Source organism: Paenibacillus chitinolyticus, from assembly GCF_045038035.1.
Lineage (GTDB): Bacteria > Bacillota > Bacilli > Paenibacillales > NBRC-103111 > Paenibacillus_F > Paenibacillus_F chitinolyticus_A.
Window position 1 is genome coordinate 1,150,269 of record NZ_CP173427.1, and the last position, 55,196, is coordinate 1,205,464.

A 55,196-nucleotide genomic window follows, 5' to 3' on the forward strand; every position below is an offset into this window, starting at 1 on the left:
TATTTCAGCGTTTTCCGCTCGTTTATATGCTCGGGAACGAGGGAATGGCGAGTTATGCGATCGCTTTTAATCTCTACAGCAATCTGCTGGTTATCGCGACGGCGGGCATTCCGAGTGCCCTGAGCAAAATGATTTCCGAGCGGACCGCGCTCGGGCGGATGGATGAAGCGAACCGGATCTACAAAGCCGCGTTGATATTCGCGGCCGGAGCCGGCGTTGTCATGTGCGCGATCCTGTTCCTTCTGGCTCCGCATTATGCGCAGTCGTCCGGCGATCCTCACGCCACGCTGGCTACGCTGGCCATCGCTCCGGCGCTGCTGTTTTTCCCGCTGATCGCCATCATGCGCGGTTATTTCCAGGGCCGCCAGAGAATGATGCCCAACGGCATCTCGCAGGTGATCGAGCAGATCGTCCGTCTGATTACGGCGGTAGGGCTGGCTTATCTGCTGCTGGGCGTCTCGCTCGACTGGGCCGTGGCGGGGGCGTCCTTCGGTGGTGTAACCGGTGGAATCGCAGCCTTGGGCGTCATGCTGTACTACGCGCTTAAGCTGCGTAAAGAAGACAGGGGGACGCTGCCGGTTTCCGAACCCGTTTATACGGAAAACGGTCAAAGCCGCCCATCGGGAGGGAAACTCCGCTACGGGCAAATTTACGGCCAATTGCTCAGATTGTCCATTCCGATCGTTATTTTTTCGATTACGGTTACGCTCATTTATAACATTGACTCTTCCACCATTATTCCGCTTCTGCGGGATCAGATCGGCGAAGCCAAAGCCAAGGATATCGTCGGTATCCTCGGCGGGCAGGCCCAATCGCTTGCGGGGCTGCCGATTGTGCTGGCGATCGCGCTCAGCCAGTCGGTCGTCCCCATTATTTCGGGAGCCTACTCCCGCCGGGACTTGGAGCTGGTCCGCAACCAGTCCTCCCGCGTGATGCAGCTCGCCATCCTGTCCGGCCTGCCCATGGTTCTGGCGATCTGTGCGGCGGCACGCCCGCTTTCGGGCATGTTCGACTACGGCGGCACTCCGACAGGCTACGAGTACGGCCCGCCGATGATCGCCATGATGACCGCGGGAGCGATGTTCCAGATCATCATGCAGACATCGGGCGCCGTCCTGATGGGCATGGGCAAAATGCGAGCGCTCGTGTCCAGTGTCGTTTTCGGCATAGCCGTAAAGCTGCTCGGCAACTTGATTCTATCGCCGTGGCTCGGCATTTACGGCATTCTGGCTTCGACGATGCTCTGCTTTATCGTCATGTCCGCCTTTAACCTGGCCGTGATGCGCAACGTGGTTTCCTTCCGCATCATGGCTCCGCGCCGCTGGACCGGCCTTGTCGTCACGACGGCTGTCGTCGTGGCGGTCGGCGTGTTCGCGGAGCGGCTGCTCTTCGAGCATCTCCACTTGTTCCCGTGGAGAGTCGTGAACGCAACCGTCAACGCCGTGCTGATCGGCGCCTTGGCTTGCGTGCTCTATGTCATCCTTCTGTTTGTCACGAAAGTGGTCACGAAGGATGACATCAAGACCTTCCCCGCGCCGCTGCAGAAGCTTTACGCCAAGGCGGGCCGCGTGCTCGGCAGGGGATAAAGCTCCCGCGGGGCGGCCGGCCTCCGCCACCGCCGGACCAACCGATCAAAACGCCCGATGTGCCTCTGCATAAGCAGAAGGGACGCCGGGCGTTTTTTTAGTCCCCTTTCAACTGAGTGGACGCGAGGGCGGCCAGTTGAATTTTATGGAGGCCGAAGCAGCATTCGGCGCTCATCTCGAACAAAGCGGGGACGTCGATGTCCCCGAAGTAGCCCGTCACGCTCCCGGCATACGCGGGGAACCAGTCCCCGGACTCGGGAGCCGTCAGCGGGACGTCCTTCCACGTGAGTTCGAGCTCCGGACTGTAGATGCCCGCGGCTCCGGCCTTCAGCTCGCAGCCTTCCAGCTTCGGGCCCGCTGCGCTGACTCCGGGGACGTCCTTGCGGATGCGGGTGAACAAATGCGGCCAGTAGTCCGCCCGTGATCCGGTGTGCGGCTGTGCGGAAGCGAAAAGCACCACGCCCTGGTGGACCGCCGGAATGCCGAACAAGATGGCGTACAGCGTTTTTCCGAATCCGATCCGTTCCTTGATATCCGTGAAGTTCTCCAATATTTCTCCGGCCAAATTCAGGCGGTCCGCGGACTTGTGCATAGGATCTTTGTGCAGGGCGAAAGGAAAGAAAACCTGATTCAGTTGAAGGAGCGCCTGAGCCTGAAATTCCGCCGTTTCCAGAACATGCGTAATGAAATACTGCTGTTTGACTACACGGCTTTCTATAAAATGTTGTTCATTTACGATTAGGGAGATCGTTAGCAGCACCGGATCGTGAACCGCCCAGAATTCCTCCCAGACGGGCCTCATAAAAACGGACACCCCGAAGGCCGGGAGCAGATGAAACAGAGGCTCGCCGGACCGCTTCGACTCCTCGTAGAGCAGCAGCTGCGGGTAGGCGTCCCCGAATATGAGCGCATTTGCTCTCTCCAGAAAAGCGAAAAGAGCTTCGCGTCCCGGACGTTTCAGCAGGGCGGGAAGAAACTCCCCTTCCAGATCCGTCATGTTCCATCCGCCGTTGCGGGAGACCATATGGGCGAGAAGGGCCCAATGAAGCTCGGGATGCTGCTCATACAGGTTCCAGTAAGCCCGGGTGCGGGTTACGTTGTTCCGGTTTTTCCGCTGCGTATCGAGGCGAATGCGCTCCACGAGCCGCCTTTCCTGCGCGGACAGGGAAAACTCCGGAGTCGGCGGGCTTACGGGCAGTACCGCAAGGTCCTTCCATGTCCTGCGCAATCTTTTGACACTGTCTTTGCCCGGTACAAGTTTCTGGGCACTCTGGCCCAAGTGAAACGCGGACTGCAAAGAAGCCAGTTTGCCCGATGCAAGCTGGGTAATCGTGTGCGGTACACCCGCCAGCCAGTGTCCGATCGCTTTGAGCGGATTGCTCTCTTTGACCCCGTTGCCGTTCATTGTTGCAGCCTCTTTTCCCCGGAATACTTTGTGAAGCAGCCGTAACGTCAATCATTAGGATGCCCGTTTTTTCCGATTTTCCATCTTCCTGCACGATATGCAAACAAATGGGCAGAGGTCCTGCTTTCCAGGAAAATTTATCGGGAATGTGAGTCTTTTTGCTTACTTGTGCGTATATAAAAGAGTTAGCAATACTTGGGAGCTGGAAAGGAGCCGGAAAATGAAAGTGAATAATTGGAAGAAGGTTGTGTGCGGGGGTACAGGCGCGCTCATGATCGTCCTTACGGGCTGCGAATCCGTGGGAGGTCTTGATGTGAATAAGGCGCTGGTCAACCAGTACGCCGTCAAATCGGCGGAGTCGCAGGAGTCACTGAAGTTTGAACTTCTGACGGGAGATCTGGCCGGTTTGCCGCCCGAGGCGCAGAAACTGGTAGGCCTGTTCAAAGAAGTGACGATCAAGTTTACGGAGGAGAAGATCCAGGATCCCCGGAACGCATCGATGAAAGGTGAATTTACATACGGCAAGGGAAGCATCCCTTTCGAGCTGTCCCTTCAGAACGAAGATATTATTATCCGCATCGAAGGCGTAAGCAAGCCGATTTACATTCGCAACGCGCAGACAGGTCCTCTTAACGGAGGCTTACTTGTACCGGGCGAGAAGAGCATCCAGGAGCTTCAGAAGGTGCTCGAAGACAAACTTCCGACGCTTGCGTCGTTCTTCATCGGCCATGCGCCGAATCCGAAGACGATCGGGGTTACGTCCGTTTCGGAGAAAGTGAACAATGAGACGGTTTCCCTGCAAAAACTTCATGCCGAAATTAAAGGCAGCGAAGCGCTCGGTCTGGTCAAAACCTTCCTGCAGAACATCGCCGCCGACGAGAAAGGCCTGAAGGAATTCCTCGGGACCGTATTCGACGTATTCGGACCGATCGCCAAAGAAGCCGCCGCACAATCGGGCGAGGAGAACAAGCTGCTGGATGCTTATCTGTCCAACAAAACGCTAGCGGTCGAAACGATGTATACCGCCGTACAAACCGGTCTGAAGGATGTTCTGGCAAGCTATGACGAAACGACCGACAAGCTGGTGAACGGTCCCGGCAATGAGCCGATCCGCGACATTCTGAGCGACCGCTCGTCCGTAAACGTGGACTTGTATGTGGACAGCTCCCAGCAAATCCGTAAAAGCAGCGCGGGAATTACCATTCCGCTTCCGGAAGCCGAAACGGGATTGAAAGGGATCAAACTGAGCATGGCCGGAGAAAGATGGAATATTAATCAGCCCGTCACGATCAGCCCTGTCAAAGCCGAAGGAGACCGTTTCGTCTTCGATGCGGCTGATCCGGAATCGGTTCCTTCTCTCGGAAGCTTCCTGAAATCGGTGGATAAAAATTCCTCGATTTACAAGCTGCTCAAAGAGGATCTCCAGATTACAAAGCGTTCCTTCACGCTGCCGCTGGACGATGAAGACATGAGTTTGTTCGGTTTTGGGGGCTACCGCAAAGGCGACGTTTCCATGGCGCCGGTGACGCACGTAGCGAATATGCTTGACGCGAAAGTGAAATGGGACGGGGAAACGAAGCAAATTACGGTAACGGACGACCTCGGCGGCCATACGATCGTGTTTACGCTCGGCAGCGCCGAAGCGCTTGTCGACGGTAAACCGGTGACACTGGAGCAGGCTGTCGAGCTTCACGGGGATTACACCAGCGTTCCGTTGAGATTCCTGGCCGAAGCGCTGGGCGGGGAAGCGAAATGGGACAGCAAGCAGGATGCTGTTATCATTACGCGTCAATAATTACGGCAGAAATTGAAGGCGGAAGCCGAATAGCATGAGCAGGGAGCGGGCTGTAATACAGTCCGCTCTTTTTTTTGCCCGCAATGGGTTAAAGCCGGATGCATACGGCGATAATCCTACAAAGATGGCAAAGAGGAGATAAAATGGAAATCAGAAAATTTCAGGTATCGGATATTCGCGCCATCGTCTCGTTGTTTTATGAAACCGTTCATTCCGTGAATAAGAAAGATTATACCCAAGAGCAGCTTCATGCATGGGCATCCCAAGAGGAAGAGGAACTCAGATTGGAATCCTGGAAGGATTCGATGAGCCGCAATATCTCGTATGTCGCTCTAAACGATGGCAAGATTGTGGGCTTTTCGGATATGACCGTAAACGGATATGTGGACAGATTGTACGTGGATAAGGGTTTTCAAAGACAGGGAGTAGCTTCAGCTTTAATGAACGTTCTTGAATACGAGGCAAAAAAACGGAGGTTTACCGAACTGGAAACGGACGCGAGTATCACGGCGAAACCATTTTTCGAACATCACGGGTTCCGGTCGGTTCGGGAGCAAAGCGTGGAACGCAGAGGGATTAAGCTGGTTAACTTTAAGATGAAGAAAGAATTAAGCCGTGACGTTTGAGAGAAAGAGCAGCAGTGCAGCTCACGCGTGGCCTTAAAAAGGTAGAGCCGATATCCCCGAGGGGGAGTATCGGCTCTCTTATGGCGGGAGGGAGGCTTGTGTCGCCTCTCGCCTCAGTTCTCATTCTCCAATTTCCCGTCCGGAGGCGGCGCCGGTGCGTGGCCCGGCATTCTGCCTGCACGCACCAGCGCCTCCCGGAGCAGAAATTCGATGTGCCCGTTGACGCTGCGGAACTCGTCGGATGCCCAGCGCTCCAAGGCTTGATGGAGCTTCGGATCGAGCCGCAGCGGAAAGTTCTTCTTAACAGCCATGCGTCAGCTTAGTAAATGGAGCTGGAGTTGATGACAGGCTGGGCGGACCTGTCGGAGACAACCGCTACGAGCAGGTTGTTGATCATCGCGGCTTTGCGCTCTTCATCCAGCTCGACGACGCCTTCCGCCTGAAGGCGGGCGATTGCCATCTGCACCATGCTGACCGCGCCTTCTACGATCTTCTCGCGTGCGGATATGATGGCGGAGGCCTGCTGGCGCTGGAGCATGGCGCTTGCGATCTCGGTGGAGTAGGCCAGGTGAGTCAGCCTGGATTCCATTACTTCAACGCCGGCTACGCTGAGGCGGCTTTGCAGCTCGAGGGTGAGTTCCTTGGCAACCTCTTCGCTGTTGGCGCGCAGAGAGTAGGCTTCTCCGGCATATGAGTCGTACGGGTATTTGGAAGCGACATGACGAAGGGCGGTCTCGCTTTGAATTTCCACGAATGCCTGGTAATTATCGACTTCGAACTTGGCTTTGGCCGTATCGACTACGCGAAAAACGACGACGGCCGCAATTTCAATGGGATTGCCGTCCACATCGTTGACCTTCAGCCGTGCGCTGTTGAAGTTGCGGACACGCAGCGACATTTTTTTGCGCTCGCTGAAAGGGATCGTTACCCAGAAGCCGCTGTCGCGGATTGTGCCGCTGTAGCGGCCGAAGAAATTGACGACCATCCCCTGGTTCGGCTGTACGACGGTAAACGAGCTGAGTACTACGCCTGCCAGCACAAACAGCAGTACGGCAGGGATAATCAGCTCCTCGGTCAGGCAGTAAATACCTGCTCCGATAAATACGACCATAGCAAGCAGGCCGACAAATCCGTTGATTTTCCATACATGACGTTCGGTCATCACGTTCATCTCCTTTTAGACATTCGGAACATTTGAAATATCGTTTTGATATTTATATGATATCACTTTTTACAATGTCTGTAAATGGTCGGATAGATGGTATTTTGCTGTTATTGACAGGCCCGAAGGAGCATGCTATAAGATAAACAAGTTGATCAGATTCCGATGAAGCCGGTCGGGAATGAAGGCCGGACGATTCTATTCGAGGTGACCCCCATGGAAAAAGTCCACAATGAACAAGATTTCCGGGCGGCGGTAGAGAAATCCGAAGTGACCGTTGCCGTTTTTAAAGCAACCTGGTGTAAAGACTGCCATTATATCGAGCCTTTTATGCCGGATCTGGAGAAGGCGTATGCCGGGCGCATCACGTTCATCGAGCTGGACCGGGACGAAGTGCCCGATCTCTGCGAGGATTTGAATATTCTGGGCATTCCGAGCTTTATCGCCTTCCGCGGCGGGCAGGAGCTGATCCGTTTTGTCAGCAAGCTGCGCAAAACGCGTGAAGAGATCGAGCAGTTCCTGGACCGTGCGATCGAAGTGGGCAACGCGCTGGCCAAGTAATACAGGCACTCGGAAGCTCCGCTCTCTTTTAAGTAACAGAAAAACAGCCGTTCCTTCGGGAACGGCTGTTTTTCTTGTATACCGCTGCCAGCCGCGTCTTTCTGCATAATTTGCGGTCATTAGGGACTCCCTAATGATGGGCCGCATGCCAGCCGCTTCTTTCAAGGCTTTGTAACATTTGCGAATGGAATTGGCCCCGAATAGTAGCTATAATGAATACAAGCGGCATTGCTGCTGTCTGGCGGCCAAATCTCTTGCAAAAATAGCCTTATTGATTATAGAGAAGTAGGTGCATGGTATGTATAAATTAACGAAGCGGTTGTCCTTTCTGACCATGATCGGCATGTTCCTGATCGTGATTATGGGCGCGCTCGTAACCAAAACGGATTCGGGTTTGGGCTGCGGTAACGAATGGCCGCTCTGCAACGGCAAGTTCATCCCGGCCTATACGATCTCATCCGTTATCGAATACAGTCACCGGGCGGTGACGGGCCTTGTGGGTCTGCTGCTGCTCGCCACATTTATTCTTGTTTTCAAAACGGTCAGCCGTAAGGACGCGAAATATTTCGTAGCGGGTGCGGGCTTCTTCACCGTGCTGCAGGCGATTATGGGCGCTCTGGCCGTTGTCTTTTCGCAGTCTTCCGCCGTTATGGCGCTTCATTTCGGCCTTTCGCTGCTTGCTTTCGCGATGACGCTGCTGCTCTGGCTGACGTTCACGAAATGGGGAAACTACACGGTTTCCGTCGCCCGCACGGCGGACGGCCGCACACCGGCGCTGCCGAAAGATGCCGCTCCGATCGGCCGCGGCTTCCGCGGATTCGTCTGGTTTGTCGGCGTCTACTGCTACATCGTCGTGTATGTGGGCGCTTTTGTCCGGCATACGGAGTCTTCGGGAGGCTGCATCGGATGGCCGCTCTGTAACGGACAGGTCGTCCCGGAACTGACGGGAGCCACCGGAATCGTATTCGCCCACCGCATCGCGGCCGTGATTATGTTCATCTTCGGACTCTCTTTGTTCCTGATCGCACGCAAGAAATACAGCCATCTTGAAAATGTGTACAAAGGCGCGGGCTGGGTGCTGGGCTTCCTGATCGCTCAAATTTTCAGCGGAGCTACCGTTACCTGGTCCTTGGGACACGATACCGCTTTCTTGTTCACCGGCATGATCCACGCGGTTCTGATCTGCGCCTTGTTCGGATGGATCAGCTACCTGTGCGTCGTGATGCTGAATGCGCGCGTACCTCTGGGCGCCGGGCAGCCGCTCAGCAAGCAGGAAAGTCCGAAACAGGGGAAGGCTCCCGTTAACCGAAAGGAAGCCGTAACGGAATGACTTTCGCGGGCCTGGCTAATCTCCGGCGTCCCTTAGACCCGAGAACTTGCGGTTGGTTCCACGCCGCATTCAATTAGAGGAAAACGCGCTGCTTTTCACGAATGTGAAGGGCAGCCGTTTTTCTTTTTGCCGCGAATATATTCGGGACGCTGACGACTCCCGTTTTTCGAAAAGGGCTCATTTAGGGTAATTCAAAAGTAGACGCCCCGGAAGGAGAGGCCTCTTCCCTCTTCATAGGAAGCTCCGGCCCGGCCTAACCTGAATGTATGGATCGCGGAGACGGAGCTCATACTGAAAAAAATAAGGAAATGAGTGAAAGCCATGCTAAGAACGATTTTCAACGAGACGAAACGCGGCGAGCGCTCCGACGAGCGGCTGGAACAAGCTTTCACTTCGATCAAGCGTTATTTGAACGTCCTTCAGCAAAGCCGACATTCTTCGCCCTCCTACAGCCCCAAAAAGCTGCATAGACTGTATGTATGGTCCCAAGGGTTTCTCGATGCCTTGGATGAGCTGGAGGAAAGCAAATACTGCGCCGGCCGTTTTGCCGAGCGTGTCAAGAAATCTTATCTCGATGAAATGCAGCCCGAGGAGCTGGACGATTACAGGCGGTATGTTTATTTTTATAAAAACGCCCTTATCCGTCTTTTTTCGGTGCTGGATAAGCTGGGGTATTTTTTGAACGATTTGTTCGATCTCAAGACGGAGACCCTCAAAACGCACTTTTCCTTTTTTACCGTATTGCGTAAAATGAGAGAGAGCGGGGTTCATCCCGCCATGCAGCAAAAACTGTACGAACTGAAAACAGAAGCCAAACAGCCGCTCCAGGTTCTTCGCAACCAGCGGAATATGGAAATTCACTACGTGAATGTAGAGATGCTGGATGATCTGATGCTGTCCCACTCCTATTTGGGCGACCGTATCCAAGTGGAGAATATCGCGGATAATCTGGCGCAGATGGACCGCGGATACGAGATGGTTTGCATCACGATGGATCTCGTGTTCCAGTATATATCCAGGGGCAGCACAGGGGAAAACGGGGAGGAGAATCATGGCGGAGGTACGCAGAACGGCTCTCATCACGGGCAGCGCGAAAGGGCTCGGCAAAATGGCGGCGCTAACGCTGGCCAATCAAGGGTATGATATCGTTATTAATTATGTACATAGTGAAGAGGAAGCGCACGACCTGGTCAGGCACATCCAGAATACGGGCGTCCGCGCCGCCGCGATTCAAGGCGACGTCTCCCGCGGCGAGGATATCGAGCGCATCGCGGAGACGGTGGGGGAAACGATGGGCGGCGTCGACGTGCTCGTCAACAACGCCGGCCCTTTCATCCGCGAACGGAGGCTGTTCGCGGATTATACGCGCGATGAGATTGATTATCTCATCCGCGGCAACCTGCTAGGCGTGATCCAGCTGGATCATGCGCTGCTGCCCCACATGCGGCGCAAGCGCTGGGGCCGCATCATCCACTTCGGCTTCGGCCATGCCGCCGAAGCGCGTGCTTGGCCCCACAGGGCCGTCTATGCGGCCGCCAAGGTGGGGCTGGTTTCGTTCACGAAGACACTGGCCGAAGAAGAAGCGGCCCACGGGATCACCGTGAACATGATCTGTCCGGGCGATATCCGCGGAGCCAATAAGGAGAAGCGGATCGAGGAAGTGGAGAACTGCACCGACGATGAAACGCCGCGGGGCAGGCCCGGCACGGGCGAGGATGTCGCCCGGGTGTTGTCCTTCCTGTGCGACCCGAAGTCGGATTTCCTGACGGGGAACATCATGGAAGTGAACGGCGGCCTCGATCCGATCCAGACGCTGCCGATGCTGAAGCAGGGCAGATAAGCGGAGCACGCTTCGCGCTCATAACCCATAAAAAAAGACCGGCCCGTGGGGCCGGTCTTTTTTATTAGAATACTTGAACAACCTCGACAACGCCTTCTACTTCTTCGACAAGCGCACGCTCGATACCGGCTTTCAGCGTAATCGTGGAGCTCGGGCAGCTTCCGCATGCACCCATCAGCTTCAGTTTTACGATACCGTCTTCCACGTCCACCAGTTCAACGTCACCGCCATCACGCTGCAGGAACGGGCGAAGCTTATCTAGAACCTCAAGTACTTCATCATACATGGTTGCACTTTGGGTATTTTCAGTCATTTCAATCGACTCCTTTCTTATTTTATTATAGTACATTTCGGGAAAAAAAAATATCCCCCGCATAGAAAGGGGCGGCCGGACGTTCGGGCCGGCCATTTATTTTTTTTCAAAAAAACACTTCTTATTCTTCGGCATATGTTATATAATACAAATCATATAAAACGAGAACTGTGTTATAACATTCAAAACAGAGAGGATTGAGTCATGATGAACGAGAATAACGATTGCTTCCACTGTTATGGAGATGGGGAGACGGAGTGCCAAAGCTGTTCGGGTGAAGGAAGCCTGGGAGACCGGGGAATCTGCACGTCCTGCGGAGGAAGCGGGAAGACGGCTTGTGTGCGCTGCAGCGGAAGCGGCGTTGTGGCCGATGCGTTCGACGTTCAGGACTCGATCACCGACATTATGCGGAGCCTGTATTTCAGACCGGAGTATACGAGGGGAAGATAATGGCGTGCCGTCCGTCCGTGATCCTGTGCTCAAATCTCCCCGGATGTGTTACAATACAGATAGTTTGTGAAACAGGTGGAGATCAAATATGAGACCTATCATTGAGTTTTGCGCAAGCAATATGCATCACGGTACGGATGCCGTCATGAAGAAGCTGGAGGACAATCCGGATTACGATGTCATCGAATACGGATGTCTGGGAAACTGCGGGGAATGTTACCTTTTTCCTTTTGCCATGGTGAACGGTGAAATCGTAGCGGCGGAGACAGCCGACAAGCTGCTTGACGAAATTTCCAAAAAAATAAAGGAAGTCGAAGAGATGTACGATCTGTTCGGCGACTGAATAACAAAAAGCCCGGTCTGCACAATGTCTGCAAACCGGGCTTTTTTTGCTTTTCTAGCCCCAGTGGTGTTTGGACATCCACAGGACTCCGTTTTTCAGGACACGCGGAACCATGCCTGTCATAACGGTTTTCTTGCCCATCAGGCCGAAGCCTGTCTTCTTGCCGAGGGATCCGAGAACCCCTTTGAGCTTGATCTGGCCTAGCTTAGGCGTTTCGTTCTTCCACAGAGCCTGCATAACCTCGACGATCTGTTTGCCCTGCGATTCGGCCGCCTGGGCGCTCGGGGAGAACGGCAGGCTGGCGCAGTCGCCGACGACGAACACGTTCGGGTGGGACGGGATCTGATGGAACTCGTTCAGCAGGACGCGTCCGGAGGGATCTTTGTCCACGGCGAGCTGTTCGACGATCGGACTCGGCTTGATGCCGGCCGTCCAGATTGTGGCGTCCGTACGGATGATCTCTTCTTCGTTGTAGAGATCGCCGCCTTCCAGTCTTTTCAGAGAGACGTGGGAACGCATTTCGATGTCGTGATCGAGCATCCAGTCGCGTACGAATTCTTTCGCCTTGGTAGGGAAGGAGGACAGAATGCTTGCGCCGCGGTCCAGGATACGGATATTGATATCCTGCCGGCTTTCGCGAAGCTCCGCCGCCATTTCCACTCCGCTCAGGCCGCCGCCGACGATGGTAACCTGACCGTAAGGAACGACGTCATTGACACGCTGATACGTGATGCGGGTCTGCGAGAAGGTCTGAATGCCGTTGGAAAACTCCTGCGCGCCCGGAATGCCGTGGAAATTGTCCACACAGCCGAGGCCGATCACAAGGTAATCGTAGTCGAGCGGTTCTTTGTCGGCAAAGATCACCTGTTTCGTTTCCAGGTTCACTTCCGTAACCTCTCCGTATTTAAGCGATAATCTGGGATCGTTCGGATAGGCAACGCGAAGTTCCGTCTCGGCGGCCGTACCGGCAGCCAGCGCGTAGTATTCCGTCTTCAGCCCTTGAAAAGGCGAACGGTCGACCATCGTGACCGTCCAGTTGTCGGGTATTTCTTTTTCCAGAAGCTCCGTGGCTATGGTAATGCCGCCATAACCGCCTCCCAGAATAACAAACTTGTTCATGTTACATGAATCCCTTCTGCCATGGCTTTTGTTCGTTGCATCATTTTGTGTCAAAGGCTTCTAAAAGGTTCTTACCCCAATTAGTTGTAGGTTTGAACCACATTGTAGAAGGTATCCCGTTCAACCGGAACTCGTCCCGCTCCCTTAATCAGCCAGACCAGATCTTCTTTCGTGACTCCGTCCGGCGATTGAGCGCCCGCGGCGTGGGAAATGCGTTCCTTCACAATGGTTCCGTGAGCGTCAGATGCGCCGAATTGGAACGCAAGCTGAGTCACTTTGATGCCCATGTTAATAAAATAGGCTTTGATATGCGGGAAATTGTCGAGCATCAAACGGCTGATCGCAATCGTTTTGAGCTCGTCGACGGCAGGCACGCGGCGGCGGATACCCGCGCTCGCGCTGGCCGGCTGGATCGAATTCGGGATGAACACGAGGAATCCGTCGGTTTCATCCTGCAGATCGCGCAGCAGAGCCATGTGCTCGATACGCTCTTCAAGCGTCTCGATCGAGCCGTAAAGCATCGTCGCATGCGTCTTCATGCCGAGCTCGTGAGCCGAACGATGGACATCCAGCCACTGATTCGTGTCGGCTTTCTCGACTCGCATCTTCTTGCGGTAGCGCTCGGTCAAAATCTCGGCTCCGCCGCCGGGCAGCGTATCGAGACCCACATCCATCAGGGTGCGGAGCACTTCTTTGTAGCTGAGTCCGCTGATCCGCGCGAAGAAGTCGATTTCGGCCGCCGTATGGGCTTTGATCGATACTTGCGGATAATGCTGTTTCAGGGTACGCAGGGCGTCCACGTAATAGTGGAACGGAACATGCGGATTGTGACCCTGGCTGATGTGAAACTCGCGAATATCCGGGTGGAAATTTTCGGAGATATACGTCAGCATCTCGGAAGGCGTCAGCGTGTAGGAGCCTGCCTCGCCCTCGTCTCTGCGGAAATGGCAAAACGCGCAGTGTTCTTCGCATACGTTTGTAAAATACAAACTCATGTTTTGTACAAAATACACGTTTTTGCCGTTCTTGCGCAGGTTGACCTTATTGGCTAATTGACCAATGGTCAACAAATCGTCCGATTGGTACAAAAACAGGCCGTCCTCCCGCGAAAGACGTTCTCCGTTTTCAACCTTTTCTGCAATTTCCGCCATGCGGCGGTCAGGACTGTCTATAATGACATTCACTAGTATACCCTCCCCGTCGGATCTTTTGAATCCATCCTGTGTAAATTTTTCACCGTACGTTCAAAATCAAGTGAACCTCTACAAAGAAGCAATCCCGTCAACCGTATAACGTCGGCTGCAGGATTCCATACTAAAAAAAGCGATAAAAGTCCGGTTTCATCCCTCCTATTATAAACCTGTCATCCCAAAGGGGCAATAAGGATAAAGCTTGCAGCTCTTCCAGGGTGGCCTGGACTGCCGCCCCTGTACCGGTTTGCGGTAAATATATTCGCAGACCCGGACAAAAACTGGTAAAAAGGTCTTTATTATCCTTCGGGGTTTGATGTACACTGAAATGGTGATCTTTTTTTGGATAGGATGGTAGGTACATATGCAGCAATCGGAGGAGTGGGAATGCAGACAGAAGCTTGACGTCAGAATCGAGCAGCTGCGGTCCCAGATGGTAGAGAACGGGATGAAATACGGATTCCTGCACCCGAGTGTACAGCACGACAGCAGAAGACTAGACAAACTTATACTGCGGTACTACCAGCTGGAGCGGGGAGAGTCACCTCTTGAGACGAAGCTTGAATAGGAGTATACTATAGGAAGATAAGTGGATTACTAAAAGACTGCTTTCAGGAGTCGGGCGCTGGATTAAGGCCGCTCCGTACAAGGAGGTTTATTTATATGAGTCTGATCAAGATCAGTGAAGAGGCAACGGACAAAATCAAGGAAATGCTCGCGGCCGAGGAAACACCGGATCTTTTTCTGCGCGTCGGTGTCAAAGAAGGCGGATGCAGCGGTTTTTCGTACGGTATGGGTTTCGACAACGACCAGAAGGAAGAAGATAAGGTTCTGGATTTCAGCGGCTTGAAAGTGGTCGTGGACCCGGAAAGCGCGAAATACCTGTATGGCGTCGAGATTGACTATAAAGATGCGGGCATGGGCGGAGGTTTCACCATCGACAATCCGAATGCGGTAGCATCTTGCGGCTGCGGCGCTTCCTTCAAGGTGAAAGGCGAAGAGGGCAAAGCGGAGAAGTGCGACGACTAAGCCGGTTAAGAGAGAGAACCCCAGCGCGGTTTACGTCCCTGCGGTTCTTTTCTTTTGTTTCAGGGAGCATAAGAGCCCGGAAAAATAAAAACCTGCGAGATGCGCGCCCGAAAGGCTGCCATCTAGCAGGTTTCTTTTGTGGAATTCAATAGTTTAAGATGTGGAATGAAAGCAGAGCGAACCGGCCCTATGATTGGGGCAGAGCTTCCGGTTCAAGCACCGATGTACAGCGAGGACAGCGGGTTGCCTTCGCGGCGATTTCCGAAATGCAGTAAGGGCACTCCTTCGTCGGCTCGGACTTGACTTCCTCTTGAGGTTCTTCTTTTCTGCGCAGCTTGTTCATCTGGCGGATCATCAGGAAAATGACGGCCGATACGATGAGAAAATCGATGATGTTATTGATAAAAGCTCCGTAATTGATCGTGACGCCGCCTGACAGAGGAAATTTTAAATTCTTGAAATCCATCTTGCCGAGCAGCAGACCGATCGGGGGCATAAGGATATCGTTGACGAGCGAGGTCACGATTTTATTGAAAGCGGCCCCTATGATAACGCCGACCGCAAGGTCCACAACGTTGCCGCGCATAATAAACTTTTTGAATTCGCCGATGATTTGAATTTTTTTAGGTTGATTTTCCAAGTCCAATACAGCCTCCCTTTTACCCTCCTAGTCTATCAGAGGGGGCATCAGGGAATCAATATGCAATTAATAGAGAATGCGCTTGAGAACGCGCGTGTTTTCCCCGTACTTCATCTTCATCTGCTTGGACTGTTCCAGCATGTACGCATACAGTTCCTTCAAACGGAGCTTCTGCGGCCGGATGGTCTCTTTCACTTCTCCGTTGACTACGATGTCGTAGACGATCATGACTCACTTCTCCTTTCGCTTACTGAACCCAGTATAAACGGCCAGTATTAAATCTACGTTAAATGAGATCGTCCATCCTGTGAAATTTACAGGTCCCAAAAGGGAGCAGGGACGACAACTACGTTCAATATATGCGAAAGGAGTCGGATTATTCCCGTTATATGGGAAATCGGCGCGGAGATTTAAATAAATCCGCAAATGAAGCTTCATGAATTCTGTTGATGAAGGGACAAGTTCCGATTATTTGTTTTTATCACGGTCAAGTAAAAAAAGGTGTGTATAACTTTGTCCACATCATCCACCTACAAAACTCGCCAATATTAGAGTCTATTCACAAATTACCCACAAGATATGCACATGGGATTGTGGATAACAGAACGATTGTTCTAATTTTTGGCACATGGTAATATAATGACAAGTTAAGGAGGAAAGGTGGTTGGTATGAGACAGATTAGCGACGAGACCCTCGTTGAATCGTATTTCAAAGCCCTTGACCTTGAACTGGAATCGGAATTTGTCGATCTACTGCTAGGCGAAATTAACCGGAGACATATTGTGCTGGAAGCTTATCATAGCGATGAAGCTGCGCTTGCGTAGCTTCTTTTTTTGTCCGCCGGTCAATATAGAGGATTGAAGATCAAGTGAAGCTCTCGGAAACGGGCAGCACCGAGCTTGCGCCGCATGCCTCGCAATAAAGCATATGCAGGCATTCGCTCCGCGCGACATCCGGGTATCCGTTGGTCATGGAGATATCTTCGATCGGCCGGTAAGGAGAGTAGGGGCCTAAATAATCGTTAACCCGTCCGCAGTCGGACGCGCTGCCGCTACCGCAGTGCGGACAGACGGCGATAAGCACGTCCATTCCGTTGCAGACGGTGCAGAAAGTAGACAAAAGGCATTCCTCCTCGATCGGCTCGCGGGTTCGCGGCGTCAAAGTTAGAATGCCCTTCGTGCTTTATTTTCATTTGTAAGAGTCCGCCTGCGACTCGTGGATCAGAACTTCATGTTGCTGCTGTGTCCCGGTGAAAGTTTGGCGGACGGGTCCAGATAAACTTTCGCGTTGTTGACGGCGGTGGGCGCTTCTCCGAAGCCCACGGCAATCAGCTTCAGCTTGCCCGGGTACGTGGTGATGTCCCCTGCCGCGAAGATGCCGGGTACGTTCGTTTCCATCCGCGAATCGACGACGATGGAGCCGTTCTCGATCTGAAGCCCCCACTCCGCGATCGGACCCAATGAAGAAACGAAACCGAAATTAACGATGACGGCATCTACGTCGAGCACCGTTTCTTCGCCGGTCTTGACGTGCTTCAGGGTAACTTTGCGGATCGCGTCGTCACCCTCCAAATTGGTGATTTCGGTCGGCGTGACGACGTTGACGCGGGAATTCATCAGCTTCTCCACGCTGTGCTCATGGGCGCGGAATTTATCCCGGCGGTGAATGAGCGTAACCTGCTCGGCGATCGGCTCCAGCATGAGCGACCAGTCGACGGCGGAGTCGCCTCCCCCGCTGATAAGAACCTTCTGGCCGGCGAACGAGTTCAAATCGCTGACGAAATAGTGCAGATTCGTTTTCTCGTACCGGGCAGCATCCGGCAGTTCCAGACGGCGCGGTTCGAAGGCGCCGACGCCTCCGGTAATGATAACCGCCTTGCCGAAATGAGATTCCTTATCCGTGATAACCTCGAACAGGCGCTCCTCTTTCTTGACCACCTGCAGAACTTTCTCTTCCAGACAAACGTGAATCGGAAAGTGATTCATCTGGACGGCGAGGCTGTTCACAAGCTCCTGCGCGGTCACTTTCGGAAATCCCGCCACATCGTATATATGCTTCTCGGGATACAGAGCGGCAAGCTGCCCGCCCAGTTGAGGCATACTTTCGATTAACGTAACGGAAGCCTGACGCATTCCCCCGTAAAACGCGGCGAACATACCGGCCGGTCCGCCCCCGATGATGATCAGATCTTTCACTTGGTCGTGCTGAATTTCGGTTTCACTCACTACTCGGACACCTCCACTGTTCTGCACATTGCTTTCTGCTCCATTATAAACGCCCGAAATGCGGAAATAAACCAAATAGATGTATAAAGCCGACCAAACCGGTTGACAATCCTTCCGAAAGGCTCTTCCAAAGGCGTTAATTTGGGACTAGCTTCCCCTCTAAACAGTGGAAATTAATGGTTGAAAAACCTTCGTTTTTGAGGAAATTGACCCTTGCTATTTAACAGGGCACATTATATGATTGCATGAGATTGGTGCTGCATTTCCGTGAAAAATGGCGAATTTGCCTGGCTCGAAGGATAGAGAGAGAAACATTTTCACGGGCATATCCGTAAGGAGATATGTGTTAATTTTCACAATGCAAGCCCTTAAAAAAGTATGGAAGTGAGAGAGAACCAATGAGTAGAGTCCCAAGGATAGTCATATTGGGCGCTGGCTACGGTGGTGTTGTAACATCTTTACGTCTTCAGAAACTGTTAAATTATAACGAAGCGGACGTAACGCTGGTGAACAAGCATGATTATCATTATATTACGACCCATCTGCATATGCCCGCAGCCGGAACGGATAAACCTGATAACGCACGCGTCAATATTTCCTCACTGATCGATGAATTCAAAGTGGACTTCGTGAAATCGACCGTAGTTCAAATCCGTCCGGGGGAGAAGAAGGTCATCCTCGAAGACGGCACCCTGTCCTACGATTATCTGGTTATCGGCCTCGGCGGCGAGCCGGAAACGTTCGGAATCCCGGGTTTAAAAGAATATGCGATGACGATCCGCAGCATTAACAGCGTTCGTCATATCCGCGAACATATCGAATACCAGTTCGCCAGGTTCAAACAGGAGCCGGACCGCAAAGAGCTGCTGACTTTCGTCGTAGGCGGCGCCGGTTTCTCCGGCATTGAATTCGTCGGGGAACTGGCGGACCGTATCCCCGAGCTGTGCAAAGAGTTCGACGTGGACCCGGCGCTTGTCCACATTTATAATATCGAAGCGGCTCCGACGGCTTTGCCCGGTTTCGATCCGGAGCTGGTGGAGTATGCGATGCGCCTGCTCACCGATAAAGGCGTCACGTTCAAAATCGCCACCGCGATCAAGGAATGCACTCCGGAAGGCGTCCTCATCGCAGGGGACGAATTCATCAAAGCGGGCACCGTCATCTGGACGGGAGGAATCCGCGGCAATCATCTCCTGGAGGATGCGGGCTTCGAAACGATGCGCGGCCGCATCAAAGTCGATGAATTCCTGCGCGCGCCGGGTTACGACAATATTTTCGTAACGGGCGACTGCTCCCTCGTGATGAATCCCGAAGGAAAACCTTACCCGCCGACGGCACAAATCGCGACCCAGCAGGGGGAGAACTGCGCGTTGAACCTCGTGGCTTCCATCCGCGGCAACGCATTGAAGGAATTCGCGTTCGTCAACCGCGGCACGGTAGCTTCCCTGGGCAAGGGCGAAGCCATCGGCATTGTCGGCACGAAGAAAATGAAGGGCGGTACGGCGGCTCTAATGAAGAAAGTCATCGATATGCGCTACCTGTATACGATTGGCGGTCTTCCGCTCGTGGTCCGCAAAGGAAAACTGCGCTAACCGGCTTTCCGGATAGGATGATCCAGACCGAAGCCGCCACCGGCAACCGTCCGCAGAGGGCGTGCCGGAGCGGCTTTTTTTGCTGAACGGATAAGGCAGCCGGGGGAGGTGTACATACGAAATGAGACACTGCAGTGTGCAAGTACGCGGGCTTTTGACCCGCAGCGAGCTGGACCGCTACAATGCGCTGATCGAAGTCGGCCACTATCTGGAGAATCAGAAGGAATACGGTCACGTGGCCGTCGTTCAGAAGGAGATCGACATTCTTATCCTCCCGGCGATAGAACGGCTCAAGGAGAAGAGCCGCCAGCGTGACCGCGACACGGAGGACTATTTGCGCCGCAAGGCGGAGATGGAAGCCGAAATGAAGCGGATCGCGGAGGAAGACGACGAGGACTAAGGAGAGCCGCCTCGCGTCGCCCCCTGGCGGAGAAGGCGCGCTCCGTCCGCCGGCGCAAAAAAGCCTGAACGTCTTCCCTAAGGGAAACGTTCAGGCTTTTTTGCTTGCCGCGGGGCGGGCTATACGTCCAGCAGACGGCCGAGGCGGTCACTGTCGAGCAGGTTGCCGACGTAGAAGTCGCCGAACTCGCCGTAGCGTGCGCTTACTTCATCGAAGCGCATTTCGTACACGAGCTTCTTGAACTGCAGCGCGTCGTCGGCGAACAGCGTGACGCCCCATTCCCACAGATCAAAGCCGACGGAGCCGGTGATGATCTGTTTGACTTTGCCCGCGTAGCTGCGGCCGATCATGCCGTGGCTGCGCATCATGGCTTTGCGCGATTCGAGATCGAGCATGTACCAGTTGTCGCTGCCTTGACGGCGTTTGTTCATCGGATAGAAGCAGATGTGCTTCGCTTTAGGCAGTGCCGGCTTCAAGCGTGCGACCACTTCGGGATTTTCCATCGGATCGGAGCCCGGCTTGGCCATGTAGCTGCTCAGCTCGACGACCGATACATAGGAGTAGACCGGGACTGTGTATTTGGCGAATGCCGATTTGTTGAAGGCGGTCTCCAGATCGTTCAGCTCTTCGAGCGTTTCGCGGAGCTGCATGAACAGAATATCGGCCTTCTGGCCTACGATGCTGTACAGAGCCGTGCTTCCTTCTTTATTATCTTCAATTGTTGCCCACTCGCCGATAAACGAACGAAGCTCGTCCTCCGCGCGCTTGCGCTCTTCCGGAGACGCTTCTTTCCAGGCATTCCAGTCCATGCGGCGGAAATCGTGCAGGGCGTACCAACCTTCTAATGTTTCGATGGCTTCACTCATAAGAAACGGAAACCCTCCTTTAATCTAGGGAAATCGGGTCTTACCAATCTTTCTCATTGTATCGGCTCCGCTTTCAAAAGGCAAATGAACAAACGGTGTCGTGCGCTCAATGTTCATGATGTGGACACTTTACCTGACTGTGGAAATTGCTTTATAATAGAGAGAAGAATGCGTAAAAGGAGTGGACCGATTTTGATTCAGTTGGTCATCGTTATCGTCCTGATGTTCGTGCTGTTTTTTGGACTCGGGTTTATTCTAAATATGCTGATGAAAACGACCTGGTTTCCGGTCTATGCGTTTGTGGCGCTGATCATCGGGCTGAGCTTCTATTACAGCGACAAAATGACATCGATTACAGCGGTGGATATCGCGCCGGTCATCGGCGGACTCATAGGGGCCGTCGTTAGCGGCACGACGATCCGCACGCTGAGAATCAAAGGCTTCAAAATGTTCTAGAACACGCTGTAAAGACAGCCAGAAAAAGCCCGGAGCATCAGCTCCGGGCTTTCTTAATTATAAGGGATATCCGTTTGCGGCTTCCACAGCCGATTAGTACGTGTGGTAAGAATCGTGGTAGCCGTAGCCCGCGTAAGGCTCTTTGGGTACGAGCAGGGAAGCGACGATGTAAATCAGAGTGAAGGTGCCGAAGCTGAACACGGCTCCGATTACGGCGATCAGGCGGACGATGGTAGCGTCTACGCCCAGCAATTGGGCAAGGCCTCCGCAAAGTCCGGTAAGCTTACGGTCAGTTCTGGAACGGAAAAGTTTATTCATGATTGAATCTCTCCTTTGATTTGTCGATTAGTTGTCCGGAACCGGTCCGGCTCGTTTGTCTTGCGCCGTTTCCGTATTTCATGTCTTTATCTTACCGGATCGGGTGGAGAGCCAAAACGGCCCTAAGGCGGTTTTGGAGTTAGACTTTAGTCGGGGCGGCCCCTCGTCATTAAGGCCAGGTAACATTTTTCATTCCCTTCCCTGTCGAGATTTGTGGTAAAATGATGTTCAGACCTTTTAAGGTACGGATGGAGTTTGATGCTATGCGATTGACCAATTTGCTGCATTTTACAGAGAATCACCGGTTCTGCGTATACCGGGATTTCGCGTTAAGCAGTCTTGATTATAAAATGCTGTCTTCGATCTATCAGCCGATGATCGGGGGCTATGCCGTCAGCTTGTACCATACGCTCTACCAGCAGGTCCCGTCGGACAAAACGGGCTATGCCGGGTTGGAGCAGCAGCGCAAGCTTTTTTTATCGCTGGAACTCGATCCCGGCGAGCGCAGCCGCAAGCTGTTCATCGAGCAGTCCTCGAAGCTGGAGGCCGTCGGGCTGCTCCAGACGTCTCGCATTTACATGCAGGACGAGGATGATTACATCTATGAGTACACGCTGTCCTGCCCGCTTTCGCCGAACGAATTTTTCCGCAATCAGCATCTGACCCTGCTCCTCCGGGACAAAATCGGCAAGTTTCTGCTGCTGTCGCTGCGCGACGAGCTTACGATGCCGGAGCCCGCGGAGTTGGCGGGAGCGGACAGCGAGAATTTGTCGGTGCCTTTCTACGAGCTGTTCCGCCTGAACACCCAGGTGATCGACTACGAGCTGGAGCAGGCTCTGTACGAAGCGTCGGCAGGCAAACAGGCGGCGCAGGCGCTTGACGTGACGACCAAAGGCTACGCGTATGCGGATCTCATCACCCGGTATCCCCGGGAGTCGTTTAACCGCATCTATGTCGAGAATCTGAAGTACAAGCCCGAAACGATGATCTCCATTAACATGGTAGCGAGGAAATACAGTCTGACTCTGCAGGAAACGGTCCGTCTGCTGGATGAGGACGGAATGTTCGACGAGGACGGCGAGCTCCAGATCGATTCCCTGCAGTACAAGGCGAATCTGTATTTCCGCCAGGGAAAGAAGAGAGAGGAAGAGCGCGAGCGTTTCCTTCACCGCGCAGAGCCGGGCGACGCCGGGGACAATGCGGCCGATTCCGAAGAAGGAACCCGGTCGGTGGAAATGCAGTACTACCTGGAGGTCCCGGCTTTCCTGCAGGGAGCGCACAACGAGCACCAGTACAATTCGCTGCTTAAGAACGAACCTTACACCCTGGTGCTGCAAAGCTTTTTCACCCAAGGTCCGGTTCCGAACGGCGTTCTGGATATTTTCGAGAAAATCGATCTCAATTATAAGCTTAAAGAAGAAGTCATTAATGTCCTGATTCATTATATCCATATCGACAAGCGCTCGTGGGCCAAGTCGTCCATCGAAGCGGTCGCTTCGGACATGCTCGGCAAGCAGATCGCCTCGTTCGAGCAGGCCGTCGAATATGTGCGCCAGCGGCTGCAGTTCCGGCAGCAGGCGGCAGCCAAAGCGGCGGCGGCCAAAGCTTCCGGCGGTTACGCCGGCAAAGGGAAAGCGCGCACGGCAGGCAAGCAGATGAAGCCGCAGATTCCGATCGTCCAGAACAAGGGGCAGACGTCCCGCGTGACGGAAGAAGAGCTGGAAGCGATGCTGCGCAAGGCGAAGAAGCTCGATGAAATGTTTAATTCCTGAGAGTTCTAGACAATGGCGGGAGGAGGAACCCCGATGGAATCCCTGTCCGATATGTTGAAACAAATGCCCAAGAGCAGCTGGATGCAGAGGGCGGAGGAACAGGCCAAACAGGTGCTGGAGGATCCGCTGATCCTGAAGCTCCGCGGACAGTATCCGCAGCTGGACGACCATACGCTCAAAATCAACATGAACCGTCTGTACCAGTACGCGAGAGAACATAAGAACTGCCTGAACTGCCCGGGATTGGAGCGGTGCCCGAACGATATGCAGGGGCATTATACGATGCTGAACGTGGAAGACAACGGCGGCCGGACTTATATTCATGAAGAGAAAACGGCCTGCCGCAAATTTATAGCGAAGCAGTCCCAGGATGCGATCCGCAGCCGGATCCGCACGTTTCACATCGACGAGCAGGCGCTCAGCCGGGAGCATACGTACACGGATATTTTGCGGACGGATATGGAGCGCGCCAAGGCCGTCGATTTCCTGAACGACTATGTGATGCGGACAACGGAAGAAGGGCTGCAGAAGAAAGGGCTTTACCTGCAGGGCTCCTTCGGTACGGGCAAAACGTTCCTGATGTGCTACATGCTTTATCAGCTGGCGAAAAAAGGCTTTACGGGAGCCATCGTATATATGCCGGATTTTGCGGAGGATCTCAAGGGGATGTTCGGGGAGCCGCAAAAGCTGAAGGAGACGATCGAGCTGCTGAAGGAGACGGACCTTCTGGTCTTCGACGATATCGGAGCGGAGAATCTCAATCCGTGGCTGCGCGACCATGTCCTGGGAGCGATTCTCAACTACCGGATGAACCGCAAGCCGACGTTCTTTACGTCCAATTACGATCTGGACGCCCTGGAGAAGCATTTCAGCTTCACGAACAAAGACGGCGACGAAGAGTACAAAGGCCAGCGGATTATGGACCGGGTGCGGCCATACGTCGAAGTCGTGACCGTAGACGGATATAACAAACGGGGGGCCTAGCTGCCGCTCGTTTGTTCGTGTACCACAAGAGCCGCCGCGGATATGATCCGCAGGCGGCTCTTGTGGTCCTGCTCCGCGGTATGCCGCCAGCATGCCGTGGAGCAGGGAAGGTGAAGCCGGCGGGAAGCCGGCCGGCTTATTTCTTTTTGAGGCGCTCCAGATCGTGCGCGACCTGTTCGACCATCTGGACGAACGAGCTCAGCTCCTGGGAGCTTGCGGCCTGCGTGCGCGCGTAGATCGACGTCTGCTCGGACTCGCCGTGTACGGTGCCGAGAATCGTGCGAATCGCGGTCAGCTTGTCCTCGATCAGCTCCAGCGATTCCCGGGAACGGGAAGCGAGCTTGCGCACCTCGTTGGCGACGACTTCGAAGCCGCGCCCGGCATCGCCGGCACGGGCCGCTTCGATGGCCGCATTGAGTCCGAGCAGGTGAGTCTGCTCGGACACTTCCTTCATAAGAGCGCCCATCGCGTGGATGTGGCCGACTTCTTCCTCCAGGTCTTTTAAATATTGATGCGACTTGTCCTGGGACTCCGCGGTTTGTACGGCCGTCTCGGCCACGATCTGACTGCTGCTGCTCAGCTCGACCATCATGGAGGCGAGGTCCTGAACGGCTTTGGAGATGCCGGAGAGCATAATGGCCTGGTCATCGGCCAGCTGTTGTATTTTAGCTTTCTCGTCTTGCTCGTACGCTTCCAGAACGAGCTGCGAGTCAAGGTTGAACATTTTCGTCAGGGCATGGACAACTTCAAGCCAGGCTCCGTCCGGAAGGACACGCTTGAAATGACGGAGGGACAGATCGAGATACAGCATGTAGGTTCCCAGGTACCATTCCGTTGTCAGACCGATCCGGGAATGCACTCTGCCTACGATCAGCCGGTTCTGGATATACTGTTCGTTCAGTACGCCCGAAGTCATGGACAGGAAGTAATCCGCCTGCGTCTGCTTCAAGCGCTCCAGCGTGCTGTGCCGCGAGATCAGGTCTCTGAGTTCGGGTTCGGCGGCGATTTGCTCGTAGAGCTGCTCCACCACCTCTTCCACGATTTCTTTGAAAGCGGGTTCATTTGCTTTTAGCAGCTGCAGGTCATTCTCGGTTATACCGGTAAAACGGACCTGCTTCATCCGGTCATCAGACAATTGAATCAAAAAGGGCACCCCATTTTCTCTAGTTTCATCTGTTATTAGGAAGGGCGTAAATGGCCCTTTACCAGAATTCTCCGTTTTGAGACCAAAGTCCTGCTTGATTGCTGCCAAAAGGTATTTTTCTCCCGATAAAACGCCGGAAAACAAGAAAAAAACCTGTCCGCATATGCAGCAGGTTTCTTTCAGGCGGTCCGGATTATCCGATCACCAGTTTAATAATGACCCCAATGATGAAAATGATCATCAAAACGGCGAAGAATCCGCCAAAACCGAGGGCAACATCCATAAAATCGTTGCGGGGCTCTTCATTCAGATGAAGTTCCGGATGTTTAGGATCGCTCATGCCTGTTCCTCCTCACTTGTCCGCCCGAAAATAAGCAGACGTAGGCTTATTGCCAGTATACCCACTTTTCGCGAAACTTGTAAAGATGCCCGGAGATTCAAAGCATGACAAAGTTGGCACAACCCGGAGACTTCCAGATTTTAGGGCTTGCCCTGTTCGGTTGAAAAACCGACACATTGTGGTATACTTTACATGTTGACAATATCCGGATCCGCTGAGGATTTCGATGAACTTTTAGATAAATGAGGAGGAAGAAATCATGGCGATCGTAAACGTAACAGACCAATCCTTTAAAGGCGAAGTAGAAGGAGAAGGCACGGTTCTCGTTGATTTCTGGGCACCATGGTGCGGACCTTGCAAGATGATCGCACCGGTTCTGGAAGAATTGGCTAAAGAGGAAGAAAGCTTGAAAATCGCGAAAGTGAACGTGGATGACAATCCGGAATCCGCTTCCCGCTTCGGCGTTATGAGCATCCCGACTCTGATCGTATTCAAAAACGGTCAACCGGTCGATAAAGTTGTCGGTTTCCAATCGAAGGACGCGCTCAAGAACGTTCTTTCCCGTCACCAATAATTGCCCCGCGCAAACAAACGATGAGAAAAAGCTCTTTTTCTGCTATGCTGAAAAGGAGCTTTTTTTGTCATTTATCCGATAAAGACAGGACCATTTTGGATACAGGAAGCCTAAGGAGGGAGAGGCAGTGACGGAAGAACGGGGGGGAGAACCTCTCCACAGAATGACCCGCGAGGAGAGCGATGAGCATATCCGCAACAAGCTGGCTTTGCTGCCGGATAAGCCGGGCTGCTATCTTATGAAGAACGCGGAAGGCACGATTATCTACGTGGGGAAGGCCAAAGTGCTCAAAAACCGCGTGCGTTCTTATTTTACCGGAAGCCATGACGGGAAGACACAGCGGCTTGTGTCGGAAATCCGTGATTTCGAATATATCGTGACCTCAAGCAACATCGAGGCGCTTATCCTGGAATGCAATCTGATTAAACAGCATTATCCGAGATATAATGTGCTGCTTAAAGACGACAAGTCGTTTCCTTATATCAAAATTACCCATGAAGAGCATCCGCGTCTGGAAGTGACGCGCAAGATCGTCAAAGACAAAGGGAAATATTTCGGGCCTTATCCGAACGCCTTTGCCGCGCAGGAGACGAAAAAGCTGCTCGACCGGCTGTATCCGCTGAGGAAGTGCAAAACGATTCCGGACCGCGTCTGCCTGTATTATCATCTGGGTCAATGCCTCGCTCCGTGCGAGCATGATATCACGCAGCAGCAGAATGACGAGATGGTGCAGGGGATTGTGCGCTTCCTCAATGGCGGCCACGAACAGGTCAAGCAGGAGCTGACCTCGAAGATGCATGCCGCGGCCGAGGATTTGAACTTCGAGCGGGCGAAGGAGCTCCGCGATCTGATCGTGAACATCGACGCGGTGATGGAGAAGCAGAAGATTACGACGACGGATGTGGTGGACCGCGATATTTTCGGCTACGTCGCCGATAAAGGCTGGATGTGCGTGCAGATTCTGTACATGCGCCAGGGCAAGCTGATCGAACGGCATGTGACCATGTTCCCGTACTATGGAGACGAGTACGAGGACTTCATCACTTACGTGATGCAGGTATACAGCGAGAACCCGGCGCTGCCGAAGGAAATCTTCCTGCCCGGCCGCAGCCGGCAGGAGCTTCCGGCAGAAAGCCTGAGCGCCGGTATGGAGGCAGCGGCGGGCGCCGCTGTGAGGCAGGCCGGAGAAGACGGCGGATCGCCGGATAGCCTGCGGGAAGCCTCGCAAGAGGCATCCTCGCCGTCGTTGCTCCCGGAGGAAGCCGAGGAACACGCCGGTTCCGATTCGCGCGGCATGCCGACGACCGCGGAGCAGAAAGACGTGAAGGAAGCGCTGGAGAGCTGGCTGAAGGTGAAAGTGCATTTTCCGCAGCGCGGGCTGAAAAAGCAGATGGTCGACATGGCCAGGGACAACGCGCGCGTCGGCCTGGAGGAGAAGTTCCGCCTCATCGAGCGGGATGCGCAGCGCACGGTGCTGGCTGTCGAGAACCTCGGCAGCTGGCTCGGCACGGGGCCTGTCACGCGGATCGAGGCGTTCGACAACTCGAACATCCAGGGCTCCGACCCGGTGGCCGCAATGGTCGTCTTCACGGACGGAAAGCCGGACCGGAAGGAATACCGCAAGTACAAGATCAAGACGGTGCAGGGACCGGACGATTACGAGTCCATGCGGGAAGTCATCCGCCGCCGTTACGAGCGGGTGCTGAAGGAGAACCTGGCGCTGCCCGATCTGATCATCGTGGACGGCGGCAAAGGGCAGATGTCGGTCGCTATCGACGTGCTGGAGAACGAGCTTGGGCTGTTCGTACCGGTGTGCGGCCTGTCCAAGGACGTGAAGCATAAAACCGCGATGCTTCTGGCCGGCGACCCCGCCGAAGTCGTTCCTATTCCGCGCGACAGCCAGGAATTTTACCTGCTTCAGCGGATCCAGGACGAAGTCCACCGCTTCGCGATTACGTTCCACCGGGAGCGGCGGGCGAAGTCGATGGTCGTTTCGCAGCTCGATGCCATTCCCGGTATCGGGGAGAAACGCCGGAAGCTGCTGCTGAAGCATTTCGGGTCCGTTAAAAAAATCAAAGAGGCCGCGGTCGAAGACTTCCGGCCTCTGGGGATCGGCGAGAAACTCGCCGCACAAATATTGACCGCTCTGCGGGGAGAACAAGAACAAGAGGAACCGTCCATTTGAGACGGTTCCTCTATTTTTTGGGCGTTTTGTTCGGCGCAAGTCGGCGGTGATTGCACTTCCGCCCGGTTTCCGGGTCTTGCCGCAGCCGCACGGTTATGCCGTTTGCGCCGTGCCGCTCCGTTAAGGTCTTCGCGGCGATGTGTCGCATGCCCGTGACATCGCACTGCCGCCGTGTCCGGGCTGCCGTATCGAAGAGTCCGGGCGGTTTGCCGCCGGCAGGCGGTCCGCCGCCCCGCTCCAGACAAAAGCCGCCGGCTCTCTAGACGGTCCGCCGGTTCCGCCTGCTTCCGTTCACAAATCTCAGCTTGTGAAGCCAGGATACCGCAAGGGCGACGGCGGCGGGCAGCGCCATATAGAGCAGGCCGAGCGCAGGCGTGCCGGCTGCCAGTCCTTCGCCCGTGAGAAGGGACAGGCCCATAAGGATGCTGTCCATGGCCGTATGGGCGAACAGAGCGGTCAGGAACCCGTACCGCAGGAAGGCGTAGCCGAAAACGAGGCCGAGCACCGTTACCTCGATCAGCCGGGTGTACACCGGATAGATCGGGTAGGCGGTGTGTCCCGCCGCCCAGATGAGGCTGGGCAGAAGCACGGCCAGCCATTTGAACCGGAGCAGCCTGCTGAACAGGGCGATGCCGAGCAGCCGGAAGGTGGCCTCCTCGGAGATGCCCGCCGCCCAAGCCATCAGCGGGAGCAGAGCGGGCTGCAGCATGTTGCGGGGAGACGACATCGGATCGTTCACCGACCAGACGCCGAAGCCTTTCTCCGCCACCAGGAACAGTACCTGCTGGAGGCCGAGCAGGAACAGGCAGAGCAGATAACCCTGCGCCATGCTGCGGGTTACGCGCGAGCCGAAGTCGGCATCGCGCCAGCGGGGCATGACGGACTTTCCTTCGCGTCTCCACAAGGCTTCGCCCGCCGTGAAAGAGAAGTAGACGGCTGCGGCCATCAGCAGCGTCACGAAGTTGATCAGGACGATCGAGAGCATCGCTTCCTGGCCGCTGCTCGTCAGCGTACTGCCGGCTTTATATGCCGGATACATGTTGATGTTGTTCATGACGTAGATTACGGCATACACCGCCGTCAGCAGGACGCCCCGGGAAAAATCGACCGTCCTCCATTTAAGGACGGTAAAGCCGAGGGCGATCAGAGCCATCAGGCCGTTGCCCCACAAGCTGATGCGGGTCCACATGGAGGCGGTATCCTCTTGATGCTTCAGCCAAGACGTGAAAGCGTCGGGGAGCCGGAACGATTGGATGAACGAGGAAACGGAGGAACCGTCCAGCTTCACGCCGATCGTCAGCTTAGCGTCCCCGACAGGCTCTTTCCGCCGCTCGAACAGCAGCAGACCGGACTTGGCGGCAGGCGGGCTAATCCGCTCGAACTCCGCCTCTTCGTAGCCCTGCCTCGCTATCGCTTCCCGGGCGAGCTTCTCCGCATCGGCGGCGGACACCGCTGCCCGGTCTTCGCCGCCGATGCTTGACCAGCCGATGACGGCTTTCGTCGTCATATGGATATCGATGACCCACTTCCTGACCGAAGGGGAAGCCTCGGCGACTTCGACGCGGTAGTAATCGACAGGGACCCGGCTGGCGTAGCTCTTGTCATACAACGTTTGAAGCTTCTCTTTGGTCAGGTAACCGCTGAGTTCCTTCTCCGATTGATAGCTGACGAATGTGCCGGGAGCCCCTTCGCCCGCAGCGACGCCGGAACCGTTTACGGTATCGGCGTCCTGCCTCTGCCGCAGCCATGCGACCGCTGCCTCCGCGGCTTGTTCTTTCGTAATGGAGGCTGCCGTTTCGTAAGGATCGGAACCGGCGGGAGCGGCCCCGGTATTATAGATCAAAACTACGGCCGCATACAGAAGGAATCCGGTCAGGGCGAGCAGCAGCAGCGGTTTATCCAGACCGTATTTTTTCATGGTCAGCTCCTTCTCCGATCGTTTTTTTTACCGTATCACAGTTTGCGTAAGGATGCCAATTCGTGACTCCCAGTTAGCTGCAGGAAGATTGTCCGGGTTTCCCCCCGTAAAATCCGGTTAAAAGGGCTTTGTGCTTGTTTAATAACAGATATATAATGCGGATGATTCAATTCTTCGCGCAACTTCATACGCCGAATTTCCGCAGGAAAACGGGGGAACCATACATTGGGGTGAATTTTACCGCTTGTGCCTGAATAGGGCAGGGTAAATAGGGTGGCCTGTACATCCGAATCCGTCAGCTAACCTCGTAGGCGACAGCAGGAACCATAACCGAAAGGGCAGTGGGTTTCCAGTGTCTTTTTTGTGCTTCATATAGGAGGAATTATGTGTTGAAAAAGTCGAGATTTACGCCGCCGCAGATCCTTGTTCTCGGATTTGCCCTCATTATTCTCATCGGTTCCGGCCTGCTGATGCTGCCGGTCTCGTCAACGGATGGGCTGCCGCTTCCGTTCATCGACGCCCTCTTCACGGCCACCTCGGCTACCTGTGTAACAGGTCTGGTTGTGGTAGACACCGGGTCGCATTTTACGATGTTCGGGCAAATTGTCATCATTTCGCTGATTCAAATCGGCGGCCTCGGCTTCATGAGTATGGCGACGCTTTTTGCCTTCATCCTGCGCAAGAAGATATCGCTCCGCGAAAGGCTGCTGCTTCAGGAAGCCTTGAACCAGGGCAGCATGGAAGGGATTGTCCGCCTTTTCCGGAAAGTGCTGATCTACTCGCTGAGCATCGAAGGAATCGCGGCTGTCCTGTTTACAGCCCGCTGGTCGGTGGATCTCGGATTTCCGAAGGGGCTGTACTACGGCATCTGGCACGCCGTTTCCTTTTTTAACAATGCCGGGTTTGACCTGTTCGGACCGATTACCGGCCCATTCTCTTCGCTGACCGCTTATGCCGACGATTTTATTACCAATGTAGTGACGATGGCGCTCATCGTTCTGGGCGGGATCGGTTTTATCGTGATGTCCGATGTGATGGATTACCGGAAAACGAAGAGGCTGTCCCTTCACTCCAAGGTGGTGCTGAGCGCCACAAGCATTCTGATCGTGACCGGGGCGCTTGTTATTTTTATCTTCGAGTATTCCAATTCGAAAACGCTGGGTTCGTTGGACTTCGGCGGCAAGATTCTCGCTTCGTTCTTTCAATCGGTCACACCGCGAACGGCGGGAGCGAACACGCTTGATCTCGCTTCTCTCCGCCAAGCCACCCAATTTTTCATGATCATCCTGATGTTTATCGGGGCTTCTCCCGGTTCTACCGGGGGCGGGATCAAGACGACTACGTTTACGATGCTGGTCGGGGCAATCGTGGCGATGGTGCGGGGCAAAGAAGATATCGTCTTCTTCCGCAACCGACTCGGCAAGGAACGCATCCTGAAGGCGATCACTCTGACGATGTTTGCACTCTTTCTTGTTATTTTCGTTACCATGCTTCTGTCTACGACGGAAGATCACGAGTTTCTTATGATTCTGTATGAAGTGACCTCGGCATTCGGGACTGTAGGACTCACCCTGGGGCTGACCACGAAGCTTACCGCTTTCGGCAAGGTTATGATCGTCCTGACCATGTTCGCCGGACGTCTCGGGCCTTTGACATTGGCGTATGCGCTGCAGCCTAAAGCCGAGAAAGAACTGTACCGTTATCCCGAAGGAAAAATCACGATAGGTTAAGGAGAAACAAAACAATGGCTTTCATTCAATATGCAGTTATCGGACTCGGACGCTTCGGTTCCAGCTTGTCCCAAGAATTGACTCAGCTCGGGCACGAGGTGCTGGGCATCGACAGAGACGAAGAGAAAGTGGACGAGATGAGCGACAAACTCACCCATACCGTAGTTGCGGACGCGACGGACGAAGAAGTTCTCCGCTCGCTCGGCGTCCGCAATTTCGACTGCGCCGTCGTGGCTATCGGGGACAACATCCAGGCGAGTATCATGGCGGCGATTCTGCTTAAGGAGCTTGGCGTTAAAACGGTCGTCGCGAAGGCGTTGACCGATCAGCATGCCAAGGTGCTTGAGAAAATCGGCGTGGACCGGATTATCTTCCCTGAGCGGGATATGGGCGTGCGCGTGGCTCACCAGCTGGTGTCGCCCAACCTTCTCGATTACATCGAATTGTCCAAAAACTACACGATCGCGGAGCTCGTCGTTTCCCGCCGTATTTCCGGCCTTACTCTTAAGGAACTCGATCCGAGGGCCAAGTACGGCTGCAGTATCGTCGCCATCAATAAGACGGACGACGTGATTATCGCGCCTACCGCCGAAGATGTCCTGCACGAGAAAGACGTGATGGTCGTCATCGGCACGAAAGAGCAGATCGATACGTTCGAGAGCCGCGTAATCCGCTAAGAAGCGGGAAAGGGGCGTTGCGCATGGAGAATGCTTTGACACAGCTCATTGACTATGAGCTGTATTTATTTATCCTGATTGTCGTCTTGGGCATGTTGTTTGGCAAATTGGCTGGGTGGCTCCACCTGCCCGATGTGGCTCTTTTTCTGATCGCGGGGATGATTTTCGGACAAGCGTTTCACTGGATCGCCGAGCCGAGCAGTTCGCTGACCAACCAGATCATCTTGATCGTAGGCTCCACGCTCATTCTGTTCGACGGTGGGCGCAATATCCGGCTGAGCGGGCTGAAGCATGTCTGGATATCCGTCACGCTGCTTAGTATACCGGGCGTCATCCTTACGTGCGCGGCGGTCGCGGCCGCTTCCCACTGGTTTCTCGGCCTGCCCTGGCTGCACGCGCTTCTTCTCGGAGCTATCATCTCTTCCACCGATCCGGCTACGCTCATTCCCGTGTTCAAGCAGGTGAGAATCCGGACCAAGGTGCGCGAGACGGTGGAGAGCGAGTCGGCATTCAATGACGCTACGGGCTCCATCCTTACTTTCTCGCTGATCGCCATTCTTCTGGGAACGGAGCACGTATCCGTCGCTTCAGGCGCCTGGCAGTTTGTGAAAACCGCGCTGGGCGGGCTGGCGGTCGGCGCTATTGTCGGGTATGCGGGAGCCTTCCTGACGGCGCACGTCAAAATCGGATTGCTGCGCGATTATGCCACCATTCTGATGCTGGCGGCGGCACTCGGCTCTTACCTCGCGGGTGAGCGTCTGGGGGTCAGCGGTTTTATGGCCACGTTCACGGCCGGGCTGATCTGGGGCAATTCCGACGTCTTCAAGCTGCATATGGAGGATAAAAAGCAGGAAATGAACCATTTCTCGGAAAATGTGACCGTGCTGATGCGCATGCTGATTTTCATTCTGCTCGGCAGCCAGGTTAACTTTCCGCTGCTGCTCAAGTATTTGTGGCCGAGCCTCGGCATTATTTTCGTATTCATGTTCATCGCCCGTCCGTTGGTCGTGCTTCTCTGTGCGCTGCCGGACCGCAAAGCGAAATGGACCTGGAGAGAGATTGTCTTCATGTTCTGGGTGAGGGAAACCGGCGTGATTCCGGCCGCGCTTTCCGGCATGGTGGCGGGGCTGGGCATCGCCCATGCGGATCTGATCGCTTCCGTTACGTTTATGGCGGTTCTGATCACCATCCTGTTCCAGGCGAGCACCACGGCCTTTGTGGCGCGTAAGCTGGGCCTTGAAGAGGACAGCGGCGGCAAAGGCCCGCATGGCGTACCGCCCGCGAAGTCCGGGCCGCAATAATGGAAGAAGTTTTTCTGCCGGACGATGAAAAATGGAAACCGCCTCTGCTCTCGCAGGGGCGGTTTTTTGGCGAAGGCTCTGTTATCCTTGAGGATTGATTTTGCCCAAAAGAAAAACCGCCCAATTCGGCGGTTCATTCTTCTTTGGCTTGTGAATGTTTCCCCTCATGATAGTCTTTCCATAATGGGTCGATGTATTTTTCCATTGTTTTTGCGACGACGTCTCTTCGGCTCTCTTCGACATTTACAGTATCATTTGAAATATCATTTCTAATTCGTATGAGCACAAATAAAGGAGGTAATTCAGCCTCACGGAGAGCCTTAATCATGGTTTCTTCTTGTGGAGTAATATCCATTGCTTATCTTTTTCCTTTCCAGAAGGTTATGCAAATATTATAAGCCCTGACACCAGTGTTAAGGTCAAACGGAAATAATCAATTCCACTATGCTGCCCGCTGCTTCAATAAAAAGGCAACAATACAGTTAACCGAGCTTTGACGAAAAAAAACCTCGCCAGGCCGTGCAGGGCCGGGAGGTTCTGTGCGTGCGGCAGTGTAGGCACTGCCGCCTGCCCTTTGGAGCATCAGGGCTTGGCCTCGTAGCCGCCATACAGGCATAGCCGTATAAAACTGGCTCGGCAGCGGCTTCTGCCGGGGCTCGGCTTACTGGCTCAAGCCCGCGAAATGCGACCTGGCCTTGCGGATGAAGTGCGCGACCGCCTCGTTTTGGTGAGTTTCCTTCACGAAAATGAGCGAGGTGGTCCGCGGCGTTTTCATAAGCTCGGGCAATTCCAGGACGCAGAGCCCGTCATGCTCGGACGAACGGTCGTGCAGGTACGACCTCGGCAGCAGCGTAGCCGCCTGGCACGTAACGACGAGACGCATGATCGCCTCGAACGAGTCGATTTCCATTTTGACGTCCGGAAAAATGAAAAAGCGGTGAAACAGCTCGTCGGTAAGCACCCGGTACCACGTGCCTTTGGAGAAGAGGATCATCGAGAGGCCGTTCAGATCGGCGATGGATAGCTCCTCGCGGTCCAGGTAAGGATGACCCTGCGGCAGCACCAGACAGAGATGGTCGTCGAAAAGAGGCTCGCAGGCGAGTCCGGGCTGGTCGATGGAGGAGGCGACGAGTCCGATGTCGACTTTCTTCTCCTTGACCATCATGACGATCTCGTGAGTCTTGCCGGTCAGAGCTTTCATATCCGTGGACGGATATTCCGCCAGGTACATCGTCACGAGCTCGGGGAGCGTGGTCTGCAGCGTAGTCAGACTGGCTCCGATGGTGAGGCTCATATGGCGTCCGGCGGTCTTATATTCGTACAGGGTCTGCAGGAAGCGGCGTTCGCCCTGCCTCTGCTCCAGCGCGTACTCGTATGCGATTTCGCCGGCCCGGGTTAAATCAAGGCGCTTCCCCTTGCGGGAAAAGAGCTGGACGCCGAGCTGCTCTTCCAGCTTCATGATCTTGCGCGATAAGGCGGGCTGCGACAAATTTAGCACCTGCGACGCTTTATTCAAGCTGGCCTGTTCGACAACGACAGCAAAAACGTCGAGATGTTCCATAATCCGTGCCTCCCCGGGGTTTAAATTCTTCTTATTATGCAAAAATATTATAATGAATATAAAAAAACAGCAATTCCATTATAAGCGATAAAGAGGTACGATGTATATGTCACCAGTTGTTCACAAAAAATTCGGCCCATTGTCGCTAATCCGAGGCAGGAAAAAGCGATGAGTGTGCCTTTTTTGGCGGTTGACGGTCCCCGGACAGGGGAGTACAATGGAATTTGGTTTTGTCTGGAATTGTCGAGACGTATCGTGTCGAGGCGAAAATTTGAGGGGGGAAGCATTACTAATGGGCAAGAACTCGTATTTTAACCGCAAGCTGCATTCCTTGCTTGGCGTTATTCCGGTTGGTTTCTTCTTGATCGAGCATTTGCTTACCAACTTTGAAGCAACTAAGGGACCTGAAGCGTTTGTGGATCAAATCAACTGGCTGAACAGCCTGCCGCTCGTGCTTGTGCTCGAGATCGTCGGGATCTGGATTCCGCTTCTGTACCATGCCGTTTACGGCCTGTACGTAGCGTTTACGGCCCGCAACAACGTAAGCCGTTACGGCTATTTCCGCAACCAGATGTTTTTATGGCAGCGGATCACGGGGGTTCTTACCTTCCTGTTCGTGGCATGGCATTTCTTTGAAACGCGCTTTCAAGTGGCAATCGGCAACGTAGAGCATGAACGCTTAGGACAGACGATGCATGACATCGTATCTCAGCCTCTTTTGCTGACCATATACGTAATCGGCGTTATCGCCGCGTCTTTCCATTTTACAAACGGCATGTGGTCGTTCCTTGTCAGCTGGGGTATCACGGTGGGTCCACGCGCCCAACGCGTGTCTTCCTATATCTGGATCGGCTTGTTCCTTGTCATGTCCGTCATGTTCATCGCATCTCTCGTAGCATTTAAAGACCCGCAATTTCAGGAGCTTCCTGTCGTTAGCGGAATGATCGGAGGGGTGACCAGCAATGGCTAATTCAAAAGTAATTGTCGTCGGCGGCGGTTTGGCCGGTCTGATGGCAACCATTAAGGCAGCGGAAGCGGGTGTGCCTGTACAGCTTTTCTCCCTGGTTCCTGTAAAACGTTCCCACTCCGTGTGCGCCCAAGGCGGCATCAACGGAGCTGTTAATACGAAAGGCGAAGGCGACTCCACTTGGGAGCACTTTGACGATACGGTATACGGAGGCGACTTCCTCGCCAACCAACCGCCGGTTAAGGCGATGTGCGACGCGGCTCCCGGCATTATCCACTTGATGGACCGGATGGGCGTTATGTTCAACCGGACACCGGAAGGCCTTCTGGATTTCCGCCGTTTCGGCGGCACGAAATACCACCGTACGGCATTTGCCGGCGCTACGACAGGCCAGCAGCTGCTGTACGCGCTCGACGAGCAGGTCCGCCGTTTCGAAACAGCGGGACTCGTAACGAAGTTCGAGCACTGGGAATTCCTCGGCGCGGTCATCGACGACGACGGCGTTTGCCGCGGGATTGCCGCCCAGGATCTGCGCAACATGGAAGTGCAGACCTTCTCTTCCGATGCCGTCATCATGGCGACCGGCGGTCCCGGCATCATTTTCGGTAAAACAACGAACTCCGTTATCAACACCGGTACGGCAGCAAGCGCCGTGTACCAGCAGGGCGTTTACTACGCGAACGGCGAGTTCATCCAGATTCACCCGACCGCGATTCCGGGCGACGATAAGCTTCGCCTGATGTCCGAATCCGCGCGTGGTGAAGGCGGACGCGTATGGACGTATAAAGACGGCAAGCCTTGGTACTTCCTTGAAGAGAAATACCCGGCCTACGGAAACCTGGTTCCGCGTGATATCGCGACCCGTGAAATTTTCCACGTTTGTAACGACCTGAAGCTCGGCATCAACGGCGAGAACATGGTTTACCTGGATCTGTCCCACAAAGATCCGAAAGAACTGGACGTTAAACTGGGCGGTATCATCGAAATTTACGAGAAATTCACAGGCGACGACCCGCGGAAACTTCCGATGAAGATTTTCCCTGCGGTTCACTATTCGATGGGCGGCATCTGGGTCGATTACAACCAAATGACGAACATTCCGGGCTTGTTCGCCGCAGGCGAGTGCGATTACTCCGTTCACGGTGCGAATCGTCTCGGCGCGAACTCCCTCGTATCCGCTATTTTCGGCGGTATGGTAGCGGGTCCTAAAGCAATCGAATATATCCAAGGCCTCGACAAGCACGTGGAAGATATGTCCACCGCCATGTTCGACCGCGAGAAGCAGAAGCATACCGATCGTTACGAAAGCCTGCTTAAAATGGACGGCAAGGAAAATGCTTATGTCATCCACAAAGAGCTCGGCGAGCTGATGACTTCGAACATGACTGTCGTGCGCTACAACAAAAATCTTGAAGAGACGATCGTCAAGATTAAAGAATATAAAGAACGTTTCCAGAATATCAACATGACGGATACGGCCCGCTGGAATAACCAGGGTGTCGCCTTCACAAGACAGCTGTGGAACATGCTCGAACTATCCGAAGCGATGACACTGGGAGCACTTCTGCGTAACGAGAGCCGCGGCGCTCACTACAAGCCCGAGTTCCCGGAACGCGATGACGATAACTTCCTGAAGACCACCAAAGCCAAGTGGACTCCTGAAGGTCCGGTTATCGAATACGAGGACGTAGACGTATCGCTTATCGCACCGCGTAAGCGCGATTACACTACGGACAAGAAGAAGAAAGAGAAAGAGGGAGGGCATTGATCATGGCCGAAGCGCAAACAGCAGTACCAAGCAAAACGGTCAAGTTTATCGTCACCCGTCAAGACAGCCCGGAATCGGCTCCTTACAAAGAGGAGTTTGAAATCCCGTACCGTCCGAATATGAACGTGATCAGCGCACTGATGGAAGTTCAGCGCAATCCGAAAAAATCGGACGGCGGCGAAACGACTCCGGTTTGCTGGGAGTCCAACTGTCTCGAGGAAGTATGCGGCGCCTGCTCCATGGTCATCAACGGCAAAGCGCGCCAAGCGTGCGCTGCCTTGATCGACAAGCTGGAACAGCCGATCCGCGTAGAACCGATGCGTACGTTCCCGGTCGTAAGAGACCTGGTTATCGACCGCACCCGGATGTTCAACGCCCTCAAGAAAGTGAAAGCGTGGATTCCGATCGACGGTACGTACGATCTGGGTCCGGGACCGCGTATGGCGGAATCGAAGCGTCAATGGGCTTACGAGCTTTCCAAGTGCATGACGTGCGGCGTATGTCTGGAAGTTTGCCCGAACGTAAACGAGAAGACAAGCTTCATCGGTCCTGCCGCGGTTTCGCAAGTCCGTCTGTTCAACTCTCACCCTACAGGTGAAATGAACAAGGACGAGCGTCTCGATACGCTGATGGAAGACGGAGGCATCGAGGGCTGCGGTAACTCGCAGAACTGCGTGCGTTCTTGTCCGAAAGGCATTCCGCTCACGACTTCCATCGCAGAAATGAACAAGGACACCACGAAACGTCTGTTCAAAAAATGGTTGGGCATGTAAGCACGCCAACCTGGCATATTATGAAGTATACGGCACTTCCGCGCAGCTTTTCCCGCGCGGAAGTGCTTTTGTTATGAAAAGAAAACCTGCGGCATGCTAATGAAATAAAGCGTTCCACGACGTTTAGTTCGGCAAGAAAGAAGGGGATCCCATCATGTGGAAAGCGATTATTCTTGTATTCCTGGGAGCATGCAGTTACGGGATGCTCTCTACGTTCGTTAAATTCGCGTATGACGCGGGTTTCGAGCCGGGTGAGGTAGTAGGCGCCCAGAACTTGTTCGGCACGCTGATCTCGCTCGTGCTCGTTCTGACGCTCTCCCGCCATAAAATGAGGCCGGGGCAATGGGTGCCGCTGCTTATGGTGGGGCTGACAACCGGTTCGACCGGCATTTTATATTACAATTCCCTGCAGACGGTTCCGGCCTCCATCGCCATCGTGCTGCTGTTCCAGTTCACGTGGATCGGCGTCATTCTGGAAGCGGTGCTGGAACGCAAAAGACCAAGCCGCGCGAAGGCGGTCTCCCTCGTGCTGCTATTGATCGGAACGGGGCTGGCATCCGGCGTGGCCGATCTCGGCTCCATCGATTTACCGGTAGTCGGAGTAGTGCTTGGCCTGCTGTCCGCCGTGACCTACACCGGTTTTATTTATTTCAGCGGCAAGGTGAGCACGGGAGTGCCGGCCATCAACCGGACTTTGATGATGAATATGGGAGGACTTCTTCTCGTATTCGTTTATCATACGCCGAGTTTTATATGGAACGGCGCGCTGGGAGAGGGACTCTGGAAATATGCGCTGCTCGTCGGAGTGTTCGGGGTCGTGATTCCGACGGTATGCTTTAACTACGGCATGCCGAAGCTGGGGACCGGTCTGGGTTCCATCCTGGGTGCTGCCGAGCTGCCCGTAGCCGTCGTGCTGTCGGCGGCGGTGCTTCGGGAAAGCGTGTCATTGGTGCAGTGGGCGGGCGTTCTGCTCATCCTTTTCGGAATCGCATATCCTCATCTGCGGAGAGGAAAAGCAGGGCAGCCCAAACCAGCCTGATCTAGACCCGCAGCGGATTGCTTTACGTTGGAAAACATATAAAGAGCCGGAACGCGTCAGCGCTTCGGCTCTTTTCGTATGCAAGGATGGCCCTTTAACTTAAAGAGAGAGGTTTGGGGCTTGGAAGTCTTACGAAAAAATCATCATTTCACGGCAGCCGCTCCAGTAGCTGCAACTATTGCATCCGCTGCCTACGGTTTCGGCCCGTATCCGCGGACTACAGGTCGTTCGTCAGCACGACCTTGCCGATCGCGCCGCCCGACTCCAGGCGGCGGTGAGCACCCGCCGCGTCGCGGAACGTAAACCGCTGCTCGTCCAGCAGCGGGCGCAGATGCCCTTCGTCGGCCAGGCGCGCAAGACGCTCCAGCGTCTCGCCCTGATGCTTGCGGCCGACGCCGGTCAGAAGCGGCAGCACGGTGAACACCACGTGCAGCGTCAACCCCTTCGCATGAAGCGGGCTGAGATCATGCGTGGAGCGGGCGGCGATGGCGACGACATGCCCGCCTGTGCGCGCGGCGGCGAACGAACGGTCGAGGTTGTCCTTCCCGACCGTGTCGAACACGACGCCGAAGCCCTGGCCGCCGGCCGAGCATCTGCGGACGTAATCTTCTACCGGTTCCGTCCGGTAGTTGATGACGCCGTCCGCGCCCAGCCGCGAAGCGATGTCCAGCTTCGCGTCGGAGGATGCCGTCGCGAAGACGTCGGCGCCGCCCCATTTCGCGAGCTGGATCGCGATGTGGCCGACGCCGCCCGCGGCGGCATGCACGAGCACCTGCTGGCCGGGCTGAAGCCGCGCCCGGTCGAACAGGCCCTGCCAGGCGGTAAGCGCCACGACAGGCAGGGCCGCCGCCTCGCTCATCGTGAGCGAGGCGGGCTTGCGGGCGATGAGCTCCGCATCGGCCAGCATGTATTCGGCGAGTGCGCCGCCGAAGCCCTTGAAGCCGCCGGCCAAGCCGTACACTTCGTCGCCGGGCCGGAACTTCGTCACGCCTTCGCCCACGGCTTCGACGGTGCCCGCTACATCGCCGTGCAGGACCGCGGGAGCGGGCGGAGCGAGATTCGGCATCAGGCCCTGCCGGATCCGCGCGTCGATCGGATTCACGCTGCTGGCGGCGACGCGGATGAGCACGTGTCCGGGCCGGACGGCCGGGGTCGGAATTTCTCCGACGGAGAACGATTCCGGCGCGCCGAATGTTTCGAGAAGAACTGCTTTCATGGGAAGCACCTCCGGTAGGTTGGCTGGTATGGGTACGTTAGATCCATTATAAAACACCCGGCATAAGAATGGTACAAGCCCGGCTAAAGTGAAAAACACCGGACCCCTTGCAGGGGATTCCGGTGTTTGCGCGCCATGTCGTCTCACGTCATGGCTTGTTTTTGAACGGGAGCCAGAGAATCTTCCTGATGCTTCTCTTCCCGGTGTTTCAGAAATTCCCGGCCGTATTCCCCGTGAGGGTGAATGCCCGCATGCTCCATCTGAATGGTGGAATGCGTGATGCCGTATTTTTCCTTCAGCGTTTCGTTAATGGCGAGGATAATGCAGAACGGCTGGATTTTGTCGTCGATAAAAACGTGCGCGGTCAGAGAGTAATGATCCGTCGAGATCGCCCAAAGGTGCATCTCATGCACATCTTCGACCCCTTCGACATTGCCGATATCGCGGCGGATTTCCTCCAGATTGAACTTGGCGGGAACGGATTCCATCAGAATGAGGAAAGATTCCTTAATGATCCGGCTGCCTCCGATGAAAATAATGCAGCTGATTACGATACTGATCAAAGGATCAAACCACAGCATTCCCGTAAAATAAATGATCACCGCCGAAATAATAACCCCTACGGAACTGAGCAGGTCTCCGATAAAATGCCACAGGGCGCTCTGGACATTGAGATTCTCCTCTTCTTCCATACTGCGGTGCAGGACCAGGGTGAGCACGAGATTGACCACTAATCCGATGGAGGAGATGATGAGCATAAGTTTGAAATCAATGTCCTGCGGCTCGTAAAACCGCTTGATTCCCTCGATAAGGATTCCGATGGCGATCACGGCCAACGCAAGCCCGTTAAGGAAGGAGGCAATGATTTCGAACCGCAGAAAGCCGAAGGTATAGCGGCTGTTAGGTTTCCGCGAGGCCAGGTAAATGGCGGTCATGCTGAGTCCGAGCGCGATGACGTCTGAGATCATATGCGCGGAATCCGAGAGCAGGGCGAGGGAGTTCGACATAATCCCCCCGACAACTTCAACAATGGTGAAAAATAAGGTGAGGAGAAGGGTAATCCAAAGCGTACGCTTGGACGTGGATTGTTCCTTTACATGGTCAAGATGGTGAAAATCGGTCATGGCTTGTACCTGCTTTCCGGCTTTTTTTATATGGATGAACGGACGATAGTAGACTCTTCACCAGGTTGTTCTGTTGGAATTATACGTCACGTCCCGGAATCCTGCAACGGCTGTTCTATGAAATAGGCAAAAGCGGGTTTTTCATAGGCGAATGCTGCCGAAACCGGGGAAGTTGCCGTCGGAATATAAGAGAACGCTTTCAATTTTGTTACATAAATGAAATAATTCTGTTACGTTCCTATAATGTAAGGGAGGTATTATAATAACCAAGACCCCCTTTTTAATATACAACGTTTCAGGCTTACCCCGTTGGTAAGCCTGCTTTTTTTTGTCTGGAGACTTGCCGCGTATGCCGCGTAGTATCCGGAAGCCGCAATATGAGCACGCTGCATTCTATTGGGATGTATCTGAACTTGCAGCGTTTTTTTTCTGTATGATCTCCGGTAGGGAGGAGAAACTATTCCAGGCATCCAAGCAGGTGCCCAAACTACGTTTACCGGAGGGACTACACGATGTATAACAACTACAATCAACAGCTGCAGCACTGTCAGCAGACGGTTCAACAGCTTATCCAGCAAACTCAGCAGGCAAGTGCCGTATACCAGCAGCTGCTTCAGCAGGAGCAGCAGAACGCGCAGCAGCTGGAACAGCTCGCTCAAAGAGAGCGTCAAGCCAGCCAGATTATTCAAACCGCTCTTCAAGGCCACAGCCGTGCCGTCCAACAAATGCAGCACGTGTCCCAAATTTGCGGGCAGCTGGAGCAATCTTTCAACAATTCCGCTATCTACTCCCAGCAAAATAACAATACCGCCAACTACCGCTTCCAGTAAGTTTCGTGCTTGCCGGTTACGCTTCAAAAGCAGATCGCACAGGCCCTGCATCCTCCGGAGTCGGGTTGCACAGCTTCGGTTAAGGCTAGAATGCTCGGGCAATCAAGTACTCTCTGCCCGGAAACGAAAGAAAACCGGCCGTTTGACGGCCGGTTTCTTTTGCTTTTATGAACGGGGGGAATTACAGGGTAACGAGAACCCGCTCTTTGTTGCGGAAAAAACACCATTCTTTAAACCCGATTTCTTTCAGCCGCTTGCTTACGAGTTCGAAGTCGTCGCCAACACGCTGGGGAACATGAGCATCTGAGCCGAAAGTGACTTTAACCCCGTAATGGAGGGCGCGCTCCAGAATAAGATCGGACGGATACCACCCGCCTACGGTTTTGGTTTTGCCGGAAGTGTTGATCTCGATCGCCACATCCTCATCCGCGATGACTTTCAGGGTTTCGTCCACTTTGGGAGTCGGAATGTCCGAGAAAGCGGGATAGAATCCTTTCATCGCGTCGATATGACCCAGTATCTGAAACAATCCGGCTCTTGCCGATTGCTGGATCAGATCGTAGTAGGTCTCTTTATGGAGGATGTGCTGTGCGTCGTCGAGCCCTTTCCACCGGTTCTTGTTAAAAATACTGACGCCGCCGGACAGGTGGACCGAACCTATAATATAGTCGAACGGGAATTTCTCATACATGGAACGGTACAGGTCCAGATGCTCCGGGAAAAAGTCGGATTCGACGCCCAGCAGCACTTCGATTTTGCCCGCATATTCCTTCTTCAGGCCGAGCACTTCTTCCACATAGGCGGCGAAGGCGCTCTTAGCCATGGCGATTCCGGGAAACAACTGGTCCTGCTCGCTGTAAAAATAAGGGGAATGATCCGAAATGCCGATCACGGACAAGCCCGCTTCCACCGCCACGTCTACGTAGTGACGGATGGTTCCCGTTGCATGCCCGCATCTTTCATTGTGCGTATGAAGATCGAATTTCATAAGTTAGCCCTCCTATTCGGAACCGAGAAATTGGGTTTCCGGCATTCCTTTCAAATCCTGCAGGAACTGGTGCATCGCGGAATTGAGGTAGCGGCCGGATTTGTAGACAACGCCGACGGGATGAGTAATATCTAACTCGTCTACTTTCAGCATTTTCAGCGTACCGTGGTCGAGATCGTTGACGACAGACAACTTCGAGATGATGGCGGCGCCGAGATTCAGCTCGACCATCCGTTTGACTTCTTCGCTGCTTGACAGCTCCATCACGATTTGCGGGTTGATATCGTACGTTTTGAACACCTGATCGACGAACCGGCGTCCCGCCGTTTCCGGCGACAGCATGATAAAGGGCAGATTGCGCAGCTTCTCGATGGAAATATGAGAGTACCGGCTTAGCGGATGACTGGTGGATACGATGAGTTCGAACGTGTCGTAGTACAGGACGGAAGCTTCCAGAGACGGATACTTTTCGTAGAGATACGAAATGCCGATATCTACACTGCCGTTGTCGACACTGGCCATAATTTGCGAAGAGGTCATGGAATGAATGGTGGTTTTGATTAAAGGGAACTGGTCCTGAAAATAAAACAGCACCCGCGGTAAAATTTGCATGGCAATGGACGTGGTTGTCCCGATATGGATATGGCCCTGGGGAGTCTGGCTCAGATCGGCCAACCGCTGTTTCAAATCCTCGACAGTGCGGAGGATTCTTTCCGCGTGCTCCAGGAACAGCTTGCCGCTGTCCGTCAGTGTCACAGGCTGGTTGCGGTCGATCAGAATCGTCCCGAACTCTTCTTCCAAGCTTCTAATCTGCGCAGACACGGCCGGCTGCGTCAGGTTGAGAAGTTCGCCTGCCTTACGGAAACTCATCGTCTTGGAAATCGTGATGAGCGTCTCCAATTGATTGAGATTCATGGGCAGCCCTCCGATTATAAGTAAAATTTATCGAAACATATAACGAGATAACTTAATTTTCTTTTTATTATAAGGGATGGCCGGGGAGAGTTCAAATGATTGGATGTAAATAAATGACAATCGGGTATTGGAGGGACCATTTCGATCCCGGTTACAAAAAGAGGGGAGAAACGGGCCTCTTCTTCTAGGGGAGAGTACCCGTTTCTCTGTAAGAAGGGAATTGTCCGATTTCCAGGCTGCCGGGCCGGGCTATTTCACAAGACTGTTCCAAAAATGAGGCAGATCGCGGCAAATCAGATCCGGCTCGTTTCCGGACTTCGAAATGTGCTCCCGGACATTGGCCTCCGTGGCAAGGCCTGTCAGCACGAGAGCTGTCCGGCAGCCGGCCGATATTCCGCCGCCGATGTCCGTTGCGGTATTGTCGCCGATCACCCACGTGTCTTTCGCCTGCAGTTCCAGCCGGGCCAGGGCATAGTTCATAATGACCGGCGACGGCTTGCCGATGACGACCGGATTGGCGCCAGAAGCGGTCCGGATGAGGGCGCCGATGGAGCCGGCTCCGGGAATCAGGCCGCTGTCAGACGGAAGCAGGTGATCCGGGTTCGTCAGGATGTAACGGGCGCCGCCCAGCAGGTGCTTGACCGCCGAAGCCAGCTTGTCGTAGGTCAGCTGCCGGTCGATACCTTGAACGACATAATCAGGTTCCTTGTCGGTGAGCTCGAACCCCGCTTCCAGCAGAGCGCTCTGCAGTCCTTCTTCGCCGATGCAGTAGACGCGATTGCCGCTTCCGTGTTCGAGCAAATACTGAACGGAAGCCATAGCCGTCGTGTACACGCGGTCGGGCCCGACGTCTATGCCCATCCCGTTTAAATGGCCGGCCACGTGTTCCGGGGAGCGGGACGAATTATTGGTCACAAGGAGGTAAGGGAGGCCGTTCTTATCGAGCAGCTCCACAAACTCCTTCGCGCCCGGTATGGCTTCGTTCCCTTTGTACAGTGTGCCATCCAAATCAATCAAAAATCCGTGCATGCTTTTGTTCACCTCGCCTTTTATCGTACCAAACGGAGTGCTTCCTCACAAGCGCGGTCAGTTATGACGTGCAAAGAGGTTCGGCGGCGTCTAATCGGGTATAAAGACTGATTTGCTCTACCCCGCGGTGTCCGGATAATCACAAAAACGGGAAATAGGACCGCCGCGCGATTCTCTTCCTGTTTGGTCCCGCTTTATAGGTCCAATGATAAAAAAGACTCAAAGCCGACAGGGGTAAAAATAGGACAAAAGAAGTATACGGACAACGATTTTTACTATATAATGTAGAAAAATGTGTAAGTTTAGTTCGAAAAATCCGACATGAGTGCCTAAACCGGAGGAACGGTTTTATCGCCTTGTGAAACAATTTTTGTTCCTATATGTTGGTAAAGGGGTTAAAGAGCACATGAAAGCGGAGTACATCAATCCTTTCCTGGAATCCGCGCGGATTGTCATCGAACAAGTCGCGAACGTGCGTCCGACTACCGGTAAATTGTCTGTCAAAGATATTTACTTTATCGAACGTTATGTATGGATACAAATCGGTATGACCGGTCAAATGCAAGGAAACATACGCTTCGGTTTTGAAGAATCGACGGCGCTGCGGATGGTTTCCGCTATGATGGGCGGATTTATTTTGACCGAGCTGGACGAAATGGGACACAGCGCGATTTCCGAACTCGGAAACATGATCAGCGGCAACGCCAGCACGATTTTGTACAATCAGGGCATCAAGGTTGACATTACGCCCCCTAAGGTCGTCACGGGAGATGTCCATGAGGTGGATGCACTGAAAGCGCTGACGGTTCCTCTGCTTATGGACGGAATCGGCGAACTGGATATTCAGGTCCTTCTCGCTTAGTTAAGCCGGACCGGGCTGAAGAACCGGTAAAGGACTGCTTCTGTTGAAGCAGTCTTTTTTTGATGAATTTCTCCGATACGTGGTGCGGGAGGAGCCTCCACCTGGTGAAGAAAAGCCGCGTAAGGTATACTAAGCCTACAAGCGTCATCGGAAGGGGAAGAAGCGCATCCATGAATATAGAAGGCAAAGTAGTCGTCGTCACCGGAGCTTCCAGCGGAATAGGCGCGCAGACCGCGCGTGCGTTGGCGCAGCGCGGAGCGGTGCCCGTTCTGATGGCACGTTCGCGGGACAAGCTGGAGCGGCTGGCGGCGGAGATCGGCGGCGTATGCGGCGTGTACCGGCTCGATGTGCAGGATACGGCCGAAGTGAACCGGGTTTTCGCCGAAGTTTTCGCAGAATACGGGCGGATTGACGTTCTCGTCAATAACGCGGGGTTCGGAGTATTCGAACGGTTTCTGGACGCTCCGCTGGAGCAGTTCGAAGAGATGATGGATGTGAATTACATGGGCATCGTCCGCTGCACGAAAGCGGTTCTTCCGGCCATGGTCAAATCGGGCTCGGGCCACATCGTCAATATCGCTTCGATGGCCGGCAAAATCGGATCGGCCAAGTCCTCCGGATACTCCGCGACGAAGCACGCCGTGCTCGGCCTGACAAATTCGCTCCGCCAGGAGCTGGCGGGAACCGGTGTCCGGCTCAGCGCCGTCAATCCGGGCCCGATCGATACCCCGTTCTTCGAACGGGCGGACCCTACGGGGAATTACGTCAAGAACATCAGCTGGTTCATGCTGAAACCCGAGCGGGTGGCCGGAGCGATCATCCGCGCGGTCGAGAAAGAGAAGGCGGAGATTGATCTGCCTTTTGTCGCGGGAATCGGCACGAAGCTGTATTCGCTGTTTCCCCGTCTGCTGGATAAATCCGCACAGCGCATGCTGAACAAGAAATAACCCAGAAAAAAAGCGGCTCTCCTGCAGGAGAATCGCTTTTTTAATCGGTTCCATGGGAACCATGCGGCAAAACCAAGGACGGTTTGCGCCGATCAGAAGCTCTGGTTCTGCCCGGTCGTTCTGCCGACTTCCTGGACGATTTCTTCGTCCGTTAAGCCGTGAGCGTTGATGACGGAAGCGGAGGTGGTGGCATCCGCGAAGCCCATCACATTCTGGTCCAGACCGGAAATGACCACGCAGGACGCTCCGTCCGCCTGATTCAACGAAGTAACTTCGTAGCCGCTGCTCTGCAGGGCCTGCTTCACACTGGACAAGCTGTCTTCGACTGCGATTTTAGACATATGCCTTCGCTCCTTTATAAGGGATCTCAGGCTTATTGTGGCTGCGTGGACGAATTCTTATTCAGGTTTGCCCCGGCTTGCCTTCTGCTTCTCGTTGAGATCGCGGATTTCTTCGAAAATGGCCCGGACTTGCGTTTTGGCGTCGGGGTGCGAGCCGTTCCAGTGATTTGTTAAAGCGGGCATCGCTTTATGTAAGTGTTGATAGACGGCCCAGATTTTTATTTTCTCGGTCATTTCGGAGGAACCGTCCCCGGTCAACAGCTCGGCCGCTTTGGATACGAGGGCGTTAAACTGGTTTTCGAATTCTTGACTCATAAGATCTTTCCTTCCGTATGAAAATAAGATACTCCCAGTCTATCGGAAGCCATGGGGACTGTAAAGTTTCCTTCGTCACGGGTCCCGGTCCGGTCCGCAACTACATTCAGGACATATACATACAAGGAGGCTGAACAAGCATGTCGGAATCCATTCAATCGGGGAAAAAAATCAGCACCCTCTCGCCGGTCACCTTGTCGCCCGCCGTACGCGCGGCCGGTAACGAAGCGGGAAGCCTTAAAGACGGCCAGCTCCTGGAGCGGGAGCTGCTGTCCAGGCACGCGAGAAACGTCTCGCTGTACGTCGTGACGTACGCGGCCCAGGGACTTCGCGTCAAAGGCTATCTCGCCGTGCCGGATCACGCGGAACCGCTGCCGGCCGTCGTCTACTGCCGGGGAGGCATCCGGCGCGTCGGAATGGTGCGGATCCGCCGGATCGTTTCGATGGCACGGCGGGGGTATGTCGTTTTCGCGCCCTTCTACCGCGGCAACGAAGGAGGAGAAGGACGCGAGGACTTCGCCGGAGAGGACCGGTACGATGTGTATCACGGGCTGCTGATGCTGAGGGATCTGCCCGAAGTCGCCTCCGTACCGGTCTCGCTGATCGGCTTCTCACGAGGCGCGCTTATGGCGCTGCTGGCCGCCAGAGACTGCGAGGAAGTGGGCCCCGTCGTCGTATGGGGCGGCGTCAGCGACCTTCACGACACGTATGAAGAGCGGGTCGACTTGCGGCGTATGCTCAAACGGGTCGTCGGCCATCCCCTCAAGCAGGCGGATGAATATATCCGCAGGTCTCCGGCCAGGTGGGCCGATCTTATCGAGTCTCCCGTGCTGATCGTGCACGGAACCGCCGATCCGCAGGTTAAAATTTCCCACGCCTACAAGCTGGCCGCGGCGCTTGAACATGCGGGCAAAGATCACACCATGCTCATTTACGAAGGGCTGGAGCACCGTTTTCCGAAGGAAATGGACGAAGCGGCGCTGGACGAAGTTTTCCGCTGGATGGAGCAAAAAAGAATTGAAATAGAAGGGAAGAAAAGTAAAAAAGAAGGAGAATAGCTTTATTTTCCTAAAAGGAAATAGAAAAAAATCTCCTTTTTTGGTGAGCAGAATGACGGTATCCCGCCTGATTTTATCCGAAATGAGACTTAGAAGCACGGTTGGATAGAAATGTAAGCTTTTTCTTTAAATATAATGATTTTTTTTGCTGTTTAATATTGTTAACTCCTTCGGTATAGCCTAATATGAATTTTAGGAATGGTTTACATAAGGGGGATGTCTCATGTCGAAGTACATGATTCATTTGTTTACATCGAATTATTTCCACCTGGATAAAAGCCTTCAGGAAAAAATATATAAAGAATTTCATGTGATGGTATATCCGACCATTTATTTCATCCTCCAGGATCACAATTTAGTCGAGGATATCATTCAGGAATCGTTTCTCCGCGCTATCGACAAGGCTCCTCAACTGAAGGAGACGGAGAAATATGAAGGCTGGCTCAAGAAGCTGACCCGCAACGTGACCCTCAACTATCTGCAGAAGCATAAGCGCAACCGCAACGAGCTGGATTCGGAGATTACGCTGACGCTAAGGGAGACCGCCCCGGCTTACGAGGCCGGCAGCACACCGCTGGAGAAGGAGGTTGAACTGAAGATCATGCAGGAAGCGATTATCCATTACGTGAACCAGCTCAGCCCCGCTTACCGGCAAATACTGGCTATGAAAGTGGTTCATAACATGTCTTACAAGGAAATGGCGGAAGAGATGAACGTGACGGAAGGCGTCATCCGGCAGCGTCTTTACCGTGCGCGCGAGGCGATCCGGCAAATGCTGCTGGAAGAATGGGATTTTCTGAAATAAGCGTTCCATGCAGGCCTAATACTACCCGTTAAGGGGTGGGAAGAGCGGTCAAGCCCCGCAGCCCATCCTTTTTTGACGTGATCCGGTTTGTTACCGGGGGCTTCCTCGCGTATAATGTAGACAAACAACAACGGTATACAGAAAAGAGGTTCTTCATGTACGACAATTTTGAACAGCTGCAAATCGCCCCCGTCTGGGCGGAAAAGTTGAAGGAACGGGGGATAGGCAGACCGACGGCCGTTCAGGCCGAGGCGATCCCGCTCATTCTCACGGGACGGGACGCTATTGTGCAGTCGCAAACGGGAACGGGCAAAACACTGGCTTTTCTGCTTCCGGCCCTGCAGCGGATCGATGTGAACGCGAAGCATGTCCAGGCCGCTATCATCGTTCCGACACGGGAACTCGGCATGCAGATTTTGCGCGTGGCGGAAGATCTGATCGGCGACGGTCCCATTAAGTGCCAAGCTCTGATCGGAGGAGCGGCCCTGGCCCGGCAGGTAGAGAAACTCAAAAAAGGTTCTCCGCACCTGATTATAGGAACTCCCGGCCGCATTAACGAGCTGATCAAGGCCCGTAAGCTGAATGTGCACCATGTGTCCATGCTGATCGTGGACGAAGTCGATCACGTGCTGGAGCTGGGCTCCATGAAAGAAGTCTATTCGATCTTTAAAGCTTTGCAGCGCTCGTCCCAGTCGCTGTTCTTCTCGGCGACCATTCCCGCGGAGATCGGGCAAGCGGCGGAAAGCTTGATGAATGACCCGGCCGAGATCCGGATCAACCCGGATCAGCGTACGGCGTCCACGCTGGAGCATCTCGCTTTTAACTGCGAAGCCCGCAATAAAATCGACACGCTCCGCCGGATCATCCGTCTGTACGAGCCCCCCAAGGCGATGGTGTTCGTCAATGCGACGGCCGACGTGTCTGAAGTCGTATCGAAGCTGCAGCACCTCGGCTTGTCCGTGGAGGCGCTCTACGGGGAGGCGGGCAAGCAGCAGCGGGCGAACGTCATGCAGTCGTTCCGCGAAGGCAAGTTCCAACTGCTGCTGGCTACCGATGTCGCGGCCCGCGGGCTCGACATCGAAGAAGTGACGCATGTCATCAATCTCGACATGCCGCTTAACGCCGAGTACTACCTGCATCGTGCAGGGCGTACCGGAAGGATGGGGCGCAGCGGAACCGTGATCTCGATCGTCGCTCCGAAGGAGCGTTTCATCATCGATAAGTTCCGCAAGGCTCTGCGCATCTCCATCGACGAGAAGGAGATGTACGAGGGCCGGGTGGTCGACGCCGGCCAAGGCCCGCGCAGCGGCTTCCGCGGCGCGCCGCGCCGGGACGACGCGGGCGCGGGCACGGCAGCCCGCGTTTCGGGCCCGGCCCGGCGCGAGTCCGGCGGCGAAGCGGGGGAACGCCGCGGCGGGACTGCCGGCGCGGACGGGGAGCGCCTCTCCACGGATCGCCGTGGAGAAAGCGGCCGCAGCGGCGCGACGGCCCGAACGGGACGCGGCGGCGCAGGCGCAGCCTCTCGCAGCGGCGCGGGCGAGGGCCGCGGCGGAGCTGCACGCGGAGGCTCCGCGCCGCAGCCGGTCTCGCGCAAGGCCGCCCGCAAGCAGGAGACCGCCCAGGATCGCAAGAACAAAGGCGCGCCGAAATGGCTGAAAGCCAAAAGAGACGGAGACGGGAAATAACCGGAACTGCGGCATCGTGTATAAGAACTCCAAGCCGGTTCGGGTTGAACCGGCTTTTTCATTTGGAGTCCGCCGGGTAAATAGAGGGTACGCATCATTGCGGCAAGGAGGGAATAAACGTGAAAATCATTCGGCGTATAATCGTGGTCCTGCTCGTTCTGGCCGTTGCGGCGGGGCTGGCGGCCTGGGGACTCTTAACGTATATCAAACCGCAGCGGCAGCTTGATCTGGCTTATACGGAACTTTCGCTGGAAAGCCAGCTGGTGGATATCATCCGGAGCAAGAAGCCCGAAGTGCGGTTGTCCAATGAAGAAATCAATCAGCTCGGCAAAAAGGCGATCGCCAAACACGCGCGGGTATCGCCCGATGTAACGATAACCGGAGCCGACTTTACACGAAGCGGCGACAATCTGACCGCGGATGTGAATCTGCTATGGAAAAATACGGTGCCTGTCGGGGCGCAGATGACGTTTAAACTGGCATGGACAGGCAAAGAACTGGCCGTAACGCATACGGGCACGCATATCCGGAACTTCGAAGTGCCGTCGGGATTGGTATCCCTCGCGCCGGTTTCGATTTCGCTGGATTCGTATTTGCCTTCCATCGTGCATATCAAGGATGTCCGTTTTGACCCTGATTTCGTCGTGATTGGTCTCACTCTCCGGTAGAGTGGGACTTTTTTTCATCATTTTACCGGTTGTACTTGGAACGGACCCCCCTAAAAAGCCGGGACCCCAAGAATTGCTATAGTGTAAACCGTAATACTTCGCGAAGAGTTGCCGGTTCATCCAGCCCGGGCCGGGGCTGATTCCTACACGCATAAAGGAGAGTTTTCCGATGAAAAAACTTAACATGAAAAAAACCGTTCTTTCCACACTCGTACTCGCTATGGCAATGGGCGGAGGCACTGCCGCATTCGCTAACGGAAACGGCAAGGATAAGGACCACGATAAGGATAAAGACTGGAAAGAGGGCAAAAACGGGGGCGTACACGGCTCTTTCGATTTCCGGATTACGTTCGACGATCTGAAGGGTTCGGACGTGGAGTGGGCGCTGAAAAATATTGCAAGCCTTTCTTCGAAGCGTGTTTTTGAAGGCTATGAAGACGGTTCGTTCAAACCGCGGAATACGGTTACCCGTATTGAAGCCATTACGGCTGCCGTCCGGCTGATGGGTCTGCGCGATAAAGCGGAATCAAGCGAAGAGAAGCAGACGAAACTGAACTTCAAGGATGCGAACAAAATTCCCGACTGGGCGGTAGGCTACGTGGCCGTAGCGCTTGAGAACGACCTGTTCGGCGAAAACGAGGACATGGTGCAGCCGTCCAAGCCTGCCGACCGCCTCTGGGCGACGGTTCTCCTCGTGAAAGCGATGAAGCTGGATGCCGAGGCTAAAGCGAAAGTCAACACGCAGCTTTCGTTCAAGGATGCGAAGCAGATTCCGGCCGGCTCCGTCGGTTATGTGGCCGTCGCTATCGAGAAAGGGCTGATCGACGGTTTCGAAGACAACACGTTCCGTCCGAATATGCCGGTAACCCGCGCTCAGCTCGCCGCGCTGCTGGATCGCACGGACAGCCAGATGCCGGGACAGGACCAGACCACGGCCGTCGGCAAAGTGACGGGAACCGTGAGCGGGAATACGCTGGTGCTAGACCAGAACGGCACCTTGAAAACGTATGCGCTGCACCCGGAAGTGTTCGTCTACCGCAACGGCGCCAAAGTAAGCGCGTCCCAGCTTCAAAACGGAGATGTCGTCAGACTGCGCTCGTACAACAACACGGTTGTTTTTATCGAAGTAACGAAAAAAGCGGTTGAAGACCGCACGCTTCAGGTCAGCGGCTTTTTCGATTCGATGACGCTGAACAAGGAAGGCCGTATCGCTACGGTTACCGTAACGAACCAAGTCTACGGAAATACGGACAAAGCAACGTACAAGGTTGCCTCCGACGTTGCGATTCAAGGCGATGTAAGTCGGTTGGTCAAGCCGACTGCGGTCGAGCTGAAAGGCAAAGATAAAGTCGTTGAGACTATTATCATCAAGTAGGGTTCACGACAAAAAAGCCCGGAGTCTGGGGAAGTCCCCAAGCTCCGGGTTTTTGTATGAAGGTGCGCTGCCGTGTGAACATCGTTTGAGCGGTCATCCGATTTTGCCGCGGGAAACGCCTGTCGGAAGGCGCGGACCGGACAGCGTCCCCGACGAAGCCGAGGCCGGTTCCGGTCAAGCGGGCCTGGTCCGCAGCGTGCCCGCCGCGCGGAGAGAAGCCGGACTGCTTCGGGCGCATGTTCGGCCTTGTTTTACTCCTCGCCCTTCATGCCGAAGGCGTCGGCGATCAGGCGGTAAGAGTGGAGGCGGGCGCCGAAATTGTGGATGGGCGAAACGATCAGCAGTTCATCCGCGCTGTAAGCTTCCGCAACCGCATGAAGCTGGCGTTTGACCTGCTCGGGATTGCCGACAATGCGCCGTTCCCGGCGCTCTTTGATCCGTGCGAGGTCATACTCCGTGTACGGATAATTCAGCGCCGTATCCACGGACGGGAAGAACCCGAGCTCCAGGCCGCGTTCCAGGCGCAGGAAGTACAAGTCCGTGCTTGACGCGAGCTTGTTCGCTTCTTCCTCCGTATCCGCGCAGACGGCGAGAACGGCTGCCAGCGTACGCGGCTTGTCGCCCAGCACGGAAGGCTGGAAATGCGCCTTGTAGTGGCGCATGGCTTCCTCGCCGCCGGGGCTGCCGAAGAATTGGGCGAAGCCGAACGCGGCGCCCTGTCTGGCGGCGATGCGGGCGCTTTCGCCGCTGGAGCCGAGCAGCCATACCTCCGGCGCCGTCGGTATGGAGGGCGAAGCCTGCAGCGCGGCGAAGGGGTGCTCCGGAGGCATCGCTTCGTGAAGGTAGCCGGCGATATCGGCTACCTGATCCGGATAGCGGTCGATGCTGACGTATTTGTCCGCCTGCAGGGCGCGAGTCGCCAGGGGCATGCCGCCCGGCGCGCGGCCGAGCCCGAGGTCGATCCGCCCCGGGTGGAGCGCTTCCAGCAGACGGAAGTTTTCCGCGACCTTGTAGGCGCTGTAATGCGGCAGCATAATGCCGCCGGAGCCCACGCGGAT

General features: G+C 54.6%; 59 protein-coding genes and 1 riboswitch (2 of these 60 cut by a window edge). Of the genes, 34 read left to right on the forward strand and 25 right to left on the reverse strand.

The genetic code is table 11. The features are described 5' to 3' along the window. Positions 1-1,586, forward strand: partial view of an oligosaccharide flippase family protein gene (locus tag ACI48J_RS05310; RefSeq protein WP_405082039.1) — the 3' portion only. Its footprint begins 73 nt before the window's first position; the window shows 1,586 of its 1,659 coding nt (coding positions 74-1,659); the start codon falls outside the window, past its left edge; its stop codon occupies positions 1,584-1,586. A gap of 97 nt (positions 1,587-1,683) precedes the next feature. Here ACI48J_RS05310 and ACI48J_RS05315 read toward each other — a convergent pair whose 3' ends face one another. Beyond that, positions 1,684-2,991 carry a DUF2515 family protein gene (locus ACI48J_RS05315; protein WP_405082040.1) on the reverse strand — a complete coding sequence of 436 codons (1,308 nt, stop codon included), beginning with the start codon at positions 2,989-2,991 and terminating at the stop codon, positions 1,684-1,686. A 220-nt stretch (positions 2,992-3,211) separates the two neighbouring features. Between ACI48J_RS05315 and ACI48J_RS05320 the strand changes: the two genes are divergently transcribed. Together ACI48J_RS05320 and ACI48J_RS05325 are read left to right on the forward strand one after the other, a co-directional pair. Beyond that, positions 3,212-4,786 (forward strand): copper amine oxidase N-terminal domain-containing protein, encoded by a 1,575-nt coding sequence (locus ACI48J_RS05320; protein ID WP_405082041.1) that lies wholly within the window; start codon positions 3,212-3,214, stop codon positions 4,784-4,786. A gap of 143 nt (positions 4,787-4,929) precedes the next feature. Beyond that, the gene (locus ACI48J_RS05325) at positions 4,930-5,412 is read left to right on the forward strand and encodes a GNAT family N-acetyltransferase (protein ID WP_405082042.1); all 483 of its coding nucleotides are present in this window, start codon (positions 4,930-4,932) and stop codon (positions 5,410-5,412) included. A gap of 113 nt (positions 5,413-5,525) precedes the next feature. Here the strand turns inward: ACI48J_RS05325 and ACI48J_RS05330 are convergent, their stop codons facing one another. Next, positions 5,526-5,723, reverse strand: coding sequence for a hypothetical protein (locus ACI48J_RS05330; RefSeq protein ID WP_405082043.1), 198 nt, complete (start codon positions 5,721-5,723; stop codon positions 5,526-5,528). 8 nt (positions 5,724-5,731) lie between these two features. Next, the gene (locus ACI48J_RS05335) at positions 5,732-6,574 is read right to left on the reverse strand and encodes an SPFH domain-containing protein (protein WP_405082044.1); all 843 of its coding nucleotides are present in this window, start codon (positions 6,572-6,574) and stop codon (positions 5,732-5,734) included. A 216-nt stretch (positions 6,575-6,790) separates the two neighbouring features. On the opposite strand from ACI48J_RS05335, the gene ACI48J_RS05340 reads away from it, so the two are divergent. From ACI48J_RS05340 to ACI48J_RS05355, 4 genes are all read left to right on the forward strand, one after another. Continuing rightward, positions 6,791-7,135 carry a thioredoxin family protein gene (locus ACI48J_RS05340; protein ID WP_405082046.1) on the forward strand — a complete coding sequence of 115 codons (345 nt, stop codon included), beginning with the start codon at positions 6,791-6,793 and terminating at the stop codon, positions 7,133-7,135. Positions 7,136-7,433: 298 nt separating this feature from the next. Continuing rightward, complete coding sequence (locus ACI48J_RS05345; protein ID WP_405082047.1) at positions 7,434-8,465, forward strand: COX15/CtaA family protein; 1,032 nt, start codon at positions 7,434-7,436, stop codon at positions 8,463-8,465. Between the two features lie 321 nt (positions 8,466-8,786). Further along, positions 8,787-9,608: a Cthe_2314 family HEPN domain-containing protein gene (locus tag ACI48J_RS05350; protein ID WP_405082048.1), complete on the forward strand. Its 822-nt coding sequence runs from the start codon at positions 8,787-8,789 to the stop codon at positions 9,606-9,608. Further along, a complete protein-coding gene (locus tag ACI48J_RS05355) occupies positions 9,517-10,305 on the forward strand; it encodes an SDR family oxidoreductase (protein WP_405082049.1) in 789 nt (262 codons plus the stop codon). The genes ACI48J_RS05350 and ACI48J_RS05355 overlap by 92 nt, the downstream gene beginning before the upstream one ends. A 64-nt stretch (positions 10,306-10,369) precedes the next feature. Here ACI48J_RS05355 and ACI48J_RS05360 read toward each other — a convergent pair whose 3' ends face one another. Further along, entirely contained in the window at positions 10,370-10,618 is a 249-nt protein-coding gene (locus tag ACI48J_RS05360) for a NifU family protein (protein WP_009673094.1), read from the reverse strand. A gap of 204 nt (positions 10,619-10,822) precedes the next feature. On the opposite strand from ACI48J_RS05360, the gene ACI48J_RS05365 reads away from it, so the two are divergent. Together ACI48J_RS05365 and ACI48J_RS05370 are read left to right on the forward strand one after the other, a co-directional pair. Continuing rightward, entirely contained in the window at positions 10,823-11,068 is a 246-nt protein-coding gene (locus ACI48J_RS05365) for a hypothetical protein (RefSeq protein ID WP_326054129.1), read from the forward strand. 88 nt (positions 11,069-11,156) lie between these two features. Further along, positions 11,157-11,411 carry a YuzB family protein gene (locus tag ACI48J_RS05370; protein ID WP_405082051.1) on the forward strand — a complete coding sequence of 85 codons (255 nt, stop codon included), beginning with the start codon at positions 11,157-11,159 and terminating at the stop codon, positions 11,409-11,411. Between the two features lie 54 nt (positions 11,412-11,465). On the opposite strand, the gene ACI48J_RS05375 is transcribed toward ACI48J_RS05370, so the two are convergent. Then, a complete protein-coding gene (locus tag ACI48J_RS05375; RefSeq protein ID WP_326054127.1) occupies positions 11,466-12,530 on the reverse strand; it encodes an NAD(P)/FAD-dependent oxidoreductase in 1,065 nt (354 codons plus the stop codon). Positions 12,531-12,610: 80 nt separating this feature from the next. Beyond that, positions 12,611-13,714, reverse strand: coding sequence for an aminofutalosine synthase MqnE (mqnE, locus tag ACI48J_RS05380; protein ID WP_405082052.1), 1,104 nt, complete (start codon positions 13,712-13,714; stop codon positions 12,611-12,613). 370 nt (positions 13,715-14,084) lie between these two features. Here mqnE and ACI48J_RS05385 point away from each other — a divergent pair, with 370 nt between their 5' ends. Next, positions 14,085-14,288, forward strand: a complete 204-nt coding sequence (locus ACI48J_RS05385; RefSeq protein WP_016423556.1) for an aspartyl-phosphate phosphatase Spo0E family protein — start codon at positions 14,085-14,087, stop codon at positions 14,286-14,288. A 101-nt stretch (positions 14,289-14,389) separates the two neighbouring features. Further along, positions 14,390-14,749, forward strand: a complete 360-nt coding sequence (gene erpA, locus ACI48J_RS05390; RefSeq protein ID WP_170318715.1) for an iron-sulfur cluster insertion protein ErpA — start codon at positions 14,390-14,392, stop codon at positions 14,747-14,749. A 187-nt stretch (positions 14,750-14,936) separates the two neighbouring features. Here the strand turns inward: erpA and mscL are convergent, their stop codons facing one another. Continuing rightward, positions 14,937-15,362: a large-conductance mechanosensitive channel protein MscL gene (gene mscL / locus ACI48J_RS05395; RefSeq protein WP_326054193.1), complete on the reverse strand. Its 426-nt coding sequence runs from the start codon at positions 15,360-15,362 to the stop codon at positions 14,937-14,939. Positions 15,363-15,455: 93 nt separating this feature from the next. Beyond that, entirely contained in the window at positions 15,456-15,617 is a 162-nt protein-coding gene (locus tag ACI48J_RS05400; RefSeq protein WP_009676280.1) for a hypothetical protein, read from the reverse strand. A 441-nt stretch (positions 15,618-16,058) separates the two neighbouring features. Here ACI48J_RS05400 and sda point away from each other — a divergent pair, with 441 nt between their 5' ends. Continuing rightward, complete coding sequence (sda, locus tag ACI48J_RS05405; RefSeq protein ID WP_009676266.1) at positions 16,059-16,214, forward strand: sporulation histidine kinase inhibitor Sda; 156 nt, start codon at positions 16,059-16,061, stop codon at positions 16,212-16,214. Positions 16,215-16,254: 40 nt separating this feature from the next. Here sda and ACI48J_RS05410 read toward each other — a convergent pair whose 3' ends face one another. Together ACI48J_RS05410 and ACI48J_RS05415 are read right to left on the reverse strand one after the other, a co-directional pair. Beyond that, positions 16,255-16,509, reverse strand: coding sequence for a hypothetical protein (locus ACI48J_RS05410; RefSeq protein WP_405082053.1), 255 nt, complete (start codon positions 16,507-16,509; stop codon positions 16,255-16,257). Between the two features lie 101 nt (positions 16,510-16,610). Further along, positions 16,611-17,546, reverse strand: coding sequence for an NAD(P)/FAD-dependent oxidoreductase (locus tag ACI48J_RS05415; RefSeq protein ID WP_405083182.1), 936 nt, complete (start codon positions 17,544-17,546; stop codon positions 16,611-16,613). A 467-nt stretch (positions 17,547-18,013) separates the two neighbouring features. Between ACI48J_RS05415 and ACI48J_RS05420 the strand changes: the two genes are divergently transcribed. Both ACI48J_RS05420 and ACI48J_RS05425 read left to right on the forward strand, forming a co-directional pair. Continuing rightward, positions 18,014-19,207: an NAD(P)/FAD-dependent oxidoreductase gene (locus ACI48J_RS05420; protein ID WP_326054119.1), complete on the forward strand. Its 1,194-nt coding sequence runs from the start codon at positions 18,014-18,016 to the stop codon at positions 19,205-19,207. Between the two features lie 121 nt (positions 19,208-19,328). Next, positions 19,329-19,607, forward strand: coding sequence for a hypothetical protein (locus tag ACI48J_RS05425; RefSeq protein ID WP_009676256.1), 279 nt, complete (start codon positions 19,329-19,331; stop codon positions 19,605-19,607). A gap of 119 nt (positions 19,608-19,726) precedes the next feature. On the opposite strand, the gene hemQ is transcribed toward ACI48J_RS05425, so the two are convergent. Further along, entirely contained in the window at positions 19,727-20,473 is a 747-nt protein-coding gene (gene hemQ / locus ACI48J_RS05430; RefSeq protein ID WP_405082055.1) for a hydrogen peroxide-dependent heme synthase, read from the reverse strand. A gap of 192 nt (positions 20,474-20,665) precedes the next feature. Here hemQ and ACI48J_RS05435 point away from each other — a divergent pair, with 192 nt between their 5' ends. Next, complete coding sequence (locus ACI48J_RS05435; RefSeq protein WP_009676274.1) at positions 20,666-20,929, forward strand: YuiB family protein; 264 nt, start codon at positions 20,666-20,668, stop codon at positions 20,927-20,929. A 93-nt stretch (positions 20,930-21,022) separates the two neighbouring features. Here ACI48J_RS05435 and ACI48J_RS05440 read toward each other — a convergent pair whose 3' ends face one another. Beyond that, positions 21,023-21,247, reverse strand: a complete 225-nt coding sequence (locus ACI48J_RS05440; RefSeq protein ID WP_009676275.1) for a PspC domain-containing protein — start codon at positions 21,245-21,247, stop codon at positions 21,023-21,025. Positions 21,248-21,510: 263 nt separating this feature from the next. Here ACI48J_RS05440 and ACI48J_RS05445 point away from each other — a divergent pair, with 263 nt between their 5' ends. After that, the gene (locus tag ACI48J_RS05445) at positions 21,511-23,019 is read left to right on the forward strand and encodes a helicase DnaB (RefSeq protein WP_326054115.1); all 1,509 of its coding nucleotides are present in this window, start codon (positions 21,511-21,513) and stop codon (positions 23,017-23,019) included. Between the two features lie 33 nt (positions 23,020-23,052). Next, the gene (gene dnaI, locus ACI48J_RS05450; protein WP_009676271.1) at positions 23,053-24,003 is read left to right on the forward strand and encodes a primosomal protein DnaI; all 951 of its coding nucleotides are present in this window, start codon (positions 23,053-23,055) and stop codon (positions 24,001-24,003) included. A gap of 136 nt (positions 24,004-24,139) precedes the next feature. On the opposite strand, the gene ACI48J_RS05455 is transcribed toward dnaI, so the two are convergent. Together ACI48J_RS05455 and ACI48J_RS05460 are read right to left on the reverse strand one after the other, a co-directional pair. Then, entirely contained in the window at positions 24,140-25,147 is a 1,008-nt protein-coding gene (locus tag ACI48J_RS05455) for a globin-coupled sensor protein (protein WP_326054113.1), read from the reverse strand. 193 nt (positions 25,148-25,340) lie between these two features. Continuing rightward, on the reverse strand, positions 25,341-25,487 hold the full coding sequence (locus ACI48J_RS05460; RefSeq protein WP_103995858.1) for a YqzM family protein: 147 nt from the start codon (positions 25,485-25,487) through the stop codon (positions 25,341-25,343). Positions 25,488-25,746: 259 nt separating this feature from the next. On the opposite strand from ACI48J_RS05460, the gene trxA reads away from it, so the two are divergent. Beyond that, the gene (trxA, locus tag ACI48J_RS05465; protein WP_009676258.1) at positions 25,747-26,061 is read left to right on the forward strand and encodes a thioredoxin; all 315 of its coding nucleotides are present in this window, start codon (positions 25,747-25,749) and stop codon (positions 26,059-26,061) included. A 163-nt stretch (positions 26,062-26,224) separates the two neighbouring features. After that, positions 26,225-28,246 (forward strand): excinuclease ABC subunit UvrC, encoded by a 2,022-nt coding sequence (uvrC, locus tag ACI48J_RS05470; protein WP_405083183.1) that lies wholly within the window; start codon positions 26,225-26,227, stop codon positions 28,244-28,246. A gap of 259 nt (positions 28,247-28,505) precedes the next feature. Here the strand turns inward: uvrC and ACI48J_RS05475 are convergent, their stop codons facing one another. Continuing rightward, positions 28,506-30,164, reverse strand: coding sequence for a CPBP family intramembrane glutamic endopeptidase (locus ACI48J_RS05475; protein WP_405082056.1), 1,659 nt, complete (start codon positions 30,162-30,164; stop codon positions 28,506-28,508). A gap of 179 nt (positions 30,165-30,343) precedes the next feature. Beyond that, positions 30,344-30,494: riboswitch (cyclic di-AMP (ydaO/yuaA leader) on the forward strand. A 56-nt stretch (positions 30,495-30,550) separates the two neighbouring features. Here ACI48J_RS05475 and ACI48J_RS05480 point away from each other — a divergent pair. From ACI48J_RS05480 to ACI48J_RS05490, 3 genes are read left to right on the forward strand one after another with little or no spacing between them, the layout of a single operon-like run. Next, complete coding sequence (locus ACI48J_RS05480) at positions 30,551-31,894, forward strand: TrkH family potassium uptake protein (RefSeq protein WP_405082058.1); 1,344 nt, start codon at positions 30,551-30,553, stop codon at positions 31,892-31,894. A 14-nt stretch (positions 31,895-31,908) separates the two neighbouring features. Continuing rightward, on the forward strand, positions 31,909-32,571 hold the full coding sequence (locus ACI48J_RS05485; RefSeq protein WP_326054108.1) for a TrkA family potassium uptake protein: 663 nt from the start codon (positions 31,909-31,911) through the stop codon (positions 32,569-32,571). 23 nt (positions 32,572-32,594) lie between these two features. Continuing rightward, complete coding sequence (locus tag ACI48J_RS05490) at positions 32,595-33,872, forward strand: cation:proton antiporter (protein WP_405082060.1); 1,278 nt, start codon at positions 32,595-32,597, stop codon at positions 33,870-33,872. Between the two features lie 133 nt (positions 33,873-34,005). Here ACI48J_RS05490 and ACI48J_RS05495 read toward each other — a convergent pair whose 3' ends face one another. Together ACI48J_RS05495 and ACI48J_RS05500 are read right to left on the reverse strand one after the other, a co-directional pair. After that, positions 34,006-34,227, reverse strand: coding sequence for a hypothetical protein (locus ACI48J_RS05495; RefSeq protein ID WP_405082061.1), 222 nt, complete (start codon positions 34,225-34,227; stop codon positions 34,006-34,008). 306 nt (positions 34,228-34,533) lie between these two features. Beyond that, a complete protein-coding gene (locus ACI48J_RS05500; protein ID WP_326054104.1) occupies positions 34,534-35,433 on the reverse strand; it encodes a LysR family transcriptional regulator in 900 nt (299 codons plus the stop codon). A 292-nt stretch (positions 35,434-35,725) separates the two neighbouring features. On the opposite strand from ACI48J_RS05500, the gene ACI48J_RS05505 reads away from it, so the two are divergent. The 4 genes from ACI48J_RS05505 (at position 35,726) to ACI48J_RS05520 (ending at position 39,980) form a co-directional block, all read left to right on the forward strand. Further along, positions 35,726-36,403: a succinate dehydrogenase cytochrome b558 subunit gene (locus tag ACI48J_RS05505; RefSeq protein ID WP_042233415.1), complete on the forward strand. Its 678-nt coding sequence runs from the start codon at positions 35,726-35,728 to the stop codon at positions 36,401-36,403. Then, positions 36,396-38,168, forward strand: a complete 1,773-nt coding sequence (gene sdhA, locus ACI48J_RS05510) for a succinate dehydrogenase flavoprotein subunit (RefSeq protein ID WP_217558384.1) — start codon at positions 36,396-36,398, stop codon at positions 38,166-38,168. Before ACI48J_RS05505 ends, sdhA begins: the two co-directional genes overlap by 8 nt. Positions 38,169-38,170: 2 nt before the next feature. After that, a complete protein-coding gene (gene sdhB / locus ACI48J_RS05515) occupies positions 38,171-38,941 on the forward strand; it encodes a succinate dehydrogenase iron-sulfur subunit (protein ID WP_326054101.1) in 771 nt (256 codons plus the stop codon). A gap of 154 nt (positions 38,942-39,095) precedes the next feature. Next, positions 39,096-39,980 (forward strand): EamA family transporter, encoded by an 885-nt coding sequence (locus ACI48J_RS05520; RefSeq protein ID WP_405082063.1) that lies wholly within the window; start codon positions 39,096-39,098, stop codon positions 39,978-39,980. 217 nt (positions 39,981-40,197) lie between these two features. Here ACI48J_RS05520 and ACI48J_RS05525 read toward each other — a convergent pair whose 3' ends face one another. Continuing rightward, on the reverse strand, positions 40,198-41,196 hold the full coding sequence (locus ACI48J_RS05525; protein ID WP_405082064.1) for a zinc-dependent alcohol dehydrogenase family protein: 999 nt from the start codon (positions 41,194-41,196) through the stop codon (positions 40,198-40,200). Positions 41,197-41,339: 143 nt separating this feature from the next. Further along, complete coding sequence (locus ACI48J_RS05530; RefSeq protein WP_326054096.1) at positions 41,340-42,320, reverse strand: cation diffusion facilitator family transporter; 981 nt, start codon at positions 42,318-42,320, stop codon at positions 41,340-41,342. Positions 42,321-42,832: 512 nt separating this feature from the next. On the opposite strand from ACI48J_RS05530, the gene ACI48J_RS05535 reads away from it, so the two are divergent. Next, positions 42,833-43,150 (forward strand): hypothetical protein, encoded by a 318-nt coding sequence (locus ACI48J_RS05535; RefSeq protein WP_326054094.1) that lies wholly within the window; start codon positions 42,833-42,835, stop codon positions 43,148-43,150. 181 nt (positions 43,151-43,331) lie between these two features. On the opposite strand, the gene ACI48J_RS05540 is transcribed toward ACI48J_RS05535, so the two are convergent. The 3 genes from ACI48J_RS05540 to ACI48J_RS05550 form a co-directional block, all read right to left on the reverse strand. Then, entirely contained in the window at positions 43,332-44,138 is an 807-nt protein-coding gene (locus tag ACI48J_RS05540; protein WP_405082065.1) for a histidinol-phosphatase, read from the reverse strand. 12 nt (positions 44,139-44,150) lie between these two features. Beyond that, positions 44,151-45,053, reverse strand: a complete 903-nt coding sequence (locus ACI48J_RS05545) for a LysR family transcriptional regulator (protein WP_009676241.1) — start codon at positions 45,051-45,053, stop codon at positions 44,151-44,153. Positions 45,054-45,302: 249 nt separating this feature from the next. Then, the gene (locus tag ACI48J_RS05550; RefSeq protein WP_326054089.1) at positions 45,303-46,082 is read right to left on the reverse strand and encodes a TIGR01457 family HAD-type hydrolase; all 780 of its coding nucleotides are present in this window, start codon (positions 46,080-46,082) and stop codon (positions 45,303-45,305) included. A gap of 406 nt (positions 46,083-46,488) precedes the next feature. On the opposite strand from ACI48J_RS05550, the gene ACI48J_RS05555 reads away from it, so the two are divergent. Together ACI48J_RS05555 and ACI48J_RS05560 are read left to right on the forward strand one after the other, a co-directional pair. Next, complete coding sequence (locus ACI48J_RS05555) at positions 46,489-46,944, forward strand: chemotaxis protein CheX (RefSeq protein WP_009676282.1); 456 nt, start codon at positions 46,489-46,491, stop codon at positions 46,942-46,944. 170 nt (positions 46,945-47,114) lie between these two features. Continuing rightward, positions 47,115-47,891 (forward strand): SDR family NAD(P)-dependent oxidoreductase, encoded by a 777-nt coding sequence (locus ACI48J_RS05560; RefSeq protein ID WP_405082066.1) that lies wholly within the window; start codon positions 47,115-47,117, stop codon positions 47,889-47,891. A 92-nt stretch (positions 47,892-47,983) separates the two neighbouring features. Here ACI48J_RS05560 and ACI48J_RS05565 read toward each other — a convergent pair whose 3' ends face one another. Further along, positions 47,984-48,232 carry a YkuS family protein gene (locus tag ACI48J_RS05565; protein WP_217558378.1) on the reverse strand — a complete coding sequence of 83 codons (249 nt, stop codon included), beginning with the start codon at positions 48,230-48,232 and terminating at the stop codon, positions 47,984-47,986. Between the two features lie 57 nt (positions 48,233-48,289). Then, positions 48,290-48,547: a DUF2573 family protein gene (locus ACI48J_RS05570; protein ID WP_326054086.1), complete on the reverse strand. Its 258-nt coding sequence runs from the start codon at positions 48,545-48,547 to the stop codon at positions 48,290-48,292. A 140-nt stretch (positions 48,548-48,687) separates the two neighbouring features. On the opposite strand from ACI48J_RS05570, the gene ACI48J_RS05575 reads away from it, so the two are divergent. The 5 genes from ACI48J_RS05575 (at position 48,688) to ACI48J_RS05595 (ending at position 54,138) form a co-directional block, all read left to right on the forward strand. Next, positions 48,688-49,605: an alpha/beta hydrolase family protein gene (locus tag ACI48J_RS05575; protein ID WP_405082068.1), complete on the forward strand. Its 918-nt coding sequence runs from the start codon at positions 48,688-48,690 to the stop codon at positions 49,603-49,605. Between the two features lie 223 nt (positions 49,606-49,828). Next, positions 49,829-50,410, forward strand: a complete 582-nt coding sequence (locus ACI48J_RS05580) for an RNA polymerase sigma factor (protein WP_326054082.1) — start codon at positions 49,829-49,831, stop codon at positions 50,408-50,410. Between the two features lie 155 nt (positions 50,411-50,565). Then, the gene (locus ACI48J_RS05585) at positions 50,566-52,095 is read left to right on the forward strand and encodes a DEAD/DEAH box helicase (protein WP_405082070.1); all 1,530 of its coding nucleotides are present in this window, start codon (positions 50,566-50,568) and stop codon (positions 52,093-52,095) included. A 119-nt stretch (positions 52,096-52,214) separates the two neighbouring features. After that, entirely contained in the window at positions 52,215-52,763 is a 549-nt protein-coding gene (locus ACI48J_RS05590) for a hypothetical protein (RefSeq protein ID WP_405082072.1), read from the forward strand. A gap of 169 nt (positions 52,764-52,932) precedes the next feature. Then, complete coding sequence (locus ACI48J_RS05595; protein WP_405082074.1) at positions 52,933-54,138, forward strand: S-layer homology domain-containing protein; 1,206 nt, start codon at positions 52,933-52,935, stop codon at positions 54,136-54,138. Positions 54,139-54,389: 251 nt separating this feature from the next. Here the strand turns inward: ACI48J_RS05595 and ACI48J_RS05600 are convergent, their stop codons facing one another. Continuing rightward, positions 54,390-55,196, reverse strand: the 3' portion of a protein-coding gene (locus ACI48J_RS05600; RefSeq protein WP_405082075.1) for an LLM class flavin-dependent oxidoreductase. The gene runs 207 nt beyond the window's last position; only the last 807 of its 1,014 coding nucleotides appear in the window; its start codon lies beyond the right edge, outside the window — the gene reads right to left on this strand; it ends in the stop codon at positions 54,390-54,392.

Bases quoted from the DNA above. Each gene is read 5' to 3' on its own strand.
- ACI48J_RS05315 (WP_405082040.1), bottom strand. From the start codon at position 2,991: ATGAACGGCAACGGGGTCAAAGAGAGCAATCCGCTCAAAGCGATCGGA.
- ACI48J_RS05320 (WP_405082041.1), top strand. From the start codon at position 3,212: ATGAAAGTGAATAATTGGAAGAAGGTTGTGTGCGGGGGTACAGGCGCG.
- ACI48J_RS05325 (WP_405082042.1), top strand. From the start codon at position 4,930: ATGGAAATCAGAAAATTTCAGGTATCGGATATTCGCGCCATCGTCTCG.
- ACI48J_RS05330 (WP_405082043.1), bottom strand. From the start codon at position 5,723: ATGGCTGTTAAGAAGAACTTTCCGCTGCGGCTCGATCCGAAGCTCCAT.
- ACI48J_RS05335 (WP_405082044.1), bottom strand. From the start codon at position 6,574: ATGACCGAACGTCATGTATGGAAAATCAACGGATTTGTCGGCCTGCTT.
- ACI48J_RS05340 (WP_405082046.1), top strand. From the start codon at position 6,791: ATGGAAAAAGTCCACAATGAACAAGATTTCCGGGCGGCGGTAGAGAAA.
- ACI48J_RS05345 (WP_405082047.1), top strand. From the start codon at position 7,434: ATGTATAAATTAACGAAGCGGTTGTCCTTTCTGACCATGATCGGCATG.
- ACI48J_RS05350 (WP_405082048.1), top strand. From the start codon at position 8,787: ATGCTAAGAACGATTTTCAACGAGACGAAACGCGGCGAGCGCTCCGAC.
- ACI48J_RS05355 (WP_405082049.1), top strand. From the start codon at position 9,517: ATGGCGGAGGTACGCAGAACGGCTCTCATCACGGGCAGCGCGAAAGGG.
- ACI48J_RS05360 (WP_009673094.1), bottom strand. From the start codon at position 10,618: ATGACTGAAAATACCCAAAGTGCAACCATGTATGATGAAGTACTTGAG.
- ACI48J_RS05365 (WP_326054129.1), top strand. From the start codon at position 10,823: ATGATGAACGAGAATAACGATTGCTTCCACTGTTATGGAGATGGGGAG.
- ACI48J_RS05370 (WP_405082051.1), top strand. From the start codon at position 11,157: ATGAGACCTATCATTGAGTTTTGCGCAAGCAATATGCATCACGGTACG.
- ACI48J_RS05375 (WP_326054127.1), bottom strand. From the start codon at position 12,530: ATGAACAAGTTTGTTATTCTGGGAGGCGGTTATGGCGGCATTACCATA.
- ACI48J_RS05385 (WP_016423556.1), top strand. From the start codon at position 14,085: ATGCAGCAATCGGAGGAGTGGGAATGCAGACAGAAGCTTGACGTCAGA.
- ACI48J_RS05400 (WP_009676280.1), bottom strand. From the start codon at position 15,617: ATGATCGTCTACGACATCGTAGTCAACGGAGAAGTGAAAGAGACCATC.
- sda (WP_009676266.1), top strand. From the start codon at position 16,059: ATGAGACAGATTAGCGACGAGACCCTCGTTGAATCGTATTTCAAAGCC.
- ACI48J_RS05415 (WP_405083182.1), bottom strand. From the start codon at position 17,546: ATGTTCGCCGCGTTTTACGGGGGAATGCGTCAGGCTTCCGTTACGTTA.
- ACI48J_RS05420 (WP_326054119.1), top strand. From the start codon at position 18,014: ATGAGTAGAGTCCCAAGGATAGTCATATTGGGCGCTGGCTACGGTGGT.
- ACI48J_RS05425 (WP_009676256.1), top strand. From the start codon at position 19,329: ATGAGACACTGCAGTGTGCAAGTACGCGGGCTTTTGACCCGCAGCGAG.
- hemQ (WP_405082055.1), bottom strand. From the start codon at position 20,473: ATGAGTGAAGCCATCGAAACATTAGAAGGTTGGTACGCCCTGCACGAT.
- ACI48J_RS05440 (WP_009676275.1), bottom strand. From the start codon at position 21,247: ATGAATAAACTTTTCCGTTCCAGAACTGACCGTAAGCTTACCGGACTT.
- ACI48J_RS05445 (WP_326054115.1), top strand. From the start codon at position 21,511: ATGCGATTGACCAATTTGCTGCATTTTACAGAGAATCACCGGTTCTGC.
- dnaI (WP_009676271.1), top strand. From the start codon at position 23,053: ATGGAATCCCTGTCCGATATGTTGAAACAAATGCCCAAGAGCAGCTGG.
- ACI48J_RS05460 (WP_103995858.1), bottom strand. From the start codon at position 25,487: ATGAGCGATCCTAAACATCCGGAACTTCATCTGAATGAAGAGCCCCGC.
- trxA (WP_009676258.1), top strand. From the start codon at position 25,747: ATGGCGATCGTAAACGTAACAGACCAATCCTTTAAAGGCGAAGTAGAA.
- uvrC (WP_405083183.1), top strand. From the start codon at position 26,225: ATGACCCGCGAGGAGAGCGATGAGCATATCCGCAACAAGCTGGCTTTG.
- ACI48J_RS05475 (WP_405082056.1), bottom strand. From the start codon at position 30,164: ATGAAAAAATACGGTCTGGATAAACCGCTGCTGCTGCTCGCCCTGACC.
- ACI48J_RS05485 (WP_326054108.1), top strand. From the start codon at position 31,909: ATGGCTTTCATTCAATATGCAGTTATCGGACTCGGACGCTTCGGTTCC.
- ACI48J_RS05490 (WP_405082060.1), top strand. From the start codon at position 32,595: ATGGAGAATGCTTTGACACAGCTCATTGACTATGAGCTGTATTTATTT.
- ACI48J_RS05495 (WP_405082061.1), bottom strand. From the start codon at position 34,227: ATGGATATTACTCCACAAGAAGAAACCATGATTAAGGCTCTCCGTGAG.
- ACI48J_RS05500 (WP_326054104.1), bottom strand. From the start codon at position 35,433: ATGGAACATCTCGACGTTTTTGCTGTCGTTGTCGAACAGGCCAGCTTG.
- ACI48J_RS05505 (WP_042233415.1), top strand. From the start codon at position 35,726: ATGGGCAAGAACTCGTATTTTAACCGCAAGCTGCATTCCTTGCTTGGC.
- sdhA (WP_217558384.1), top strand. From the start codon at position 36,396: ATGGCTAATTCAAAAGTAATTGTCGTCGGCGGCGGTTTGGCCGGTCTG.
- sdhB (WP_326054101.1), top strand. From the start codon at position 38,171: ATGGCCGAAGCGCAAACAGCAGTACCAAGCAAAACGGTCAAGTTTATC.
- ACI48J_RS05520 (WP_405082063.1), top strand. From the start codon at position 39,096: ATGTGGAAAGCGATTATTCTTGTATTCCTGGGAGCATGCAGTTACGGG.
- ACI48J_RS05525 (WP_405082064.1), bottom strand. From the start codon at position 41,196: ATGAAAGCAGTTCTTCTCGAAACATTCGGCGCGCCGGAATCGTTCTCC.
- ACI48J_RS05530 (WP_326054096.1), bottom strand. From the start codon at position 42,320: ATGACCGATTTTCACCATCTTGACCATGTAAAGGAACAATCCACGTCC.
- ACI48J_RS05535 (WP_326054094.1), top strand. From the start codon at position 42,833: ATGTATAACAACTACAATCAACAGCTGCAGCACTGTCAGCAGACGGTT.
- ACI48J_RS05540 (WP_405082065.1), bottom strand. From the start codon at position 44,138: ATGAAATTCGATCTTCATACGCACAATGAAAGATGCGGGCATGCAACG.
- ACI48J_RS05545 (WP_009676241.1), bottom strand. From the start codon at position 45,053: ATGAATCTCAATCAATTGGAGACGCTCATCACGATTTCCAAGACGATG.
- ACI48J_RS05550 (WP_326054089.1), bottom strand. From the start codon at position 46,082: ATGCACGGATTTTTGATTGATTTGGATGGCACACTGTACAAAGGGAAC.
- ACI48J_RS05555 (WP_009676282.1), top strand. From the start codon at position 46,489: ATGAAAGCGGAGTACATCAATCCTTTCCTGGAATCCGCGCGGATTGTC.
- ACI48J_RS05560 (WP_405082066.1), top strand. From the start codon at position 47,115: ATGAATATAGAAGGCAAAGTAGTCGTCGTCACCGGAGCTTCCAGCGGA.
- ACI48J_RS05565 (WP_217558378.1), bottom strand. From the start codon at position 48,232: ATGTCTAAAATCGCAGTCGAAGACAGCTTGTCCAGTGTGAAGCAGGCC.
- ACI48J_RS05570 (WP_326054086.1), bottom strand. From the start codon at position 48,547: ATGAGTCAAGAATTCGAAAACCAGTTTAACGCCCTCGTATCCAAAGCG.
- ACI48J_RS05575 (WP_405082068.1), top strand. From the start codon at position 48,688: ATGTCGGAATCCATTCAATCGGGGAAAAAAATCAGCACCCTCTCGCCG.
- ACI48J_RS05580 (WP_326054082.1), top strand. From the start codon at position 49,829: ATGTCGAAGTACATGATTCATTTGTTTACATCGAATTATTTCCACCTG.
- ACI48J_RS05585 (WP_405082070.1), top strand. From the start codon at position 50,566: ATGTACGACAATTTTGAACAGCTGCAAATCGCCCCCGTCTGGGCGGAA.
- ACI48J_RS05595 (WP_405082074.1), top strand. From the start codon at position 52,933: ATGAAAAAACTTAACATGAAAAAAACCGTTCTTTCCACACTCGTACTC.